At 71.6% G+C, this 57,671-nt stretch carries 43 protein-coding genes, 2 tRNA genes and 2 pseudogenes (1 of these 47 only partly in view); 36 read left to right on the top strand and 11 right to left on the bottom strand.

All coding sequences use genetic code 11. The features are described 5' to 3' along the window. Positions 1-978: the start of an aminopeptidase N gene (gene pepN / locus ACZ4VF_RS12555; protein ID WP_467925433.1), read on the bottom strand. The gene continues 1,605 nt to the left of window position 1, outside the view; the window shows 978 of its 2,583 coding nt (coding positions 1-978); its start codon is at positions 976-978; the stop codon falls past the left edge of the window. Between the two features lie 136 nt (positions 979-1,114). Between pepN and ACZ4VF_RS12550 the strand changes: the two genes are divergently transcribed. Then, complete coding sequence (locus ACZ4VF_RS12550) at positions 1,115-1,753, top strand: mycothiol-dependent nitroreductase Rv2466c family protein (RefSeq protein WP_467925431.1); 639 nt, start codon at positions 1,115-1,117, stop codon at positions 1,751-1,753. On the opposite strand, the pseudogene ACZ4VF_RS12545 reads toward ACZ4VF_RS12550, so the two are convergent. From ACZ4VF_RS12545 to ACZ4VF_RS12535, 3 genes and pseudogenes are all read right to left on the bottom strand, one after another. Beyond that, positions 1,702-2,319 (bottom strand): annotated as a pseudogene (locus ACZ4VF_RS12545) (FGGY-family carbohydrate kinase); the annotation flags it as partial. The gene ACZ4VF_RS12550 and the pseudogene ACZ4VF_RS12545 overlap by 52 nt on opposite strands. Before the next feature lie 9 nt (positions 2,320-2,328). Continuing rightward, positions 2,329-2,925, bottom strand: coding sequence for a hypothetical protein (locus ACZ4VF_RS12540; protein WP_467925429.1), 597 nt, complete (start codon positions 2,923-2,925; stop codon positions 2,329-2,331). Between the two features lie 500 nt (positions 2,926-3,425). Further along, positions 3,426-4,811 carry an amino acid permease gene (locus ACZ4VF_RS12535; RefSeq protein ID WP_467925427.1) on the bottom strand — a complete coding sequence of 462 codons (1,386 nt, stop codon included), beginning with the start codon at positions 4,809-4,811 and terminating at the stop codon, positions 3,426-3,428. A 364-nt stretch (positions 4,812-5,175) separates the two neighbouring features. On the opposite strand from ACZ4VF_RS12535, the gene ACZ4VF_RS12530 reads away from it, so the two are divergent. Then, entirely contained in the window at positions 5,176-5,757 is a 582-nt protein-coding gene (locus ACZ4VF_RS12530; protein WP_467925425.1) for a biotin transporter BioY, read from the top strand. Between the two features lie 283 nt (positions 5,758-6,040). Here ACZ4VF_RS12530 and ACZ4VF_RS12525 read toward each other — a convergent pair whose 3' ends face one another. Beyond that, positions 6,041-7,459 carry an amino acid permease gene (locus ACZ4VF_RS12525; protein ID WP_467925423.1) on the bottom strand — a complete coding sequence of 473 codons (1,419 nt, stop codon included), beginning with the start codon at positions 7,457-7,459 and terminating at the stop codon, positions 6,041-6,043. Between the two features lie 217 nt (positions 7,460-7,676). Between ACZ4VF_RS12525 and ACZ4VF_RS12520 the strand changes: the two genes are divergently transcribed. Together ACZ4VF_RS12520 and ACZ4VF_RS12515 are read left to right on the top strand one after the other, a co-directional pair. Beyond that, the gene (locus tag ACZ4VF_RS12520) at positions 7,677-8,162 is read left to right on the top strand and encodes a ribose-5-phosphate isomerase (RefSeq protein ID WP_467925421.1); all 486 of its coding nucleotides are present in this window, start codon (positions 7,677-7,679) and stop codon (positions 8,160-8,162) included. A gap of 125 nt (positions 8,163-8,287) precedes the next feature. Next, entirely contained in the window at positions 8,288-9,097 is an 810-nt protein-coding gene (locus tag ACZ4VF_RS12515; protein ID WP_467925419.1) for an Fpg/Nei family DNA glycosylase, read from the top strand. A gap of 111 nt (positions 9,098-9,208) precedes the next feature. Here the strand turns inward: ACZ4VF_RS12515 and ACZ4VF_RS12510 are convergent, their stop codons facing one another. Next, the gene (locus tag ACZ4VF_RS12510; protein ID WP_467925416.1) at positions 9,209-10,450 is read right to left on the bottom strand and encodes a GNAT family N-acetyltransferase; all 1,242 of its coding nucleotides are present in this window, start codon (positions 10,448-10,450) and stop codon (positions 9,209-9,211) included. A 249-nt stretch (positions 10,451-10,699) separates the two neighbouring features. Here ACZ4VF_RS12510 and ACZ4VF_RS12505 point away from each other — a divergent pair, with 249 nt between their 5' ends. Both ACZ4VF_RS12505 and ACZ4VF_RS12500 read left to right on the top strand, forming a co-directional pair. Next, positions 10,700-11,872, top strand: coding sequence for a SpoIIE family protein phosphatase (locus ACZ4VF_RS12505; protein ID WP_467925414.1), 1,173 nt, complete (start codon positions 10,700-10,702; stop codon positions 11,870-11,872). 73 nt (positions 11,873-11,945) lie between these two features. Next, positions 11,946-12,392 (top strand): HD domain-containing protein, encoded by a 447-nt coding sequence (locus tag ACZ4VF_RS12500; RefSeq protein ID WP_467925412.1) that lies wholly within the window; start codon positions 11,946-11,948, stop codon positions 12,390-12,392. A 13-nt stretch (positions 12,393-12,405) separates the two neighbouring features. Here the strand turns inward: ACZ4VF_RS12500 and ACZ4VF_RS12495 are convergent, their stop codons facing one another. Beyond that, positions 12,406-13,518 carry an acyltransferase family protein gene (locus ACZ4VF_RS12495; protein ID WP_467925410.1) on the bottom strand — a complete coding sequence of 371 codons (1,113 nt, stop codon included), beginning with the start codon at positions 13,516-13,518 and terminating at the stop codon, positions 12,406-12,408. A 533-nt stretch (positions 13,519-14,051) separates the two neighbouring features. Between ACZ4VF_RS12495 and ACZ4VF_RS12490 the strand changes: the two genes are divergently transcribed. Both ACZ4VF_RS12490 and ACZ4VF_RS12485 read left to right on the top strand, forming a co-directional pair. Continuing rightward, positions 14,052-14,246 carry a hypothetical protein gene (locus ACZ4VF_RS12490; protein ID WP_030345093.1) on the top strand — a complete coding sequence of 65 codons (195 nt, stop codon included), beginning with the start codon at positions 14,052-14,054 and terminating at the stop codon, positions 14,244-14,246. 65 nt (positions 14,247-14,311) lie between these two features. After that, a complete protein-coding gene (locus ACZ4VF_RS12485; protein WP_467925408.1) occupies positions 14,312-16,450 on the top strand; it encodes a protein kinase domain-containing protein in 2,139 nt (712 codons plus the stop codon). 81 nt (positions 16,451-16,531) lie between these two features. Here ACZ4VF_RS12485 and ACZ4VF_RS12480 read toward each other — a convergent pair. Next, positions 16,532-16,602: transfer RNA gene (locus ACZ4VF_RS12480), tRNA-Gly, on the bottom strand. Positions 16,603-16,764: 162 nt separating this feature from the next. Between ACZ4VF_RS12480 and ACZ4VF_RS12475 the strand changes: the two genes are divergently transcribed. From ACZ4VF_RS12475 to ACZ4VF_RS12450, 6 genes are all read left to right on the top strand, one after another. Beyond that, positions 16,765-16,841, top strand: a tRNA-Pro gene (locus tag ACZ4VF_RS12475). 193 nt (positions 16,842-17,034) lie between these two features. After that, complete coding sequence (tig, locus tag ACZ4VF_RS12470) at positions 17,035-18,414, top strand: trigger factor (RefSeq protein WP_467925406.1); 1,380 nt, start codon at positions 17,035-17,037, stop codon at positions 18,412-18,414. 356 nt (positions 18,415-18,770) lie between these two features. Beyond that, a complete protein-coding gene (locus ACZ4VF_RS12465) occupies positions 18,771-19,376 on the top strand; it encodes an ATP-dependent Clp protease proteolytic subunit (RefSeq protein WP_030648616.1) in 606 nt (201 codons plus the stop codon). 67 nt (positions 19,377-19,443) lie between these two features. Further along, positions 19,444-20,109 carry an ATP-dependent Clp protease proteolytic subunit gene (locus ACZ4VF_RS12460; protein ID WP_059249543.1) on the top strand — a complete coding sequence of 222 codons (666 nt, stop codon included), beginning with the start codon at positions 19,444-19,446 and terminating at the stop codon, positions 20,107-20,109. A gap of 170 nt (positions 20,110-20,279) precedes the next feature. Continuing rightward, on the top strand, positions 20,280-21,566 hold the full coding sequence (clpX, locus tag ACZ4VF_RS12455; RefSeq protein WP_467925403.1) for an ATP-dependent Clp protease ATP-binding subunit ClpX: 1,287 nt from the start codon (positions 20,280-20,282) through the stop codon (positions 21,564-21,566). 189 nt (positions 21,567-21,755) lie between these two features. Beyond that, complete coding sequence (locus ACZ4VF_RS12450) at positions 21,756-22,040, top strand: hypothetical protein (protein WP_467925401.1); 285 nt, start codon at positions 21,756-21,758, stop codon at positions 22,038-22,040. A gap of 90 nt (positions 22,041-22,130) precedes the next feature. On the opposite strand, the gene ACZ4VF_RS12445 is transcribed toward ACZ4VF_RS12450, so the two are convergent. Beyond that, positions 22,131-23,105: a hypothetical protein gene (locus ACZ4VF_RS12445; RefSeq protein WP_467925399.1), complete on the bottom strand. Its 975-nt coding sequence runs from the start codon at positions 23,103-23,105 to the stop codon at positions 22,131-22,133. Between the two features lie 772 nt (positions 23,106-23,877). Between ACZ4VF_RS12445 and ACZ4VF_RS12440 the strand changes: the two genes are divergently transcribed. The 11 genes from ACZ4VF_RS12440 to ACZ4VF_RS12390 all read left to right on the top strand — a co-directional run bounded on the left by ACZ4VF_RS12440 (position 23,878) and on the right by ACZ4VF_RS12390 (position 39,501). Then, entirely contained in the window at positions 23,878-26,502 is a 2,625-nt protein-coding gene (locus ACZ4VF_RS12440) for a valine--tRNA ligase (protein ID WP_467925397.1), read from the top strand. Between the two features lie 194 nt (positions 26,503-26,696). Beyond that, positions 26,697-28,211: a bifunctional tetrahydrofolate synthase/dihydrofolate synthase gene (folC, locus tag ACZ4VF_RS12435; protein WP_467925395.1), complete on the top strand. Its 1,515-nt coding sequence runs from the start codon at positions 26,697-26,699 to the stop codon at positions 28,209-28,211. Between the two features lie 16 nt (positions 28,212-28,227). Beyond that, on the top strand, positions 28,228-28,590 hold the full coding sequence (locus tag ACZ4VF_RS12430) for a DUF4233 domain-containing protein (protein ID WP_356153908.1): 363 nt from the start codon (positions 28,228-28,230) through the stop codon (positions 28,588-28,590). A gap of 67 nt (positions 28,591-28,657) precedes the next feature. Further along, on the top strand, positions 28,658-29,071 hold the full coding sequence (ndk, locus tag ACZ4VF_RS12425) for a nucleoside-diphosphate kinase (protein ID WP_467925392.1): 414 nt from the start codon (positions 28,658-28,660) through the stop codon (positions 29,069-29,071). A gap of 261 nt (positions 29,072-29,332) precedes the next feature. Then, complete coding sequence (locus ACZ4VF_RS12420; protein WP_014672705.1) at positions 29,333-30,352, top strand: rod shape-determining protein; 1,020 nt, start codon at positions 29,333-29,335, stop codon at positions 30,350-30,352. Positions 30,353-30,515: 163 nt separating this feature from the next. Beyond that, entirely contained in the window at positions 30,516-31,454 is a 939-nt protein-coding gene (mreC, locus tag ACZ4VF_RS12415; RefSeq protein WP_467925390.1) for a rod shape-determining protein MreC, read from the top strand. 13 nt (positions 31,455-31,467) lie between these two features. Next, positions 31,468-32,145, top strand: a complete 678-nt coding sequence (gene mreD, locus ACZ4VF_RS12410; protein ID WP_467925388.1) for a rod shape-determining protein MreD — start codon at positions 31,468-31,470, stop codon at positions 32,143-32,145. A gap of 160 nt (positions 32,146-32,305) precedes the next feature. Then, a complete protein-coding gene (gene mrdA / locus ACZ4VF_RS12405; protein WP_467925386.1) occupies positions 32,306-34,555 on the top strand; it encodes a penicillin-binding protein 2 in 2,250 nt (749 codons plus the stop codon). Further along, on the top strand, positions 34,552-35,748 hold the full coding sequence (rodA, locus tag ACZ4VF_RS12400; protein ID WP_467925384.1) for a rod shape-determining protein RodA: 1,197 nt from the start codon (positions 34,552-34,554) through the stop codon (positions 35,746-35,748). The genes mrdA and rodA overlap by 4 nt, the downstream gene beginning before the upstream one ends. Positions 35,749-35,929: 181 nt before the next feature. Beyond that, a complete protein-coding gene (locus ACZ4VF_RS12395) occupies positions 35,930-37,441 on the top strand; it encodes a CYTH and CHAD domain-containing protein (protein ID WP_467925382.1) in 1,512 nt (503 codons plus the stop codon). Between the two features lie 98 nt (positions 37,442-37,539). Continuing rightward, positions 37,540-39,501, top strand: a complete 1,962-nt coding sequence (locus tag ACZ4VF_RS12390; RefSeq protein WP_467925380.1) for a TIGR03960 family B12-binding radical SAM protein — start codon at positions 37,540-37,542, stop codon at positions 39,499-39,501. 214 nt (positions 39,502-39,715) lie between these two features. Here the strand turns inward: ACZ4VF_RS12390 and ACZ4VF_RS12385 are convergent, their stop codons facing one another. Continuing rightward, entirely contained in the window at positions 39,716-40,000 is a 285-nt protein-coding gene (locus ACZ4VF_RS12385; protein WP_467925378.1) for a hypothetical protein, read from the bottom strand. A 171-nt stretch (positions 40,001-40,171) separates the two neighbouring features. Between ACZ4VF_RS12385 and ACZ4VF_RS12380 the strand changes: the two genes are divergently transcribed. The 6 genes and pseudogenes from ACZ4VF_RS12380 to ACZ4VF_RS12355 all read left to right on the top strand — a co-directional run bounded on the left by ACZ4VF_RS12380 (position 40,172) and on the right by ACZ4VF_RS12355 (position 47,074). After that, on the top strand, positions 40,172-40,660 hold the full coding sequence (locus tag ACZ4VF_RS12380) for a hypothetical protein (RefSeq protein WP_467925376.1): 489 nt from the start codon (positions 40,172-40,174) through the stop codon (positions 40,658-40,660). A 355-nt stretch (positions 40,661-41,015) separates the two neighbouring features. After that, a complete protein-coding gene (locus ACZ4VF_RS12375; protein ID WP_467925374.1) occupies positions 41,016-41,549 on the top strand; it encodes a hypothetical protein in 534 nt (177 codons plus the stop codon). 11 nt (positions 41,550-41,560) lie between these two features. Continuing rightward, a complete protein-coding gene (locus tag ACZ4VF_RS12370) occupies positions 41,561-42,574 on the top strand; it encodes a hypothetical protein (protein ID WP_467925372.1) in 1,014 nt (337 codons plus the stop codon). Positions 42,575-42,600: 26 nt separating this feature from the next. Continuing rightward, a complete protein-coding gene (locus tag ACZ4VF_RS12365; protein ID WP_467925649.1) occupies positions 42,601-43,929 on the top strand; it encodes a Dyp-type peroxidase in 1,329 nt (442 codons plus the stop codon). A gap of 54 nt (positions 43,930-43,983) precedes the next feature. Then, positions 43,984-44,895: pseudogene (locus tag ACZ4VF_RS12360) on the top strand (bile acid:sodium symporter family protein); the annotation flags it as partial. A gap of 490 nt (positions 44,896-45,385) precedes the next feature. Beyond that, positions 45,386-47,074: a PP2C family protein-serine/threonine phosphatase gene (locus ACZ4VF_RS12355; protein ID WP_467925370.1), complete on the top strand. Its 1,689-nt coding sequence runs from the start codon at positions 45,386-45,388 to the stop codon at positions 47,072-47,074. A 122-nt stretch (positions 47,075-47,196) separates the two neighbouring features. Here ACZ4VF_RS12355 and ACZ4VF_RS12350 read toward each other — a convergent pair whose 3' ends face one another. Continuing rightward, positions 47,197-47,370 carry a hypothetical protein gene (locus ACZ4VF_RS12350; protein ID WP_467925368.1) on the bottom strand — a complete coding sequence of 58 codons (174 nt, stop codon included), beginning with the start codon at positions 47,368-47,370 and terminating at the stop codon, positions 47,197-47,199. A 128-nt stretch (positions 47,371-47,498) separates the two neighbouring features. Between ACZ4VF_RS12350 and ACZ4VF_RS12345 the strand changes: the two genes are divergently transcribed. From ACZ4VF_RS12345 to ACZ4VF_RS12325, 5 genes are all read left to right on the top strand, one after another. Next, positions 47,499-50,123, top strand: coding sequence for a SpoIIE family protein phosphatase (locus ACZ4VF_RS12345; protein WP_467925366.1), 2,625 nt, complete (start codon positions 47,499-47,501; stop codon positions 50,121-50,123). Between the two features lie 64 nt (positions 50,124-50,187). Continuing rightward, the gene (locus ACZ4VF_RS12340; protein ID WP_467925364.1) at positions 50,188-50,787 is read left to right on the top strand and encodes a DUF3159 domain-containing protein; all 600 of its coding nucleotides are present in this window, start codon (positions 50,188-50,190) and stop codon (positions 50,785-50,787) included. A gap of 37 nt (positions 50,788-50,824) precedes the next feature. Continuing rightward, positions 50,825-51,904 (top strand): hypothetical protein, encoded by a 1,080-nt coding sequence (locus ACZ4VF_RS12335; protein WP_467925362.1) that lies wholly within the window; start codon positions 50,825-50,827, stop codon positions 51,902-51,904. Positions 51,905-51,952: 48 nt separating this feature from the next. Then, positions 51,953-52,738, top strand: a complete 786-nt coding sequence (locus tag ACZ4VF_RS12330; protein WP_467925360.1) for a TIGR03936 family radical SAM-associated protein — start codon at positions 51,953-51,955, stop codon at positions 52,736-52,738. A 262-nt stretch (positions 52,739-53,000) separates the two neighbouring features. After that, entirely contained in the window at positions 53,001-57,557 is a 4,557-nt protein-coding gene (locus ACZ4VF_RS12325) for an Rne/Rng family ribonuclease (RefSeq protein WP_467925358.1), read from the top strand. The last annotated feature ends 114 nt before the right edge of the window (positions 57,558-57,671 follow it).

Raw genomic sequence — 57,671 nt, 5'->3', positions numbered from 1 at the left:
CCACAGGTCGTCCCACCACTCCATGGTGACCAGGTCGCCGAACCACATGTGCGCCATCTCGTGCAGGATGACGTTGGCCCGGCCCTCGTACGAGGCCTGCGTGACCTTCCCGCGGAAGATGTACTCCTCGCGGAAGGTCACCAGACCCGGGTTCTCCATCGCGCCCAGGTTGTACTCCGGGACGAACGCCTGGTCGTACTTCCCGAACGGGTACGGGTAGTCGAAGTGGTCGTGGAAGAAGTCCAGGCCCTGCTTGGTCACCAGGAACACGTCGTCCGCGTCGAAGTGCGGGGCGAGACCCCTGCGGCACATCGCGCCGAGCGGGATCTCCAGCTTGGTCCCGTCCTCGAGGATCCGCTCGTAGGAGTCCGTCACGTAGTGGTACGGCCCCGCCACCACACACGTGATGTACGTCGAGATCGGCTTCGTCTCCGCGAACCGCCAGACCCCGTCGGTCTGTTCACCGGCGCCGTTGCTCCACACCGTCCAGCCCTCGGGCGCCCGCACCTCGAAGCGGTACGGCGCCTTCAGGTCCGGCTGCTCGAAGTTCGCGAACACCCGGCGGGCGTCGGCCGGCTCGTACTGCGTGTACAGGTAGACCTCGCCGTCCTCCGGGTCGACGAAGCGGTGCATGCCCTCACCCGTGCGCGAGTAGGCGCACTGGGCGTCCACCACCAGCTCGTTCTCCGCGGCCAGGTCCTCCAGCGCGATCCGGGAGCCGTCGAAGACCTCGCCCGGGTCCAGGTCCCGGCCGTTCAGCGACACGGAGGTCACGCGCGGCGCGACCAGGTCGGCGAAGCTGGAGGCGCCCGGCTCGCTGCAGCGGAACCGGATGGTGGTCACCGAGCGGAAGGTGCGGGGCTCGCCGCCCCCGTCGCCGACGGCGGACCTCAGGTCCAGGGACACGTCGTAACCGTCGACGGACAGCAGGGCGGCCCGCTCCCGGGCCTCGTCGCGGGACAGATTCTCACCGGGCACGGACGGCACTCCCTCGTGATCGCGTGAATGGCGGCTGAACAGGACCGATCCTGCCATGAGCTCCTGACACGGGGATCGGGGAATGGCACAGTGAGCAGCGGTGTTTTCCCGGGAAACGGTCCTCACGAGGAGAGACATGTCGGACAAGACCCCCGTCGACTTCTGGTTCGACCCGCTGTGCCCCTGGGCCTGGATGACCTCCCGCTGGGTGCGGGAGGTGGAGAAGGTCCGCGACATCGAGGTCCGCTGGCATGTGATGAGCCTCGCCGTGCTCAACGAGGACAAGCTGGACGAGCTGCCCGAGGGCTACCGCGAGATGCTGGAGACCAAGGCGTGGGGTCCGGTCCGCGTCGTCATCGCCGCCCGGCAGGAGCACGGCGAGGCGGTGCTCGGCGACCTCTACACCGCGCTCGGCACCCGTATCCACAACCAGGGCGAGGGCCCGGAGAAGCCGGCCGTGGCCGCCGCGCTGCGGGACGTCGGCCTGCCCGAGTCCCTGATGGACCACTGGGACTCCACCCCGTACGAGGCGGAGCTGCGCGCCTCCCACAAGGAGGGCATCGAGAAGGTCGGCCAGGACGTCGGCACCCCCGTCATCGCGGTGCCGGGCCCCGACGGCGAGCAGATCGCCTTCTTCGGTCCCGTCGTCACCCCGGCCCCGAAGGGCGAGGAGGCCGCCCGCCTCTGGGACGGCACCCTCGCCGTGGCCTCGGTACCGGGCTTCTACGAGATCAAGCGCAGCCGCACCCAGGGCCCGGACTTCAGCAACCTGTGACCGCTCACCGCCGGGGCGCGTTCCCGCGCCCGGGCCAGCAGTTCCAGGTGTTCCCCGTAGCCCTTCGCGTAGTACGCCGCCCGGTCCGGGTCCGGCTCGACCAGCCGGGCCGGCTCGGTCCAGGCGGCGGTGTCCAGCGGGACGCCGTACCGTTCGGCGGCCGCGAGCACCGCGCCGCGCGCCCCCACCTCGCCCGCCGCCACCCTCAGCGGCCGGCCCAGCACATCGGCCAGCAGGCCCGCCCAGGCCGGGCTGCGGGTGCCGCCGCCGCACACCGCCGGCGAGCCGGTCAGGCCCGCCGCCTCCAGGCAGTGCCGGGCCGCGTAGCCGATGCCCTCGCAGGTGGCGCGGACCAGATGGGCGGGCGTCGACTCCAGGCAGACGCCGAGGAGTTCGGCCCGCAGCCCCGGCTCCACGAAGGGCGCCCGCTCGCCGGACGGCGCGAAGTACGGCAGTACCCGCACCCCGTGCGCGCCGGGCGGGGCGGCGGCCAGCAGGGCGTCCAGGTCCTCGTGCCGGGCGCCCGTGGTGCGCAGCACCCAGTCCAGCGCCGCCGTGCCGACCATGCCGGCTCCTCAGGTCAGACAGCGCGCGGGCGGTTCCCCGCGCACCCGGCGGCCACCTCGGCGCGGCGACCCGCGCGGCCCTTCCCGCCACCGCACGTCCCGCCCCGCCCGGGCGCGGGCTGAGCACCACCCGGGCGGCCGGGGGCGCGGCCGGCACTCGGGCGGGAGCGGGACGAAGCCGAGGCCGATGACGTCGTCCAGCAGCCCGTCACCGTCGGGCCCGGCCACGCGCGCCTGCGGGAACAGGGTGCCGGCGGGCAGCAGCGGGGTGCCGTCGTCGGCGCGGTGGAGGAGTCCTTCGGTCAGGGGATCGCCGAGCGGTTCGCGGGCCGCGTCGACGACGGCCGAGCGGCGCAGCGGTACGTCCGTGGGGCCGGCGGGACGCGGTGCGGGGCGGCGAGCAGCAGGCCGAGGGTGAACCCGGCGTGGCGGCGCCGCGGCGGCCGGGGCGAAGGGCGCCCGTGCCCCGTGCCGTTCCGCCGCCTCCGGGCCGGCGTCGGCCGGTCCGTCCCGGCGGACGACGACGGGCCGCGGCCCGGGGCAGGCGGCCACCGCACGCGCGGCGCCGGAGGCCGTCCGGGGGACCCGTCCCGGCGTCGAGGACACGGGGGGCCCGGCCGTCACCCGGACCCGCTCGTCGTGCGCGGCCGAACGGCCGCCCCGGTCGACGCGAGGAGGCGTCGGCGGTCGTGCACGTGCCTGTCCATCCGGGACCTCCGTCGGCGGGGCGGTGGGGTCGGGCGGGTCAACGGCGCGGGTCGACTCGACAACCGAGCGTGTTATGGCGGGCGAAGGGCCGTCAATCCCCCGCGCACGGGGGAAATCACGCGGACGTCCCGGACGGACGCGGGACGTTCCCGGGCGCGCTGTCAGGCGGCCGCACGGCACCGGCCGCGGGGAGCGGGAGGCCCGGGCGGGGCGCGCGGGGCGTGCTGTTCCCCCTCGACACGCCCCGCTCTTATTGATCAGAGGCTGTAATTGCAATAGAGTCGCAATAAGGCTGCCTCGCCTCGTGATCGTCTTCTCACCCGACACGGTGGCGGGGAGCCGGAGCAACCGAAAGGCCCCCGCGTGTCGCACGCGGGGGCCTTTCCGGGACGCGGGGGTCAGCGCCGGGCGCGCACCCGCTGCCAGGCGTATCCGACGGCGGCCAGGGCCAGCGTCATCACGCCCGTCGAGTACAGCTGCACCCGGGTGTCGGGCTCACGGGCCATCAGGACGAAGATCCCGACCATGCCGGCCAGCGCGACCCAGGTCAGCCACGGGAACGCCCACATGCGCACGACCAGCTTCTCGGGGGCCTCGCGCTCGATGCGCCGGCGCAGCATCAGCTGGGAGACCGCGATGAAGATCCAGACGACCAGGATGACCGCGCCGATCATGTTCAGCAGCCACTTGAAGGCGCCGTTCGGGCTCCAGTAGCTGAGCAGGACGCAGACGAACCCGAGGACGCAGGAGACGAGGACGGCGATCCGCGGCACCCCGCCGGACAGCTTCGCCAGCACCTTCGGGCCCTGGCCGCGCTCGACCAGCGAGTAGGCGATCCGCGAGGAGCCGTAGATGTTGGCGTTCATCGCCGAGAGCAGGGCGACCAGGACGACGACGTTCATCAGCTGGCCGGCGCCGGGGATGCCGAGGTGATCGAGGGTGGCGACGTAGGGGCCCTTCTCGACGACCTCCTTGGCGTCCCACGGGATCAGGGTGACGACGACCGCCATGGAGCCGATGTAGAACAGGGCGATGCGCCACATCGCGGTACGGACGGCGGAGGCCACGCCCCGGACCGGGTTCTCCGACTCGGCCGCGGCGATGGTGACCGTCTCCATGCCGCCGTAGGAGAAGACGGACGCGAGCAGGCCGATGATCAGACCGTCGCTGCCGTGCGGGAAGAAGTGGGCGAGGTGCGAGGTGCCGGGGGAGTCCGTGCCGGGCAGCACACCCGCGATGGCCAGGGCGCCCAGGATCAGGAACAGGCTGATCGCGCCGACCTTCAGCGCGGCGAACCAGAACTCGAACTCGCCGAAGTTCTTCACGGCGGCCAGGTTCGTGCCGCAGAAGACGACCATGAACAGCGCCACCCACATCCACTCGGGCGTGCCGGGCAGCCAGCCGGTGACGATGTGCGCCGCGCCGATGCCCTCCAGGCCGACCGCCGTGCACAGCAGCACCCAGAACGACCAGCCCGCGGCGAAGCCCGCCCAGGGGCCGATGGCCCGCTCGGCGTGCGCGGAGAAGGAACCGGAGGAGGGGTAGGCGGCCGACATCTCGCCGAGCATCCGCATCACCAGCATCACCAGGAGGCCGGAGACGGTGTAGGCGATCACGATGGACGGACCGGCGGCGGCGATGCCCGCCCCGGAACCGACGAACAGGCCTGCGCCGATCACACCGCCGAGGGCGATCATCGACAGGTGGCGCTGCTTCAGGCCATGGGAGAGGGAGCCGTCCGCGCGCTGCTGCGGCGGCGTCTCCCGGGTCGTGCTGCTGGGCATGGGCGCGGCTCTCCCAGTGCGAGGGGGCGGGAAAAAACCCCGCCAGTCTGGGCAGACCGTCCGCTCACGCGGAGAGGTTGCCCACTATCCGGACGCCAGCCGCACGCAAGGTGAGGGGCCAGCTACCGACTGGCGGTGCGTGCTTTGGTGGGACCCTACAGTTTGTGATCCACACGCGGAAGTGAGCGGAACGTCTCTGCCTCCGTGACTGGTATCACGCCCGACCATGTGTAAGCGGCCCCGTTTGTGTGAAGCACACCAAGCCGCCGTCGCCCCCTTTGTCGACCACTGACGGTGATCGCGCGAGCGCGCCGGTATAGCGTCACGGTGTCCCGACGTGTCCACACCATCCCGCGGAGTCCCCATGAGCACCGCCACCGCCACCACCCGCCCCGGCGCAGTCCTCGCCGACCTGCTCCCCGCGTCCCGCGTGCGCGACGTCGCCCTCGTCGTCGGCGGCGCCGTGCTCACCGGCCTCGCGGCCCAGCTGTCGGTGCCCGTGCCCGGCTCCCCGGTGCCGGTGACCGGCCAGACCTTCGCCGCGCTGCTCGTCGGCACCTCCCTCGGCGCCCGCCGCGGCTTCCTCTCCCTCGCCCTGTACGCCGTCGCGGGTCTCGCGGGCGTGCCGTGGTTCGCCCAGGGTGCCTCCGGAACGGGTCTGGTCTCCTTCGGCTACGTCCTCGGCATGATGCTGGCCTCCGCCCTCGTCGGCGCCCTGGCCCGCCGGGGCGCCGACCGCTCCCCGCTGCGCATGGCCGGCACGATGATCCTCGGCGAGGCCGTCATCTACGCGGTCGGCGTGCCCTACCTGGCGCTGGCCGCCCACCTCTCCGCCTCCCAGGCCGTCGCGGCCGGCCTCACCCCCTTCCTCCTCGGCGACGCCCTCAAGGCCGCCCTGGCGATGGGCGCCCTGCCGGCGGCCTGGAAGCTGGCCGGCAAGCGCTGACGCGGCGGTTCCCGCGGAACGCCGTTCTCACGCGAGAGGCCCGGGGGGGGGGGGGGGGGGGGGGGGGGGGGGGAGGGGGGGGGGTGGGGGGGGGGGGGGGGGGAGGGGGGGGGGGGGGGGGGGGGGGGGGGGGGGGCACGCCCCCACCCCCCCCCCCCCCACCCCCCCCCCCCCCCCCCCCCCCCCCCCCCCCCCCCTCCCCACCCCCCTCCCCCCCCCCACCCCCCCCCCCCCCCCCCCCCCCCCCCCCCCCCCCGGGCCTCTCGCGTGTGTCCGGGCGGAATCAGCCGACGGGGAGCTTGTCGGCAGGGGCCTCGGCCGCCGGGGCCGTGCGGTTCGCCGCGACCCGCTCCTTGACCACGGCGATCACCAGCACGATCGCCGCGACCAGCAGCGACAGCAGCACGGTCTCCCGGCCGTCGTGCTTGGTGTCGGTCAGCATGTAGCCGAGGACGAACACGATGAGCGCGGCCGTCGCCCAGGTCAGGTACGGGTACAGCCACATCTTCACGACGAGCTTCTCCGGCGCCTCCTGCTGCAGGATCTTCCGCATCCGCAGCTGCGAGAAGCAGATGACCAGCCACACGAACAGGGCCACCGCGCCGGAGGAGTTGACGAGGAAGAGGAAGATCGTGTCCGGGGACAGGTAGTTGAAGAAGACGGCGACGAAGCCGAACACCACCGACGCGAGGATCGCCGCCATCGGCACACCCCGGCTGTTGACCCGCGCGAACGCCTTCGGCGCGTCACCCCGCTCGCCGAGCGAGAAGGCCATGCGGGAGGCCGTGTACAGGCCCGAGTTCAGACAGGACAGCACCGAGGTCAGCACGATGAAGTTCATGATCTGGCCGGCGTGCGCGATGCCCAGCGAGTTCAGCGCGGCGACGTAGGAGCCGTCCTTCGCGATGGCCGGGGAGTCCCACGGCAGCAGCGAGACCACGACCAGGATCGAGCCCAGGTAGAAGACGCCGATCCGCCAGATGATGCTGTTGGTCGACTTGGTGACCGCCTGCTGCGGGTTCTCCGACTCACCGGCCGCCAGGGTGGCGATCTCGCTGCCCATGAAGGAGAAGACGACCAGCAGCACACCGGTGAGGATCGAGCCGGGGCCGTGCGGCAGGAATCCGCCGTGCGAGGTCAGGTTGCCGAAGCTCGCCTGGTCGGCGTGGACGCCCGGCAGGACACCGAAGATGGCCAGCAGGCCGACGACGATGAACGCGCTGATCGCCACGACCTTGATCCCGGCGAACCAGAACTCGAACTCGCCGTAGGAGCCGACGGAGACCAGGTTGGTCGCGGTGAGCACGCTCATCACGATGAGCGCCCAGACCCACTGCGAGATGCCCGGCATCCAGTCGTGGAGGATTCCGGCGCCGGCGGTCGCCTCGACGGCGAGCACGACGACCCAGAAGAACCAGTAGAGCCAGCCGATGGAGAAACCGGCCCAGCGGCCCAGCGCTCGGTCGGCGTGCGCGGAGAACGAGCCGGAGGTCGGGTTGGCCGCGGACATCTCGCCGAGCATCCGCATCACGAGGACGACCAGCGTGCCGACGAGAGCGTAGGAGAGGAGGATGCCGGGTCCCGCGGTGGCGATACCCGACTTGGAACCGACGAAGAGGCCGGCTCCGATGACACCACCGATCGCGATCATCGACAGGTGACGGTTCTTGAGTCCTGCTTGGAGGCCCGAACCAGGGGTCATGGTGGGGTTTCCTTTGCGCCAGGTGTGGGGCTACCCGTACGAGCGGTGTACGAGTCGGTCCAGTGAATCCGAGGCGAACGGATTCGGGAACCTCTGAATCCGTATCGTTACTTGAGGTTCCCTTGAGGTTCTATGGCCTTGCTCACACTTTTCGGGCGTATTCGCCCCCCTCCACCCTGAGGCTGCCGCCCCCGAACGGCCGTGTCACACTCGTGGCATGCGCGTGTATCTCGGCTCCGACCATGCGGGCTACGAACTCAAGAACCACCTCGTCGAGTGGCTGAAGGCCGCCGGCCACGAGCCCGTCGACTGCGGGCCGCACATCTACGACGCCCAGGACGACTACCCGCCCTTCTGCCTCCGCGCCGCGGAGAGGACGGCCGCGGACGCGGACGCCCTCGGCATCGTGATCGGCGGGTCCGGCAACGGTGAGCAGATCGCCGCGAACAAGGTGAAGGGCGTGCGCGCGGCGCTGGCCTGGAGCGAGGAGACGGCGGCGCTCGGACGCCAGCACAACGACGCCAACGTGGTCGCCGTGGGTGCGCGGATGCACAGCACCGAGGAGGCGACCAAGTTCGTCGAGATCTTCCTCGGCACGCCGTTCTCGGGCGACGAGCGGCACATCCGCCGCATCGACATGCTGTCGGCCTACGAGACGACCGGCGACCTCCCCCCGATTCCGGCCCACCACCCCCAGCAGTAGCCCTTCGGCCCGCCCGTCCCTCCGGCCGCCCGGCCGGAGGGGATCCGGGCGGGGCGGCGCCAGGCCGGCCCGCCCGCCGGCCGCGTGGACGCCGGAGTGACCGGAGTGAAAGGACACCCCCCTCCGTGCCAGAAGGGCACACCATTCACCGCCTGGCCCAGGACTACGCCGACCGCTTCCTGGGGAGGCCCGCCCGCGTCACCAGCCCCCAGGGCAAGTTCTCCGACGCCGCCGCCCTCCTGGACCGCACCGAGCTGACGGCCACGGAAGCCCACGGCAAGCACCTCTTCCTGCGGTTCCGGCACGCCGACTGGGTCCACATCCACCTCGGCCTCTTCGGCAAGGTCGGCTTCGGCGAGGCCCCGCCGCCCCCGCCGACGGACACCGTCCGGCTCCGCCTCGCGAACGACACCTCGTACGTCGACCTCCGCGGCCCCACCACCTGCGCCCTGATCACGGACCCCGAGAAGCGGGCGGTCCACGACCGCCTGGGTCCCGACCCGCTCCGCGCGGACGCCGACCCGGACGCGGCGTACCGGAGGATCTCCCGCAGCCGCACCACGATCGCCGCGCTCCTCATGGACCAGAAGACCGTCGCCGGCGTCGGCAACGTCTACCGCGCCGAGGTCCTCTTCCGGCACGGCATCGACCCCTACCGCGCGGGACGGGACATCACCCCGGCCGAGTGGGAGGCGCTCTGGACCGACCTGGTCGAGCTGATGCGGGAGGGCGTACGGAACAACCGGATCGACACCGTCCGCCCGGAGCACACCCCGGAGGCGATGGGCCGCCCGCCCCGCGTGGACGACCACGGCGGCGAGGTCTACGTCTACCGCCGCGCCGCCCTGCCCTGCCACGTCTGCGACGGGGAGATCCGCACCGCCGGCCTGGCCGCCCGCAACCTCTTCTGGTGCCCCACCTGCCAGCAGCGGTGACCCGGAACCGGTGACCCGGGAGGCGGTGGGCTAGGGCCTCTCTTTCGGATCAGGCCGGCTCCGGGCGACGGTGCCTGTCGCGCGACCCCGGCAAGATCCGGAAGAGAGGCCCTAGAAGCCGTGCGGCAGCCACGGGGCCACCGGGGACCCGAAGCCCACCGACGCCTCCGCCAGCGCCCCCGGCCGCAGCTCCCGCACCCGCCCGGCCGCCGCCAGCGACAGCAGGCTCACCCCGCCCAGATAGGCCGCGCCCAACTCCCGCACGGACAGGACCAGATCGGCCCCGTCGGCCGTACGCTCGCAGGACGCGCCCTTCGGGTCGCCGCTGAGCCGCCAACGCCCCGCGTTCCACGGACAGAAGGTGTCCTCGACCTCGAAGACCACGTCGACGGGCGTCAGATACGTACGCGCCGACAGGGCCGCTCCCACGTCCACGAGCCGGACGTATCCCGCGTCCCGCCGCTGCGGCAGACAGCGACGCAGGTCGGAGACCAGATGCTGCCAGGCGTCGTCGACCGGCCGCCCCCGCAGCCGCAGCGTCGTCATCAGGTCGACGCCGAACAGGAAACGCCACAGCGCGCCCTCGCTCGCCGGATCGAGCGCGCCCAGGTCCTCCAGGGTCACCGTGCCGTCGTGGCCGCTCGGCCCCCAGCCCATCTTGGTCCGGAAGCGGGCGTACCCGGTCACCTCGCCGTCCCGTTCGGCGACCACGCACTGCAGGGCCGACGCCCCCTCCCGCTCGCTCTCCGGGTCGAGCAGCCCGGCCCGCTCCCAGCCGGGCCGGCGCGCCAGCATGCCGGGGCGCCGGGGCACCAGCGCCGCGTACACCGCCTCGCACTCCTCCAGGACGTCCGCGGGGGCCGCGTACCGCACGCGCACCTCGTCGGTGCCCGGGGGCAGGGCCGGCGTCACCCGGCCGGTGTCGATCTCGGCGCCCAGCTGGAAGGTCGCCATGCCGTACCCGAAGCGGCCGTAGATCGCGGGCTCGGAGGCGAACAGCGCGGCCAGCGGCTCGCCCTTGGCGCGCGCGTCGTCCAGCAGCCGCCGCATCATCGACGTCATCACCCCGCGCCGCCGGTGCGTCGCGGCCACGCTGACCATCGTCACGCCGGCAGTGGGCACCACGGCCCCGCCCGGCACGGTCATCCGGAAGCTGAACGCCCCGGACGTGCCGACGAGTGTGTCACCGTCCCAGACGGCCAGCGAGCGGTCGAACTCGGTCAGCGACTTGTCCAGTTCACGCTCTTCGGCGGAGGCCGGTCCGCCGCCGAAGGCGCGGACCACGTGCTCCCACCACCGGTCGAAATCCTCCGGGCGCAACGTCTTCGGCTCGATCCCCTGATCAGTCCCCATGAGCCATGCCTATCAGGGCGAAGCGGGACGAGCCAGCGATTTTCGCACCGGCGCAGTCCAGCCGGATACCGACCGGATACCGGCCGGAAGCGGGCCGGGAACGCCGGGCGAATCCGGGGCCTTTCCGGGGGATCCCAGGGCGATTCCGGGGCGATTCCGGTGGGCGGACGGCGAAGTGGAATCTCGCAGGGGGGACAAGTGGGACCTCCCGTGCCAAGCAGCCGGTCCGCTGGATAGGGTCGCGAACTGATGGCAGCAGGACGACAGCGGCGCTCGAAGGCCGAGACGCTCACGGCCCGGTGGAAGAAGCAGTGGCACCGGGTCCGCGTCGGCCTGCGCAGAAGCGCCGTGGACTACTTCCGCGGGGACGGCTCCGACTGGGTCGCCTTCGCCGGACTGCTGCTGACCGTCCCCGTGCTCGCCGCCATGACCCTGTTCGACTCGGTGTGGTGCTCCCCGGCCACCCTGGTGCTGCCCATCGTCGCCGGCGGACTGCTGCTGCGCCCGGCGAGCCTGCTCGGGCTGTACGCGGCGGCGGCCACCGCGCTGATCGTGGAGTCGGTGCGCCTCGGCCCGTACACCGAGGGCCCCTCGCGGGTCACCCCGGGCATCGTCCTGGTGGTCGCCGCGTGCGGCTTCTTCGGACTGCTGACCGCGCAGTTCCGCAGCCGGGTCGGCGTGCCCTGGAGACGCGGCGGCACCATGCTGTTCGACCTGCGCGAGCGGATCCGGGTGCAGAGCAAGCTGCCGAAGCTGCCGCAGGGCTGGCACCACGAGATGGCGCTGCGTCCGGCGGGCGGCCAGTCGTTCTCCGGTGACTTCGTCGTCGCGGCCCGCACCAACGGCGGCCGCACGCTGGAGGTCGTACTGACGGACGTGTCCGGCAAGGGCATGGACGCCGGTTCGCGCGCGCTGCTGCTGTCCGGCGCCTTCGGTGGCCTCCTCGGCTCGCTGCCCCCACACGCCTTCCTCCCGGCCGCCAACGGCTACCTGCTCCGCCAGGACTGGGACGAGGGCTTCGCCACCTCCATCCACCTCGTCCTGGACCTCGACTCCGGGGACTACGAGCTGTACACCGCGGGCCATCCGCCGGGGCTCCAGCTCAGCGCGGGCAGCGGGCGCTGGGAGCAGAAGGCCGCCGAGGGACCGCTGCTCGGCGTGTACGACGGCGCCCAGTTCGACCCCGTGAAGGGCTCGCTGCGGCCCGGGGACGTGCTGATGCTGTTCACGGACGGACTGGTGGAGACCTCCGACCGGGACATCGTGGAGGGCATCGACCGGCTCACCGGCGAGGCCGACCGCTATGTCGCCGGCGGCTTCCACGGCGCCGCCTGGCACCTCATCGAGGCGGTGGCGAAGGACGTCAACGACGACCGGGCCCTGCTGCTGATCTGCCGCGAGGCGACGCCGAACGGCCGCTGAACACCCCGGCCGGCGACCCGCCCCGTGGGCGGTCCGGCCCCGTGAACGGCTCGGGCCGGGAGACACTGGCCCCATGAACCACCTCACGCTCGCCGAGGTCGAGGCCGTCGCGCGCGCGGCCCACGAGGGGCGGACCGACAAGGCGGGACGACCGTACGCCGAGCACCTCGCGGCCGTCGCCGAGGGCGTGCGCGCCCGCGGCGGGGACCCGGAGCAGATCGCGGCGGCCTGGCTGCACGACGCCGTCGAGGACGACGCGCTCACCCGGCAGTGGCTGGCCGCCGCCGCCCTGGCCCCGCGCACCAAGGCCATCGTGGACGCCCTCACCAGACGGCCCGGCGAGGAACCGGAGGCGTACGCGCGGCGGATCCTCGACACCCCGGGCGCGCGACTGGTGAAGGAGGCCGACCTGGCGCACAACGCCGACCCGCGGCGGCTCGCGGTCCTCGACGAGCCGACCCGGACCCGACTGGCCGGGAAGTACGCCCGGATGCGCGCCCTCCTCGGCGTCGAACCCTGAGCCGGGGGCCCGGCTAGACGCCGGCCTTCTCCGGCTGCCGGTGCCGCTCGCGGGCGAGTTCGGCCGCGTCCTGCCGGAACGCCCACTCCATCCGCGGCTCCATCGCGAACCGGAAGACGCGCTGCACCGGCCGGGTGCACAGCGCCGTGACGGCCGCCGCGGCCAGCACGGTCACCAGGATCTCGCCGAGCGGGCGGTGCAGCCAGGGGTGCTCGAACCAGCCGCGGTAGTCGCCGAACTTCACCAGGAAGCCGTGCAGCAGATAGCCGTACAGGGTGCCCGCGCCGAGCGAGGTGAACCACATCCGCCGGCGCGGCACCCAGGCGAAGAAACAGGCCGTCAGCAGCAGCGAGCAGCCCATCATGGCGAGCGTCATCACCGGGCCGCACCACCAGGGGGCGCCCAGTTCCTGGGCGGAGTCCCGGTGGTAGAACCACGCGGTGTTCATGCGGGGCACCGCCCACCAGCCGACCGCCAGCGCCGCCGCGAACACCGGCACCGAGGCGATCCGCACCGAACGCCGGCGCACCAGGTGGAAGTGCTCCGGCTTCATGCACAGGCCGAGCACGAAGTACGGCAGGAACTGCAGGACCCGCTGCAGATCGAGGTCGTCACCGATGGTCGGGCTGACGGTCGCCAGCATGGCGATGCCGAGGGCCAGCGGCAGCGGCCAGCGCACCAGCTTCCAGACGGGCGTGGTCAGCCGCCAGACGAACAGGGCGACCAGGAACCAGGTCAGGTACCAGGGGTCGAGGAGGCTGATCTCCTCGCGCGAGCCGGTGACCGCGTTCTTGAAGAGCGGATAGGCCGTCTCGAACAGGACGTACGGCACGGCGACGCCGGTGATGAGCCGCTTCAGCCGGTCCGGGCGCATGTCGAAGCTGCGTGAGAAGAAGCCGGAGATGATGATGAACGCCGGCATGTGGAAGGAGTACACGACGGTGTACGCGCCCTCCAGGATGCGGCTGTCGCCCTTCAGGGGCTCCCAGGCGTGCCCCATCGCCACGAGCACGATGGCCAGGTACTTGGCGTTGTCGAAGAACGCGTCGCGCTGCCGCCCGGACCCGGCTCCCGGCGCCGCCTGCCGCGGCCCGCGCCGCTGCCCGGGCCGGGTCTGCGCGCCCATCGGGGTACGCGGAGCGGGCACTCCGTCCGCCGGCGGCTGTGCCGGGGGGAGTGGGCTGCGGTTCTGGCCGGGGGACGAGGCGGCGTCAAACATCTCAGGCACCCTAGCGTCGTCTGCGGGATTTCGTAAAACTCCCGCAGTCATTCCTGGTTATCGGGTCCGAGTACCCGCTCATTTACCGAACTTGCCTTCCTCGTCCACGTGATGGTGAGCACACTCGGGTCGCCAGTTCACCCGTGATGTCCCGATTCATCCTGACTAATTGGGTCATACGTCGTCTCTGTGTCATCAATTCCAATTACCTGCGCATGTGATGTGTGGACACGGAAACGAAGTCACGGAATTCCTGCGGGAGTCGGGCATCGCAAGCCCCTCGAATTACTGTGCGGAAGATCGCCCGGACCGGCACCGCCGCCGACGTTGTGTCATGCGCCGCATGAGGGGGGCGGGTTGGTGGCACGATGGTTCTGGCGGGGGTGCGCGGGCCGTACCTCCGGGCCGGGAGAGCGGACCGACCGAGGGTGTGATCAGTTGTGGCCATTTCACTGTCTGTGGTGCTGCTGTTGGCGATCATCCTGGTGGTGCTGATCCGAGGAGGGAACATCAAGGCCGGCCCCGCCATCGTCGCCATCCTCTTCGGTTTCTTCCTCGCCTCCACCGGCATGGCACCATCGATCGACCGCTTCCTGAACTCGATAGCGGAGTCCATCAACTCGATCAGGTTCTGACCCGGCGGGGGAGCCGGCGGGCCTGAGCGGGCCGCACAGCTGGAACAACGGGGGGACGTACGGGAATGGCGCTGCGCGACTCGGACCCGGCGGAGATCGGCGGCTACCTCATCGAGGACCGTCTCGGCAGCGGCGGCATGGGCGTGGTCTACCTGGCCCGCTCCGCCTCCGGCCGCCGGCTCGCCGTCAAGGTCGTCCACGGCCAGTACGCCGACGACGACGAGTTCCGTACCCGGTTCCGCCGCGAGGTGGCCGCCGCCCGCCAGGTCAGCGGCGCCTTCACGGCACCCGTGGTGGACGCGGACGCCGACGCCCCCCGCCCCTGGATGGCCACTCTCTACATCCCCGGCGAGGACCTCGGCACCCACGTCCGCCGGCACGGCCCGCTCCCGCCGGCCCGGCTGCGCGAACTCGCCGCCGGTCTCGCCGAGGCCCTGCGCGACATCCACCGCGCCGGAGTCGTCCACCGGGACCTGAAACCGGCCAACGTGATGCTCGCCGACGACGGCCCCCGCGTCATCGACTTCGGCATCTCCCGCGCCGCCGAGGCCGCCGGCATGGACGCCCTCACCCAGACCGGCCGGGTGATGGGCACCCCGCCCTTCATGTCCCCCGAGCAGTTCGCCTCCCCGCACGAGGTCGGCCCGGCCACCGACATCTTCTCCCTCGGCGCCGTCCTCGTGTACGCCGCCACCCGGCGCGGCCCCTTCGACAGCCCGAGCCCCTGGGAGACCGCCACCCGTGTCGTCGAGGGCACCCCGGAACTGACCGGCGTCCCCGACGAGCTGCTCCCCTTCGTCCGCCTCTGCCTGGAGAAGCACTCCAAGTCCCGGCCCGGCCCCGACGAGCTGCTCCACCTGCTCCGCGAGGGCCGGCTGCCCGACCCCCGCCCCGAGCCCGAGGCGCCGGATCCCGAGCCCGTACGCCCGCGCGGGCGCCGTCGGTGGCCGGCCGCCGTCGCCGCCGCCGTCGTACTGGCCGCCGTGGCCGCCACCACCGTCCTCGCCCGCGCCGGCGGCGAGGCCCCGCACGACCTGCCGGCCGGCTGGCACGCCTGGCACCGGCAGGCCTCGGACCCCCTGGCCGGCAACCCGCAGGCCATGAGCCCGAGCGAACCGTTCAGCCGCTGCGCCATCGCCGACAAGGCGCTGCTGTGCGCCGGCGACGGGATCATGGCGGCCCGCTTCACCCTCGCCGAGGGCCGCAACACCTGGTCCCGGCCCATGGACCCCACCCCCGCCGAGACCTCGGCCAGCGGCGGCGGCACGCTCATCGGTGCCCGCCCCGGCGTCGTCTACGCCTTCGGCGCCGACAGCACCGACATCAAGAAGGGCGAGGAGCCGCAGAGCCGCACCCGGTACACCGTGCAGGCCCTGAACCCGGACACCGGCAAGCCGGTCTGGAGCACCGTCGTCGCCGACAACGTCGACGGCCCCGGACCGGAGTACGCCGGCGCCGTCGCCACCCCGGCCGGCGTCATCTCCACGTACGGAGCCGCCTCCGACTCCTACGCCCTGCTCGACGCCGCGCACGGCACGGTCCGCTGGCGGCACAGACTGCCCCAGGGCGCCGACAGCGAATGCGTACTGGCCGCCGCGGGCGGCCGGCCGTACCTGATCTGCAGCACCTCCGACGACAACGGCGACCACCCGCGCACCACCGTCGCCCGGCTCGACCCCGCCACCGGCAGGACCACCTGGAAGATCACCGCCAAGGGCGCGCTGTCCCTGCTGGGGCAGACCCGGGGCCACCTCGTGTTCGGCGCCGACCCGCTCCTGGACAAGCTGACCGGCCTGACGCTGATCGACACCTCCTCGCACGTCCTGACGACCGTACGGCTGGCCGCCCCGCGCCCCGCCTCCGGCGCCTACGTCGTCCGCGACACCCTGTACCTCACCCTCACCAGCGGCAGCGTCCGCGCGATCGACCCGCTCACCGGGCGCGAGCGGTGGCAGAGCAACTCCACCGTCGAGCAGCCCGGCCCGCCCACCGCCTCCGCCACCCGCCTCTTCCTGGCCTCGCCCACCGGCCGGCTCGCCGCCCTCGACCTGCGCACCGGCAGGGTCACCGGCACCCTCCCCGGCCGCGACGACGGCGACAGCAGCGCCGGCACCACCCCGGCGGCCCCCGTCCTGTACGGCGACGCCCTCTACGTCCCCTACGGCATGCGCGCGGTCTACAGCGTGGACGTCAGCGACCTGTGACACCCGCGGGGCGCCCCCGCCCCGGACAAACGCCAGGGGCCCGGCACCGCCGAAGCGGAGACCGGGCCCCTGGACCGAGAGAGCGGGCGACGGGAATCGAACCCGCGTAGCTAGTTTGGAAGACTAGGGCTCTACCATTGAGCTACGCCCGCAGCGCTGCGCCGCAGGTCGGGTGACCGCGGCACTGAAGGCATCGTAGCGGGTCGCCCGCCGCCGAGGCCAACGAGTCGGAACACAGCGGCACCACGCGTCCCGCCGCGGAGAATGCCGCCGACGGAACGGGCCCGGGCATGTACCCTACGTGTCGCACCAGACGGGGTGTGGCGCAGCTTGGTAGCGCGTCCGCTTTGGGAGCGGAAGGCCGTGGGTTCAAATCCCGCCACCCCGACCACCGGCTCACGACGTCCGGCTCACGACGTCGTGATGATCGCCTTTTGGGGCGCTGACCGGCTGCGGTTACTATGCAAGCTGCGCGCCCGTGTGTCCTGGCCCTCACGGCCTACGAACTCCTCCGGGCGGCTAAATCCGCCGGGCCCGTCAGGCTCCGGCAGAACCCGAGAAGTCAGCCACAAGGAGACCGAACCGTGAAGAGCGCCGTGGAGACCCTGAACCCGACCCGGGTTCGGCTCACTGTCGAGGTGCCCTTCGAGGAGCTCAAGGACAGCCTCGACGCGGCGTACAAGAAGATCAACCAGCAGGTCACGGTGAAGGGCTTCCGCAAGGGCAAGATCCCCGCCCGCGTGATCGACCAGCGGTTCGGCCGCGGCGCGGTGCTGGAGGAGGCCGTCAACGACGCGCTGCCGAAGTTCTACACCGAGGCGGTCAACGAGGCCGAGCTGAGCCCGCTGGGCCAGCCCGACGTCGACATCACCGAGCTGAAGGACGGCGAGACGCTGAACTTCACCGCCGAGGTGGACGTCCGCCCGGCCGTCGAGATCCCGGACTACTCCGGCATCGAGGTCGAGGTCGACGCCGTCGAGGTCACCGACGAGGACGTCGAGAAGTCCGTGGAGCAGCTCCGTGAGCGCTTCGCGTCGACCTCTCCCGTCGAGCGTGCCGCCGAGGACGGCGACGTCGTCACCATCGACCTGGAGGCCAAGGTCGACGGCGAGGTCCTGGAGGACGGCATCGCCAACGGTGTCTCGTACACCATCGGCTCCGGTGAGCTGCTGGACGGGATCGACGACGCCGTGAAGGGCCTGTCCGCCGGTGAGGAGGCCACCTTCACCTCCGAGCTGAAGGGCGGCTCCGCCGCGGGCAAGGAGGCCGAGGTCACCGTCAAGGTCACCCAGGTCGCCGCCCGCGAACTGCCCGAGCTGGACGACGAGTTCGCGCAGCTCGCCTCGGAGTTCGACACCCTGGAGGAGCTGAAGGCCGACAGCCGCAAGCGCCTCGCGAACATGAAGCAGTTCGACCAGGCCACGCAGGCCCAGGAGCGCGTCCTGGAGAAGCTGCTGGAGCTGGTGGAGGTCCCCGTCCCCGAGAAGCTCCTCGAGGACGAGATCAACACCCGCAAGCACAACCTGGAGCACCACCAGCTCGGCCAGATGGGCCTCACCCTCGACAAGTACCTGGAGATCCAGGGCAAGACCGCCGAGGAGTTCGAGACCGAGACCCGCGAGGCCGCGGTCAAGGGCATCAAGACCCAGTTCGTCCTCGACGAGCTGGTCAAGAAGGAGCAGCTCAACGTCAACCAGGAGGAGCTCACCGAGCACCTCATGCGGCGTGCGGCCTCCTCCGGCATGTCCCCCGACCAGTTCGCCCAGGCCGTCGTCGAGGGCGGCCAGGTGCCGCTCCTGGTCGGCGAGGTCGCCCGCGGCAAGGCCCTGGCCGTCGTGGTCGAGGCCGCCACGGTGAAGGACACCAACGGCGAGATCGTCAACCTGGACGACGAGGAGGAGGAGACCGGGGCCGCCGAGGCGTCGGAGACCTCCGAGACCTCCGAGGAGAACGCCGAGGGCTGAGCGGTCCTACGGCGCCTGTGAGGCACGTACAGCGGGCCCTGGGGACTGTCCCCGGGGCCCGTTCGTCGTATGCGGGGGCGGCGGCCGGCCTCAGGGGCGCGGGGCCGTACCGGTGTGCGGCTCCGCCGCGGGGGCGCGAACGGCCCCCACGCGCCCCCGGCCCGGCGGACACGGCCACCACCCCCCGCGGACCGCGCCCGGCGGCCCCCGCGGAGCGCTACGCCCCCGGCGAACACCCGCATTCCCGGGATTCCCCGAAGGGACCCTCGCGTTAGGGTCCATGAAAGGCAGAACAAGCAGAACTGAGACGGCCCGGCGCCGTCGTAAGACGAGCAGGTGGATACGTGACGAATCTGATGCCCTCCGCCGCCGGCGAGCCTTCCATCGGTGGTGGCCTCGGCGACCAGGTCTACAACCGGCTGCTCAACGAGCGGATCATCTTCCTCGGCCAGCAGGTTGACGACGACATCGCCAACAAGATCACCGCACAGCTGCTGCTCCTTGCCGCTGATCCGGACAAGGACATCTACCTCTACATCAACAGCCCGGGTGGCTCGGTGACGGCCGGCATGGCGATCTACGACACCATGCAGTACATCCCGAACGACGTGGTCACGATCGCCATGGGCATGGCGGCCTCGATGGGCCAGTTCCTGCTCACCGGCGGTGCCGCCGGCAAGCGCTTCGCCCTGCCGCACGCGGACATCATGATGCACCAGGGCTCCGCCGGCCTCGGCGGTACGGTCTCGGACATCAAGATCCAGGCCGAGTACCTGATGCGCACCAAGAAGCGCATGTCGGAGCTGACCGCGCAGCACTCCGGCCAGACGGTCGAGACGATCATCCGCGACGGCGACCGCGACCGCTGGTTCACCCCGGAGGAGGCCAAGGAGTACGGTCTCATTGACGAGATCATCACGCACGCCTCGGGTGTTCCGGGAGGCGGCGGCACCGGTGCCTGACCGGCCCGGCCACGCCACGCACCGCAGAGACCGAAGCCCCCAGAACGCCACCAGGACGGTGAACCCCATGAGCAACTTCCCCGGCGCCGCCAGCGGCATGTACGAAGGGCCCCGGCCCGACAGCCGTTACGTCATCCCGCGCTTCGTCGAGCGCACCTCCCAGGGCATCCGCGAGTACGACCCGTACGCGAAGCTCTTCGAGGAGCGCGTGATCTTCCTGGGCGTCCAGATCGACGACGCCTCCGCCAACGACGTCATGGCGCAGCTGCTGTGCCTGGAGTCGATGGACCCGGACCGGGACATCTCGATCTACATCAACAGCCCCGGCGGCGACATGACCGCCCTCACGGCGATCTACGACACGATGCAGTTCGTGAAGCCCGACATCCAGACGGTCTGCATGGGCCAGGCGGCCTCCGCCGCGGCCATCCTGCTCGCCGCCGGCACCCCCGGCAAGCGCATGGCGCTGCCGAACTCCCGGGTGCTGATCCACCAGCCGGCCGGCTCCACCGGCCGCGGCCAGCTCTCCGACCTGGAGATCATCGCCAACGAGTTCACCCGGATGCGTGAGCAGCTGGAGAACATGCTGGCCAAGCACTCGAACCGGCCGATCGAGCAGGTCCGCGAGGACATCGAGCGCGACAAGATCCTCACGGCCGAGGAGGCGCTGGAGTACGGCCTCGTCGACCAGATCATCTCCACCCGCAAGCTGAACAACGCAGCGGTCCGCTGACGCGGAACGCGGCACTCTGAGCCCCTCTCGGCACGGTTCACGGCAAAGTGAACCCTGCCAAGAGGGGCCCGAACACCGGGCCCGGCAAGGTACCGTCGGACATAAGGCAGCACCAGGAGCCGCTGGACTCGTAACGTCCAGGCGTCTCCCAGGCGAAGGGGAAGCACACCGTGGCACGCATCGGTGACGGCGGCGATCTGCTCAAGTGCTCGTTCTGCGGCAAGAGCCAGAAGCAGGTCAAGAAGCTCATCGCAGGGCCCGGTGTGTACATCTGCGACGAGTGCATCGATCTCTGCAACGAGATCATCGAGGAGGAGCTGGCCGAGACCAGCGAGGTGCGCTGGGAGGAACTGCCCAAGCCCCGCGAGATCTACGAGTTCCTCGAGGGCTACGTGGTCGGCCAGGAGGCCGCCAAGAAGGCGCTCTCCGTCGCGGTGTACAACCACTACAAGCGGGTCCAGGCAGGCGAGAACGGCGGCGCGAACGGCCGCGACGACGCCATCGAGCTGGCGAAGTCCAACATCCTGCTGCTCGGCCCCACGGGCTCCGGCAAGACCCTCCTCGCGCAGACCCTGGCGCGCATGCTGAACGTGCCGTTCGCGATCGCCGACGCCACGGCGCTGACCGAGGCGGGATACGTCGGCGAGGACGTCGAGAACATCCTCCTGAAGCTCATCCAGGCGGCCGACTACGACGTCAAGAAGGCCGAGACGGGCATCATCTACATCGACGAGATCGACAAGGTCGCCCGCAAGAGCGAGAACCCGTCGATCACCCGTGACGTGTCGGGCGAAGGCGTCCAGCAGGCCCTGCTGAAGATCCTCGAAGGCACCACGGCCTCGGTCCCGCCGCAGGGCGGCCGCAAGCACCCGCACCAGGAGTTCATCCAGATCGACACGACGAACGTCCTGTTCATCGTGGGCGGTGCCTTCGCCGGCCTGGAGAAGATCATCGAGGCGCGTGCCGGGGCCAAGGGCATCGGCTTCGGCGCCACGATCCTCTCCAAGCGCGAGCTGGAGTCCAAGGACGTCTTCGAGGACGTCATGCCGGAGGACCTGGTCAAGTTCGGCATGATCCCGGAGTTCATCGGTCGTCTCCCGGTGATCACCTCGGTCCACAACCTGGACCGCGAGGCCTTGCTGAAGATCCTGGTCGAACCCCGCAACGCGCTCGTCAAGCAGTACCAGCGCCTCTTCGAACTCGACGGCGTGGAGCTGGACTTCGAACGCGAGGCCCTGGAGGCCATCGCCGACCAGGCCATCCTCCGCCAGACCGGCGCCCGCGGCCTGCGCGCCATCATGGAGGAGGTCCTCCAGGGCGTGATGTACGAGGTCCCGTCCCGCAAGGACGTCGCCCGCGTCGTCATCACCGCCGACGTCGTCCTCTCCAACGTCAACCCGACGCTGATCCCGCGGGACGCGCGGGGGCGGGGGTCGGGGGAGCAGAAGACGGCCTGAGTTCTCTTGGCTTCGACGGGCGGGCACCCAGACCGGGCGCCCGCCCGTCGGCGTGTCGGACCAGGGGCAGCGAGATCGGGTCATAGTCCCGGTGACCACTGGGACCCGCCGTGTCGTCATGATCGAATCGGTCCGACCGAGTCGGGCGTATGTTCGAACGCCTGGCTGTGTAAAACGGGAGGACTCCGCATGACTTTCCAGAGGGCGAAGCGCCTGGTGGCCGCAGCCGGTGTGGTGGTGGCGGCAGGCGCCCTGCCGATCCTCGTGGCATCACCGGCGAGTGCCACGCAGAGCGCCTGCGCCAACTACGTGGCCAGCCATGGATACTTCGCCGGTCCGAAGGTGAAGGAGGCCTGTAGCCACGGGGCGATCAAGACGCCCTTCGGTAACTGGCCCAACGCTGCTTGCACGCTGGGTCTGGCGAAACTCGACATCAAGAGCGCAGTTTCAGATCCTGCCTGTAGCCGTGCCTGACGGCCACAGCTGATATGCAAGAGGGTGCCCGCCATGCGCCTGACGGGCACCCCCCCCCGCAGGGAATGCGAAGGAGACCTCGTCAGCCGACTAGATCTTCTCTCGTACCTCATTGCGCAGTTTGGCCGCGGTCTCTGCGGCATCGCCCACCGAGCCGCCTTCGCCTGAGGCGATCGAGGCGACGCTGTACGAAGAGACGATGGCGACGGTGCTGTGATCGCCCCAGATGCAGATCGGCAACTTCAGGGTCTTCGGCACGCCTGCCTCCGCGGACGCCGAGGCGCTGCTGTCGATCTGAGCCACCTGACACTTCATGATCCCGTTGAAGTTCGCAGGGTGGACGGTCTCGGGGCTGCCGACCAGCTTGCCCTTGGTGTCGGAATCACCCTGGTTCTTCTCGGACTCCGTCTTGGCCTTGGCGAACATGGAGTCGACAACCGCCTCAGGATCGTCGATCGTCCCGTACACGCCACTGAAGCCGAGGCCCTTCATGGTGAGGCCCTTGCCGCTCTCGTACTTGGCGCCAACCTCGGTGGGGTTCTTCACCCCCCACTTCTCGAAATCCGAGCGGTCGGAGTCGCTGATGTCGTCCGAGGAACCCGAGTCGCTGGACTTCTTGTACTCCGTGAGCACCGTCTCCGGAGTCGTCAGCTTGTGCGGCCCGTCGTCCGCCACACCGCCGCTGCCGCCGCTGCCGCCGAGCACGAAGTACAGGCCCACGCCCACGACGGCCACCACGGCCACCGCGCCGATGATCAGGCCGGTCTTCTTCTTCCCGCCGCCCGGCTGGGGCGCCTGCGGCGTGCCGTAGGGCTGCTGGCCGTAGGGGTTCGGCTGCTGCTGGCCGTAGGGGCCGGGCTGCTGCGGCACGCCCTGCTGCGGGTAGCCGTACCCCGGCTGCGCCGCCGGAGGGGCCTGCTGGGGGTAGCCGTAGCCGGGCTGCGGAGCCTGCGGCTGCTGGCCGTAGGGGCCCGGCTGGCCGTACGGACCCGGCTGCCCCGGCTGGCCGTAAGGACCCGGCTGCTGGGGCTGCTGGCCGTACGGGCCCGGCTGGTTGTGACTCATAAGATCTTCGGTCCCCTCCGTCGCGTATGCGTCCCGCTCATCTTTGTGCATCATGTGTCAGTACAGGGCGGGCGGGGAGCACGCCGTTACCAACCCTCGCGATTTCGGTGCGCACCTGTTACGCAGCGACGGAGGCCTCTTCTTGCTGCGGCTACCAGTACCCGTTTGTCACTCGGCTCGTGAAGCAGGTCGACAGCAGCGTGTTTCCGTCGAACTCGCCCACTTGGTGCTGAGCGGTGCGAATACCTTCTGGGTCGCTCGCTGAGGTGGGAAACGTTTGGTGTGTGCCTTCACCTGCGTAGAGGTGATGCCAGCTCCACACGTGATCGGTGCCGTCAGATCGTCGAGTGACAAGTCTCACCGCTACGTGGTGGCCATCGGCTCTGGTGTCTTCCAAGTACATGTAGACGCTACTGATCGTGTTACGACCCGAAAACGTCTCGTACCCACCGCCAGTGGCGACGACGCGGGGCGCCGCGTGCTGCACGTCTATCACGTTGCACGTTCTGTAGTTGTCGGTTTCCGCCTGAGCCGGTGTGGCGATGGCCGTAAGACCCACGACCGCCATAACTCCGGCCGTTGCAACATGGTGCCGCCGCATGTGCCTGCCTCCCCTTCGAATGTCAGTGCCATGACAGGCGGCCGAGCGTAACGTAAACGCTTGTCCGGTGCATGTCGCTTAACTCTGATGCCGTCAGGGGCTGCCGAGGGGTGACGGTGACGTACTGATTAGCGTTGGGGCCACGCCTGCGCCCCCTCTAAACTGACCCCCGTGACCGAGAACGCTCAGCAGCAGCCACCCGCGCCCGACACCGAACTGCCGACCCAGTACGCGCCGGCCGATGTAGAGGGGCCGCTGTACGAGCGCTGGGTGGAGCGGGGCTACTTCGAGGCGGACGCGAAGAGCGACAAGCTGCCGTACACCGTCGTCATCCCCCCGCCGAACGTCACCGGCAGCCTGCACCTCGGGCACGCCTTCGAGCACACCCTCATCGACGCCCTGACCCGGCGCAAGCGCATGCAGGGCCACGAGACGCTGTGGCAGCCGGGCATGGACCACGCCGGTATCGCCACGCAGAACGTGGTCGAGAGGGAGCTGGGCAAGGAAGGCAAGTCCCGGCACGACCTGGGCCGCGAGGCCTTCGTCGAGCGCGTCTGGCAGTGGAAGGCCGAGTCCGGCGGGCAGATCTCCGGGCAGATGCGGCGCCTCGGTGACGGCGTCGCCTGGTCCCGTGAGCGCTTCACCATGGACGAGGGCCTCTCCCAGGCCGTCCAGACCATCTTCAAGAAGCTCTACGACGACGAGCTGATCTACCGCGCCGAGCGCATCATCAACTGGTGCCCCCGCTGTCTGACGGCGATCTCGGACATCGAGGTCGAGTACCAGGACGACGACGGCGAGCTGGTCTCCATGACGTACGGCGAGGGGGACGACACGATCGTCGTCGCCACCACCCGTGCCGAGACGATGCTCGGTGACACGGCCGTCGCCGTCCACCCCGACGACGAGCGGTACCAGCACCTCGTCGGCAAGCTCATCCGCCTGCCGCTGACCGACCGCTCCATCCCGGTCGTCGCGGACACGCACGTCGACCCCGAGTTCGGCACCGGCGCCGTCAAGGTCACCCCGGCCCACGACCCGAACGACTTCGAGATCGGCCAGCGTCACGACCTGCCGTCCATCACCGTGATGGACGAGCACGCCGTCATCACCGTCCACGGCCCCTTCCAGGGCATGGACCGCCTGGAGGCCCGCTCCGCGATCGTCGCCGCGCTGCGCGCCGAGGGCCGGATCGTCGCCGAGAAGCGGCCCTACGTCCACTCCGTCGGCCACTGCTCGCGCTGCAAGACCACCATCGAGCCGCGCCTGTCCATGCAGTGGTGGGTCAAGGTCGGCCCGCTGGCCAAGGCCGCCGGCGACGCCGTCCGCGACGGCAAGGTCAAGATCCACCCGCAGGAGATGGAGAAGCGGTACTTCGACTGGGTGGACAACCTCCACGACTGGTGCATCTCGCGCCAGCTGTGGTGGGGCCACCGCATCCCCGTCTGGTACGGCCCGAACGGCGAGGTCGTCTGCGTCGGCCCCGACGAGGAGCCGCCCACCGGCGAGGGCTGGCACCAGGACACCGACGTCCTCGACACCTGGTTCTCCTCCGGCCTGTGGCCGTTCTCCACCCTCGGCTGGCCCGAGCGGACCGAGTCGCTCGCGAAGTTCTACCCGAACTCCGTCCTGGTCACCGGCTACGACATCCTCTTCTTCTGGGTCGCCCGGATGATGATGTTCGGCCTGTACGCGATGGACGGCACCCCGCCGTTCCACACCATCGCCCTGCACGGCATGGTCCGCGACCAGTTCGGCAAGAAGATGTCGAAGTCCTTCGGCAACGCGGTCAACCCGCTGGACTGGATGGACAAGTACGGCTCCGACGCCCTGCGCTTCACCCTGGCCCGTGGCGCCAACCCGGGCGTCGACGTGCCGATCGGCGAGGACTGGGTCCAGGGTTCGCGGAACTTCGCCAACAAGATCTGGAACGCGACCCGCTTCGCGCTGATGAACGGCGCGACGGTGGAGGGCCCGCTGCCGGACCCGTCGAAGATGTCGGCGACCGACCGCTGGATCCTCTCCCGCCTGAACTCGGTGGTCGCCGAGGTCGACGCGTACTACGAGGACTTCCAGTTCGCCAAGCTCTCCGACGCCCTCTTCCACTTCGCGTGGGACGAGGTCTTCGACTGGTACGTCGAGCTGTCCAAGACCGTCTTCCAGGCGGGCGGCGAGCCGGCCGAGGTCTCCCAGCGCGTCCTCGGCGAGGTCCTCGACGTCACCCTGAAGCTGCTCCACCCGGTCGTCCCGTTCGTCACGGAGACCCTGTGGACCACGCTGACCGGCGGCGAGTCGATCGTCATCGCCGACTGGCCGGCCGACAGCGGCTTCCGTGACCAGGCGGCCGAGCAGGAGATCTCCACCCTCCAGTCGGTCATCACCGAGGTCCGCCGTTTCCGCGCCGACCAGGGCCTCCAGCCGGGTCAGCGGGTCCCGGCCCGCCTGACGCTGGACGGTACGGCCCTCGCCCCGCACGAGGCGGCCATCCGCCAGCTGCTCCGGCTCCAGCCCGAGGGCGACTCCTTCACCGCCACGGCCACCCTGCCGGTGGCGGGCGCCGAGGTGGCCCTCGACCTGTCCGGCACGATCGACGTCGCCGCGGAGCGCAAGCGCCTCGCGAAGGACCTCGCGGCGGCCGAGAAGGAGAAGGCCCAGGCCACGGCCAAGCTGGGCAACGAGGCGTTCCTGGCGAAGGCCCCGGAGAACGTGGTGGACAAGATCCGCACCCGCCTGGCCAAGGCGGAGGAGGACATCGCCCGCATCACCGCCCAGCTGGAGAAGCTGCCGCAGGCGTAGGCGTCCGTACGCGGTGAAGGCCCCCGGTGCGTGTCCGCGCCGGGGGCCTTCGCCGACCCGGGGGCGCGGGGCCGTGTCGGCATGCGGCTCCCCGCGCGGGCGCGACGAGCCACGACGCGCCGAAGCCGGCCGACGAGACAAGCCGTCCCATACCGGCGCCGCACCGCGGGCAGCCGCTCCGTAGACTGGGCCTCGTGAGCGAAGCGCCTGGCACCAGCGACACCCCCGACCCCCTCGACAGCTTCGAGGAGATCATCGAAGCCGAGACCACCCGTGACCCCGACCTCGCGGTGATCGAGGCCGGCAGCCGCACTCTGCGCACCCAGGGCGGCCCGCCGCAGGCCGACGTACCCGGACGCCCGGAGGACCCGGAGGTCGACCAGGCGCTGCGCGAGGTCGAGGCGGAGCTGGCCACCCGCTGGGGCGAGACCAAGCTGGAGCCCTCGGTCGGCAGGATCTCCGCGCTGATGGACGTCCTCGGCGAGCCCCAGCGCTCGTACCCCTCGATCCACATCACGGGCACGAACGGCAAGACCTCCACCGCCCGCATGATCGAGGCCCTGCTCGGCGCCTTCGAGCTGCGCACCGGCCGCTACACCAGCCCGCACGTGCAGTCGGTCACCGAGCGGATCAGCCTGGACGGCGCTCCGATCTCCGCCGAGCGGTTCGTCGAGACCTACCAGGACATCAAGCCGTACGTCGAGATGGTCGACGGACAGCAGGAGTACCGGCTGTCCTTCTTCGAGGTGCTCACCGGCATGGCGTACGCCGCCTTCGCGGACGCCCCCGTGGACGTCGCCGTCGTGGAGGTCGGCATGGGCGGCTCCTGGGACGCCACCAACGTGATCGACGGCGACGTCGCCGTGGTCACCCCGATCGACCTCGACCACACCGACCGGCTCGGCGGGACGACCGCGGAGATCGCCGGCGAGAAGAGCGGCATCATCAAGCAGGACGCGACCGTCATCCTGGCCCAGCAGCCGGTGGACGCCGCGCAGGTGCTGCTGAAGAAGGCCGTCGAGGTGGACGCCACGGTCGCCCGTGAGGGCCTGGAGTTCGGTGTCGTCGCCCGGCAGGTCGCCGTCGGCGGGCAGCTGCTCACGCTGCGCGGCCTCGGCGGCGAGTACCCGGAGCTGTACCTCCCGCTGCACGGCGCCCACCAGGCGCACAACGCGGCCGTCGCGCTCGCCGCCGTCGAGGCGTTCTTCGGCGTCGGCGCGCAGCGCGCGGAGCCGCTGGACATCGACACCGTGCGCAAGGCCTTCGCGGCCGTGTCGTCCCCGGGACGGCTGGAGGTCGTACGGCGCTCTCCCACCGTCGTGCTGGACGCCGCGCACAACCCGGCGGGCGCGCAGGCCACCGCCGAGGCCGTGCGGGAGGCGTTCGACTTCACCCGGCTGATCGGGGTCGTCGGCGCGAGCGGCGACAAGAACGTGCGGGGCGTGCTGGAGGCCTTCGAGCCGATCTTCGCCGAGGTCGTCGTCACGCAGAACTCCAGCCACCGCGCCATGGACGCCGACGAGCTGGCCGCGATCGCCGTCGAGGTGTTCGGCGACGAGCGGGTGCAGGTCGAGCCGCGGCTGCCGGACGCCCTGGAGGCCGCGATCACGCTGGCCGAGGAGGACGGCGAGTTCGCGGGCGGTGGTGTGCTGGTGACCGGTTCCGTCATCACGGTCGGCGAGGCCCGGCTGCTGCTGGGCAAGGGCTGAGAGGCGAAGAGAAGAGATGCGTACGCTCTGTTCCTCGACCCTGATCGGCGAGTTCTTCGTCATCGGCTTCGCCGGGCTCGTCGCCATGAAGGACCCGGACCTGTCCACCTCCACGGTGTGGCTGGTCAGCGGTGTCGCCATGCTGCTGTGCGTGCTGCTGTGCGGCATGGTGACCCGGCCCGGCGGGGTGGCCCTCGGCTGGGCCCTGCAGATCGCCCTGATCGCCTCCGGTGTGTTCGTCCCGACCATGTACTTCATGGGCGCGGTGTTCGCCGCGCTGTGGTGGGCATCGGTGCACTTCGGGAGAAAGGTGGACGAGGCGAAGGCGAGATTCGCCGCCCAGGCTGACTCCGGCTCCTCCACGGCTGACGCTGCGTAACAACGGCAGGCCACGCTCTTGTAACCTCGTCCCACCGCACACCCGTAAGCCGTGTTAGGAGCCCCTCGTGAGCCAGCGCACCCTCGTCCTGCTCAAGCCCGACGCCGTCCGTCGAGGCCTGACCGGCGAGATCATCAGCCGTATCGAGCGCAAGGCCGGCTGGCAGATCACCGCGCTGGAGCTGCGCCACCTGGACCAGGACACGCTGGAGCAGCACTACGGCGAGCACAAGGGCAAGCCGTTCTACGAGCCGCTGGTCGAGTTCATGTCCTCGGGACCGGTCGTCGCGATGATCGTGGAGGGCGAGCGGGTGATCGAGGGGCTGCGCCGGCTGGCCGGCCCGACCGACCCGATCGCCGCCGCGCCCGGTTCGATCCGCGGTGACTACGGTGTGATCGTCCGCGAGAACCTGATCCACGCCTCCGACTCCGAGGAGTCCGCCGAGCGTGAGGTGAAGATCTTCTTCCCGGGACGTGCGTGACGCCTGCGGCTGCCGTGGAGAGGTCCGGGCCGGTCCCGGACCTTTCCGGCATAGTCCGGGCATTTGAGGGAACGAGCGCCCCCGAACGCCCGTCTCCACAAGCGAGGCGGCACGCCATCTGGTGACAATGGCGGAGACCCTCGCGCAGTGTTCGTGCAGGCGCGTTTACGATGGAAGCCTTCACGTCACAGCACCCGCCTCGCCGCCCTGACATGCCCTCAAAAGCGCAGGGAGGCCAGATGAATCCGGATGGGGAACTCAATGTCGTTCATCGGCCGTGACATGGCTGTCGACCTCGGGACCGCCAACACGCTGGTGTACGTCAGGGGTCGCGGAATCGTACTGAACGAACCGTCCGTCGTGGCGATCAACACCAACACGGGTGGGATCCTCGCGGTCGGTGCCGAAGCGAAGAAGATGATCGGCCGGACGCCGGGCAACATCGTGGCCGTCCGTCCGCTGAAGGACGGCGTCATCGCCGACTTCGAGATCACCGAGCGGATGCTCCGCTATTTCATCCTGAAGATCCACAAGCGGCGGTATCTGGCCCGGCCGCGGGTCGTCGTCTGCGTGCCCTCCGGCATCACGGGCGTCGAGCGCCGCGCGGTCATCGAGGCGTCCTCCCAGGCCGGCGCCCGCCAGGTGCACATCATCGAGGAGCCCATGGCGGCCGCCATCGGTTCCGGTCTGCCGGTCCACGAGGCGACGGGCAACATGGTGGTGGACATCGGCGGCGGCACCACGGAGGTCGCGGTCATCTCGCTCGGCGGCATCGTCACCGCCCAGTCCATCCGCGTCGCCGGCGACGAACTGGACAACGCCATCATCCAGTACATCAAGAAGGAGTACAGCCTCCTGCTGGGTGAGCGGACGGCGGAACAGATCAAGATCACGATCGGTTCGGCGTACGACCTCGACACGGACGAGCACACCGAAGTCCGCGGCCGGGACCTGGTGTCCGGGCTGCCGAAGACCGTCGTCATCTCCGCGGCCGAGGTCCGCAAGGCCATCGAGGAGCCGGTCAACGCGATCGTGGACGCGGTGAAGACCACCCTCGACAAGTGCCCGCCGGAGCTGTCCGGCGACATCATGGACCGAGGAATCGTTCTGACCGGCGGCGGAGCCCTGCTGCGCGGGCTCGACGAGCGACTGCGGCGCGAGACCGGCATGCCGATCCACATCGCCGAGGACCCGCTGGACAGCGTCGCGCTCGGTTCCGGGAAGTGCGTCGAGGAGTTCGAGGCGCTGCAGCAGGTTCTGGACGCCCAGCCGCGCAGATGACGCGACTCAGCGATTCCGCCGTACGAGACGTTCTCCTCTCGTGCGGCGGATCGTTGATATAGAGGCATAAGCTCCCCCAACGGGCCACTTGGTTCCACGCCGCAGCATTCGCGTTGTCCAGGGCCCCCGAATTCCTACTTGAGGAAGGGCACGGCCGCCGCACGTGAGGGACACGAAAGAGAGCCGGCTGCTCCTGGTCCTGCTGGTCGCCATTGCGTTCGCGCTGATCACGGTGGACATCCGGGGAGGCCGGAACTCCCCGGTCGACGGTGCCCGGCACGCCGCCGCGACGGCGTTCGGCCCGGTCGAGGACGGGCTGTCCTCCGCGGTCGACCCGGTCGCGGACGCCGTCTCCGCGATCCGTGACTCCGGCAGCCGGCACGACCGGCTCGCCGTGCTGGAGAAGGAGAACGCGGCCCTCAAGGCCAAGCTCGGCAGCGACGACCGCAACCGCAGCCGCCTGGCGCAGCTCGACAAGGTGATGAGGATCGCCGGCGAGGGGCAGTACGGCATCAAGGGCGCCCAGGTCATCGCCATCGGCTCGGCCCAGGGCTTCTCCTGGACCATCACCATCGACGCCGGCGCCGACGACGGCATCAAGCGGGACATGACCGTGCTGAACGGGGACGGCCTGGTCGGCCGCGTCACCACCGTCGGCCCCAGCACCTCCACCGTGCTGCTCGCCAACGACCCGGACTTCACCGTCGGCACCCGCATGGAAGGCGACGACGAACTCGGCTTCGCCTCCGGGCAGGGCGACCGCCCGCTGCGCGTGGAACTGCTCAACGGCAAGGCGGAGGTGAAGAAGGGCGACCGGCTCGTCACGTTCGGCTCGCAGGCCGACAAGCCGTTCGTGCCCGGCGTCCCGGTCGGTGTCGTCTCCCGGGTCGACCCCTCCGGCGGCGGCCTGACCCGCACCCTCTACGTCACCCCGTACGTCAGCTTCACCAAGCTCGACATCGTCGGCGTGGTCGTCCAGGCGCCCAAGAAGGACCCGCGGGACACCGTGCTCCCGGCCAAGCCGAAGCCGGTCCCGACGCCGACGGTGACCGTGACGGTCAACCCGTCGGCCGACGCCCCCGCCACCGAAGAGCAGCAGTAGGAGCTGAATCCCCATGCGTGTCAACCGGATCCTGCTCTCCACCGCGCTGGTCGTCGTGGCCCTGGTCATCCAGGTGAGCGTCCTCGCCCGGCTGCACCTGCCGGGCGCCGTCCCCGACCTGCTGCTGCTCACCGTCCTCGGCCTGGCCATGGTGTACGGCCACGTGGGCGGCTCCCTGGTCGGTTTCGGCGCCGGTCTGCTCGCCGACCTGGCCCCGCCCGCCGACCACGCCGCCGGCCGGTACGCGCTCGTGCTGTGCGTCATCGGCTACCTCGCCGGACTCGTCAGACCGGAGAACGGCCGGCTGAAGTCGGCGACCGGCCCCATGGCCGCCGTGGTCGCCGCCGCCCTCGGCTCCACCCTGCTCTACGCGGGGGTCGGCGCGCTCGTCGGCGACACCGCAGCCCGCCATGTGGGCCTGCCCGGGCTGTTGTTCTCGGCCGCCCTGTACGACCTGCTGCTCGCCCCGTTCGTGGTGCCCGGCGTCATGTGGCTGGCCCGCCGCGCGGACAACGACCCGCTCACCGAGTCCGGGCCCGCCGCCAAGGCCGGTGACATCTCCTCCGGCTGGCTCTCCTCCGGCACCGGCCTGCGCATCGGAAGCCAGCGCGGCGGCCTCGGGGCGCTGAAGGCCAAGGCCCGCACGCGCTCCGCCCGGGTGAGCCGCATCAAGGGGGTCAAGCGGCTGTGATCGGCGGTCACTTCGGCACCGGCGCGTCCGCATCGGACGAGTCCACTCCGGGGAGTTCACCCGAACGGGTCGGCGTTCCCGGAACGCGGGTTCACAGGCCGGTCGTTCATCATTCGCACACGTCCTCGCACACGCGCACCGAGAGGGGGAGGCGGCCGCAGTGACCAACATTCCCGAGACCGGTCGGACCCCACGCGTCCAGACCCGGCTCGTCGTGATCCAGATCCTGGTCCTCTCCCTCCTCGGCACGCTCGGCGGCCGGTTGTGGTACCTGCAGATCCGCGAGGGCGCCGCGTACCAGAAGGAGGCCTCCGGCAACCACGTCCAGCAGGTCGTCGACCCCGCCGTGCGCGGCGACATCCTGGACGCCCGCGGTGTCGCCCTCGCGGACAACGAGACCCGCCTGGTGGTCTCCGCCTCCCGCACCGACCTGCTGAAGCAGAAGGACGACGGCGAGGCCGTCCTCACCAAGCTGGCCGGCGTCCTCGGCATGAGCCCCCAGGAGGTCATGCAGAAGGTCCGGCTGTGCGACGCCAAGACCCCCCAGCCCTGCTGGAACGGCTCGCCCTACCAGCCGATCCCCATCACCGACGAGGCCACCCCCAAGCAGGCCCTGCAGATCCGCGAGCGCTCCGAGGACTTCCCCGGCATCACCGCCGAGCCCGAGGCCGTCCGCCGCTACCCGGGCCCCGGCAAGTCCAACACCGCGCAGGTGCTCGGCTACCTCTCGCCCGTCACCGACGCCGAGATCCAGAAGGCCAAGGACACCGACTCGCCCTACCTGCGCTCCGACATGGTCGGCCGCTCCGGCCTGGAGCGGACCTACGACAAGGTGCTGCGCGGCAAGGCCGGAGTCACCCGCTACGAGGTCGACAACCTCGGCCGGGTCATCGGCAAGGCCGAGTCGGACGCGGCCGAGCCCGGCTCGAACCTGGTCACCAGCATCGACTCCCGCGTCCAGCGCGTCGCCGAGTACGAACTCGACAAGGCGATGAAGGCCGCCCGCCGGCAGTTCGACAAGATCACCGGCACCAACTACAAGGCGGACTCCGGCGCCGTCGTCGTGATGGAGGCCAAGACCGGCCGGATCGTCGCCATGGCCTCCGCGCCGACGTACGACCCGAACGTCTGGGTCGGCGGCATCTCCGCCAAGGACTACAAGGCCCTCACCGGCAAGGGCTCCGACTACCCCCTGCTCAACCGGGCCATACAGGGCCAGGCCGCACCCGGCTCGACCTTCAAGGTGGTCTCCACGGCCGCCGCGGTCGAGGCCGGCTACGACTTCAACGGCGGCTACCCCTGCACCAGCTCCTACTCGGTGGGCGGCCAGGTCTTCAAGAACTTCGAGGGCGAGAGCTTCGGCGCGATCCCGCTGGGCCGCGCCCTGGAGGTCTCCTGCGACACCGTCTTCTACTACCTGGCCGACAAGGAGTGGAAGAAGGACGGCGGCATCAACCCCAAGAAGGGCCAGCCGAAGGACTACTTCTACAAGGCCGCCCACCAGTTCGGCCTCGGCAGCGAAACCGGCATCGACCTGCCCAACGAGGTCACCGGCCGCGTCCCCGACCGCCAGTGGAAGCTGAACTACTGGAAGGCCAACAAGGACGCCTGGTGCAAGACCGGCAAGAAGGACGGCTCCTACGTCGAGAAGATCGCCTACGAGAACTGCCTCGAAGGCAACAAGATGCGCGAGGGTGACTCGATCAACTACTCCATCGGCCAGGGCGACACCCTCGTCACGCCGATCCAGGAGGCCGTGATCTACGGCGCCGTCGCCAACGGCGGCACCATGTACCAGCCGACCATCGGCAAGGCGATCGTCAGCGCCGACGGCAAGACCGTGCGGGAGATCAAGCCGAAGAAGAAGGGCAGGCTGCCGGTCAGCCAGGCCACCCTCAAGGGCATGAACGACGCCTTCGCGGGCGTCATCACCCGCGGTACGGCGGCCTGGAAGTTCGGCGGCTGGCCCCAGGACCGGATCCCGCTGCACGCCAAGACCGGTACGGCGGAGGTCTACGGCAAGCAGACCACGTCCTGGCTGGCCACCTACTCCAAGGACTACACGGTGATCATGACGATCGCCCAGGCCGGTACGGGTTCCGGCGCCTCCGGTGAGGCCGTGCGCAACATCTACAGCGCGCTCTACGGCGTCCAGGGCGACGGCTCCGTCGACCGCAAGAAGGCGCTGCTGCCCGAGCCGCAGACGGGCCTGCCCAAGGTCCGCACGGACGGCACCATCGCCGCCCCCAAGGTCACCGGCGACCCGGCCAAGGACGCCGAGGCCGCCCAGAAGAGCAACCCCACCAACGGCGACGACCAGCAGCCCGCGGGCACCACGCCCTCACCCGGCACGGGCAACCGCGACACCCGCCGCCGGTCCCGCAGGGGAAGCCGGAGGAGGCCCTCATGACCGGCGCGAACAGCTTCTCCGTCTCCGGGTACGGACCCGAGCGGGCCGGCTGGACCAGGATCTTCGCCCGCGACTCGCTCACCCGCCGGCTGGACTGGCCGATCCTGTTCGCGGCCACCGGCCTGTCCCTGCTGGGCTCCCTGCTGGTGTACTCGGCGACCCGCAACCGCACCGAGCTGAACCAGGGCGACCCGTACTTCTTCCTGATCCGGCACCTGATGAACCTCGGCATCGGGATCGCCCTGATGATCGCCACGCTCTGGCTGGGCCACCGCGCCCTGCGCAACGCCGTGCCGATCCTCTACGGCCTGTCGGTGCTCCTCGCCCTGGTCGTCCTCACCCCGCTCGGCGCGACCATCAACGGCCAGCGCAACTGGCTGGTCATCGGCGGCTTCTCGCTCCAGCCCGCCGAGTTCCTCAAGATCTCGATCATCCTGGGCATGGCCATGCTGCTGGCCGCCCGGGTGGACGCGGGCGACAAGCCGTACCCCGACCACCGGACCGTGTTCCAGGCCCTGTGCCTCGCCGCCGTACCGATCCTGATCCTGCTGCTCATGCCCGACCTCGGCTCGGTCCTGGCCATGGTCGCGATCATCCTGGGCGTGCTGCTCGCCTCCGGCGCCTCCAACCGCTGGGTCTTCGGCCTCCTCACCGCCGGCGTCATCGGCTGCGTCGCGATCTGGCAACTGCACATCCTGGACGAGTACCAGATCAACCGCTTCGCGGCCTTCGCCAACCCGGACCTGGACCCGGCCGGCGTCGGCTACAACACCAACCAGGCCCGCATCGCCATCGGCTCCGGCGGACTGACCGGGGCCGGGCTCTTCCACGGCTCGCAGACCACCGGCCAGTTCGTGCCCGAGCAGCAGACCGACTTCGTGTTCACGGTCGCGGGGGAGGAGCTGGGCTTCGTCGGCGCGGGCTTCATCATCTTCCTGCTCGGTGTCGTCCTGTGGCGGGCCTGCCGGATAGCGCGTGACTCGACCGAGCTGTACGGGACGACGGTCGCCGCCGGCATCGTCGCCTGGTTCGCCTTCCAGGCCTTCGAGAACATCGGCATGACCCTCGGCATCATGCCGGTCACGGGCCTGCCCCTGCCGTTCGTGTCGTACGGCGGCTCCTCGATGTTCGCGGTGTGGGTGGCGATCGGACTACTGCAGTCGATCAAGGTGCAGCGCCCCATGTCGGCGTAGCCCACCGACGGCCCGGCGCGGGACCCCACCCCGCCGGGCTGCCGGGCTCCGGACCTGCGGCGCTCCGGACCCGCCGGTCCGCCGGTCCGCCGCCCAGCCGGCCACCGCACCGACGGCACCCGCTGCCGCACCGATCCGGGGCGCTCTGCCCCACCGGCCACCGGAGCACTAGATTCGGTGCATGGCGGATACGAAACGCGAGATCGAGCGCAAGTACGAATCCGATGGCGGCGGGCTGCCCGACCTGACCGGCGTCGGCGGGGTGGCGGCCGTCGTCGACATGGGCCTGGCCGACCTGGACGCCACCTACTACGACACCGCCGACGAACGTCTGGCCGCGGACTCCCTCACCCTGCGCCGCCGCACCGGCGGCTCGGACGCCGGCTGGCACCTGAAGTTCCCGGTCGCCCCCGGAGTCCGCGACGAGATCCGGGCCCCGCTCTCCGACACCGTCCCCGAGGAGATCGCCGCCCTCGTCCGCTCCCGCGTCCGGGACGCCGAGCTGATCCCGCTGGTCCGGCTGCGCTCCGCCCGCGATGTACGGCACCTGACCGACGCCGACGGCAGACTGCTGGCCGAAGCGAGCCTCGACACCGTGACCGCCGAGCGGCTCACCGGCAGACACCGAACCGCCCAGTGGACCGAGATCGAGGTGGAACTGGCCGACGGCGGCGACCCGGCCCTCCTCGACCGGCTGGAGAAACGGCTGCGCAAGTCCGGCGTACGCCCCGCCGCCGCGCCGTCGAAACTGGCCCGCGCCCTGGAGCTGACCGGCGGCAGCCGACGCGGCCACCGGCGCCGCACGGCAGACCCCCGGCCACCGGTGACCGCCGGCGACCACGTCCTCGCCTACCTCCGCGCCCAGCGCGACACCCTCGTGGAACTCGACCCCGCCGTCCGCCGCGGCCTGCCCGACTCCGTGCACCGCATGCGGGTCGCCACCCGCCGCGCCCGCAGCACCCTGCGCACCTTCGGCAGCCTCCTCGACCGCACCGTCACCGACCCCGTCGGCGCCGAACTGAAATGGCTCGCCGGCGAGCTGGGCGTCGACCGCGACCGGGAGGTGCTGGCCGACCGCCTGACCAACGCCCTCGAAGCGCTCCCGCCCGCCCTGGTCACCGGCCCCGTCCCCGAACGGCTCACCGCCTGGGCCGCGGCCCGGCACAGGGGCGCCCACGCCCACCTGACCGGCGTCCTGGACTCCCGCCGCTATCTGGCCCTGCTCGACACCCTGGACGCCCTGCTCACGGACCCGCCCCTGCGCAAGGCGGCCGGCAGGAAACCGCGGAAGGCGCTCACCAAGGCCGTACGCAAGGACGAGAGGAAACTCACGGCCGTCATGGAGCACGCGCTGGAGCTGCCGCCGGGCGAGGACCGCGACCTCGCCCTGCACGAGGCCCGCAAGAAGGCCAAGCGCACCCGCTACGCCGCCGAGGCAGCCACCGAGGCCCTGGGCACCCCCGCCCGCTCCCTCACCCGGTCCATGAAGTCCCTGACCACCCTCCTCGGCGACCACCAGGACGGCGTCATGGCACGCCGGGCCCTGCGCGAGCTGGCCGCGGTGGCCGACGCGGCCGGTGAGAGCACCTTCACACACGGCCTGCTGTACGGCAGGGAGGAGGCCCGCGCCGCCGCTACGGAGGCGGAGCTGGCCCGGCGCTGGAAGGAGATCGGGCCCGGGGTGAGCGGCTGAGCGTTCGGGGGAGCCCGCCGGTCGGGTTACGCTAGATGGTCACCCGCCCCCAGCCTCCGGCCGGGGGATCCCCCAGTCAGCTCATGAAGGTTCGCGAGATGCCTGTCGAGTCGGTTTTCCCGCAGCTCGAAGCTCTGCTCCCGCACGTGCAGAAGCCGATCCAGTACGTCGGTGGGGAGCTCAACTCCACGGTCAAGCCGTGGGACGAGTGCGACGTCCGCTGGGCGCTCATGTACCCGGACGCGTACGAGGTCGGTCTGCCCAACCAGGGCGTCATGATCCTCTACGAGGTCCTCAACGAGCAGCAGGGCGTCCTTGCCGAGCGCACCTACAGCGTGTGGCCGGACCTGGAGGCGCTGATGCGGGAGCACGGCGTCCCCCAGTTCACGGTCGACAGCCACCGCCCGGTCAAGGCCTTCGACGTGTTCGGCCTCAGCTTCTCCACGGAGCTGGGCTACACGAACATGCTCACCGCCCTCGACCTGGCCGGCATCCCGCTGGAGTCCAAGGACCGCACGATCGACGACCCGATCGTCCTGGCCGGCGGCCACGCGGCCTTCAACCCGGAGCCGATCGCCGACTTCATCGACGCGGCCGTGATCGGCGACGGCGAGCAGGCCGTCCTGGACATGACCCGGATCATCCGCGAGTGGAAGGCCGAGGGCCGCCCCGGCGGCCGCGAGGAGGTCCTCCTCCGCCTCGCGAAGACCGGCGGCGTCTACATCCCGGCGTTCTACGACGTCGAGTACCTCCCCGACGGCCGTATCGCCCGCGTCGTACCCAACAGGTCGGGCGTCCCGTGGCGCGTGTCCAAGCACACGGTCATGGACCTGGACGAGTGGCCCTACCCCAAGCAGCCCCTCGTCCCCCTGGCCGAGACGGTCCACGAGCGCATGTCGGTGGAGATCTTCCGCGGCTGCACCCGCGGCTGCCGCTTCTGCCAGGCCGGCATGATCACCCGCCCGGTCCGTGAGCGCTCCATCACCGGCATCGGCGACATGGTGGAGAAGGGCCTGAAGGCGACGGGCTTCGAGGAGGTGGGCCTCCTCTCCCTGTCCTCGGCGGACCACTCGGAGATCGGCGACATCGCCAAGGGCCTGGCGGACCGCTACGAGGACGACAAGGTCGGCCTCTCCCTGCCCTCCACCCGCGTCGACGCCTTCAACATCGACCTGGCGAACGAACTGACGCGCAACGGCCGCCGCTCCGGCCTCACCTTCGCCCCCGAGGGCGGCTCGGAGCGCATCCGCAAGGTCATCAACAAGATGGTCTCGGAGGAGGACCTGATCCGCACGGTCTCCACGGCCTACGGCAACGGCTGGCGCCAGGTGAAGCTGTACTTCATGTGCGGCCTGCCCACGGAGACCGACGACGACGTCCTCCAGATCGCCGACATGGCGACCAAGGTCATCGCCAAGGGACGCGAGGTCTCCCGCTCGAACGACATCCGCTGCACGGTCTCGATCGGCGGCTTCGTCCCCAAGCCCCACACCCCCTTCCAGTGGGCCCCGCAGCTCTCGGCGGAGGAGACGGACGCCCGCCTGGAGAAGCTCCGCGACAAGATCCGCGGCGACAAGAAGTACGGCCGCTCCATCGGCTTCCGCTACCACGACGGCAAGCCCGGCATCGTCGAGGGCCTCCTGTCCCGCGGCGACCGCCGCATCGGCGCCGTCATCCGTGCGGTCTACGACGACGGCGGCCGCTTCGACGGCTGGCGCGAGCACTTCTCCTACGACCGCTGGATGGCCTGCGCGGACAAGGCGCTGGCCCCCTTCGGCGTGGACGTCGACTGGTACACCACCCGCGAGCGCACCTACGAGGAGGTCCTCCCCTGGGACCACCTCGACTCCGGCCTTGACAAGGACTGGCTCTGGGAGGACTGGCAGGACGCCCTCGACGAGACAGAGGTCGAGGACTGCCGCTGGACCCCGTGCTTCGACTGCGGCGTGTGCCCGCAGATGGACACCCACATCCAGATCGGCCCGACCGGGAAGAAGCTGCTGCCCCTGACGGTCAAGAACGCCGGCCCGGCGCCGGCCGCGAGCGGTCACGCGCACTGACGGGAGTGCGGCACGCGATCGGGTGATGAGGCGCCGGCGGGATCGAGCGAGGGAGAGGCGGCGGCTGCGCGCTTCGGCTCCTCGCCCGTCGGTGCCGTCCCGGACGCCCTTGCGGGGCCTCGGTTGCTGCTGCACTGCAGGCTCTGCCGGACGGCGCGGCACCGCGTCCGGCTCGATGCGGCCGGGGGTCGCACGCTTACCCGGGGTGCATCGCCTAGGTGTTTCCCCGACCCCGCGGAATCACCTGGATCTCCACACCACCCCAGGCCAGCGACCACGGCTCGTCCCGTTGCAGGGCGTCGCACCCCTCGTCGAGCAGCCGAGCCCGCACGAGGGCGGCCGAGCGGTTCAGCCGCTCCCATGCCGGGGTATCGGACGCGAAGACACGTCGTGACCGCTCCAGGGAGTCGTCGAAGGCCTTGAGGACCGCCTCGACGTCGTCGACCGTCTGACCGGCGCTTCCCACACCGTCCAGGGTCCACGACATCCACAGGGCCATGTACCCAACGGTGGCACCGCCGCCTGCCCGCTGCCAGCAGGCAGAGGTAGGCCGCTGTCCGGCATCCGGCACGGGGCGGTGCCGGACGCCGTGAGCCTCCGACCGTGCGGCACGCCGGGGACGTCCTCACACTGGACTCGTGAAGTTCTGCCTCCCCCGCCGCGGCCGGTCATGACGCAGGCGGACGCTCCGGAACGCCGTGATTACGCGGGCGCCACGTACGGCTCGCTGCTGGCTGCCTCCGTGGTGGTCGGGGCGGGATCGCTCGGCGAGTTCCCCCGACTGGAACTGGTCCTCCTGCTCCTGTGCACCGGGGTGGTGTTCTGGGCCGCGCACGTGCTCACCCGGTTGTTCGGGGAGCGGATCATGTACGTGCCTCTGGACGGACGGGAGATCCGGCGGGTGTGCGCGGCCGAGTGGCCCATCGTCAAGGCGGCCGTCCCACCGGCCGTGGCGGTCGCCGTCACTCCGCTGCTGGGCCTGGGTCCGGAAGCGGCGGTGTGGCTGAGCCTGGGCGTCGCGCTGGCGGGGCAGGTGGGCTGGGCTTCGGTCGCTGCCCTGCGTGCGGGGGCCGCGACCCGTGTGGTGGTGATCGCCGGAGCGGTGAACCTGGTGCTCGGCCTGGTCATCGTGCTCTTCAAGGTCGCCCTGACTCACTGACGTCGTCCGTCCGTCAGCTACGAAGTCGAGCGCGTGCTCACCGAGACGTCGACCTGCGGGACATGCGGGTCACCCGAACCGGCTCGGTGTTCGCGGTGGCGCTTGCCGGTGCGGTACGGCAGCAGCCGCAGCGCGGCCGGGCGCACCGGTCGGCCGCCGGTCAGGGCGTGCCCCGGGAGTCTCGTCGTCGCGTGCCGAGACGCTGATCGCCGTCTCCGCCGGTCGTCCGTACCGCGCGGGTCGCCCGGCCTCGGTGGACGGCGGCGGACCCGTCGGTCCCCCTCCGGCTCAGCGGGCGCGTCCGGCCGCCCGGTGCCACGCTGGAGGCGGGTTCCGTGGAGCCGGAGGAGCGGACATGGAGATCAAGCCGCAGGCGGTTGTCATCCCGAAGGACACCGACCATCTGGAACAGGGGAAGTACGGCCCGGTCTTCCCGAGAACTCCGGCGTGCTACGGGTTCACGATCATCGCCGACGTCAAACCGGGCAGGGCCGAGGCGATACGGGAGCACGGCCACACCCTGGCCAAGGCGCTGGAGGAGGACCCGTACCTGCTCGCACCGTTGAAGCTGCACTACCTGCGCTGGGTCCTCTTCGACGGCGACACGCGGTTCATGTACCAGGGGATTTTCGACACCGACTTCGACAAGTACACCGAGGACGCCGTCGCGCTGTTCAGCAAGGCGGGCGTGAGCACCACCTTCGAGAACCTCGAGGGGTTCCCGGAGGACTGGCGGACGAACCCGGAGGCGTTCGTGCGCTTCGTGCGGGAACACCACTGTCCGAGCTTCATCGAGTACGGGGAGTACCCGTACGTGACGGCGGACGAGATCAAGAAGGCGCTGCGGATCAAGAGCGCCCTGTCGGAGATGCTCGATCAGATGCAGTGAGGCTGAGCGCAATGGGTGAGGTCAGGACCGCGCGCACCTACAACCAGCGGCACATACCGCGGAAGTACACCCCCGGCGGGCGGCGCGTGAGCATCTACGTCTCGTGGAGCTATCCGGCCGAGGCCGGTCGCGACGCGGCCGAGCTGGACAACCGCTTCTCCACGATGACAGAGGTCAGGCGGGTGGCGTGGCCGGCGTACGAGGACCCGAAGTGGTCGGACCCGTACCGGTTCCAGCAGGGCATCGCCGGGTCGCTGGAGCTGTTCTTCTGGGCCTGGGTGCCCTTCCAGGACTACGTCGAGGAGGTCACGGGGCACCCCGTACCCGTGTACCAGCGCATCGACCAGGCGGGCTTCTTCACCCCGCTCGACGAGCGGGTGCTCGGCGACACGGATGTGCTGTTCGTGTTCGGGCTGGACCACGCGGTCACCGAGCAGGAGGCCCAGCCGGGTGAGATCGAGGCGCTGCGGGCGTTCCTCGCCCGGGAGGACGCGTGCCTCGTGCTGGGCCCGCACCACGATGTCGGCTCGTCGGACGACCTGAAGGTCCGCGAGATGGAATACCGTCATCACGGTGATCCACTGGTGCCCCGGCAGCAGCGCTTCGCCACCTACGTCAGGGACCTGATGAAAGGTCTCGACGTGCCGGTCGTGAACCGGTACGGACTGCGTCCCGCGACGCGTGAGAACAACCAGATCGCGCCGCTGTCCACGGTCCGGGACCTGGATCCGAAGGGCTGGCTCGACGGGGTGACGAACTTCAACTTCCACATGCACCTGCCGCACTACGACGTGACGACCGACGATCCGGACGCCGTCCGTGTGCTGGCCAGGCAGCCGATCGACACGTCCCGGCCGCATCCGTTCACCGAGGCCGGCAACGCCGAGTTCTCCATGTTCCTGTGGATGCCGCCCCGCGGTGGGCGCGCGGCCGACCTGCTGCTGGCGGACTCGACGATCTTCAGTTCCCTGTTCGGTGGTGACGACAGCCTGCGGAACTTCTGGCGGAACGTCGTCTCCAAGTAGGGCCGGCACGGAGGTCGACCGTGAGCATGCACCACGACATCGCGTTGCGACTCGACGACATCCAGCGCGGGGTTCTCGGCGCCCGGCCGACACCGTACGCGGCGACCTACCTCGCCTTCCGCATCGACGACCCGCCGCAGGGGCGGGAGTTGATGCGCCGCGCGAGCACGGCGGTGACCTCCGCGGCGGACTCGGTCAGCCCTCTGGGGGAGACCTGGGTGAGTGTGGCCGTCACCTGTCGCGGCCTGGAGGTGCTGGGGGTGCCGCGGGCCTCGCTGGAGACGTTCGCCTGGGAGTTCCGGCAGGGCATGGCGGCGCGTGCCAGGGCGCTGGGCGATGTGGGCGAGAGCGGCCCGGAGCACTGGGAAGCGCCGCTGGGCGGTCCCGATGTGCATGTGGTGATGACAGCGGTCGCGCCCGACCCCGCCCGGCTGGAGGCGGCCGTCGACCGGGCCCGGCCGGCGTACGACCGGCTTTCCGGGGTGACGGCGGTATGGCGGCAGGACTGCTACGCGCTGCCCACCGAGACCGAGCACTTCGGCTATCGCGACGGGGTCAGCCATCCGGCCGTCGAAGGCAGCGGCATACCGGGATCCAACCAGCTGGAAGTGCCGCTGAAGGCCGGTGAGTTCGTCCTCGGCTACCCGGACGAGCTCGGTGGTGTCCAGGCCCCGCAGCCGACCGTGCTGGGGCGTAACGGCAGTTACGCCGTCTTCCGCAAGCTCCATCAGAGGGTCGGTGAGTTCCGCCGCTGTCTGAGGGAGAACTCCCGGGGGCCTGAGGACGAGGAGCTGATCGCCGCGAAGATCATGGGACGCTGGCGCAGCGGAGCCCCCCTGGCGCTGGCGCCGCGGCAGGACGATCCGGCCCTCGGCGCGGACCCGTACCGCCGTAACACGTTCCTGTACGAGAGCGACGACCCGCTGGGGTTCACAACTCCCGGCGGCTGCCACATCCGGCGGGCCAACCCCCGTGACGCCGCGGTCGCGGGAGAGGTGCGCCTGCACCGCATGATCCGCCGCGGCGCCGTCTACGGCCCGCCGCTGCCGGAGGGGGTGCTGGAGGACGACGGAGTCGACCGCGGGCTGATGTTCGCGTTCATCGGCGCGCACCTGGGGCGGCAGTTCGAGTTCGTCCAGTCCCAGTGGATGCACGACGGTGTCTTCTTCGGCGCGGGCAACGCCCAGGACCCCGTGACCGGATCCCGCGACGGCTCCGCCGACTTCACCATTCCCCAGCGGCCGCTGCGCCGGCGCCTCACCGCACTGCCGCGGTTCGTCGTCACCCGGGGAGGCGAGTACTGCTTCCTGCCGAGCCTGACCGCCCTGCGCTGGCTCGGCGGTCTGCACGACTGACAGCGTGGCGACGGACGCCCCGGCGGCGCCGTCCCCACCGCGACGCCGCCCGAGGGGAAGCCGATGGAGACCCTGCACCTGGTGCTCAACGCCGTCACCGTCGTCTTCATCGCGGCCACCATGTTCGCAGCCGGTCTGGGCGCCACGGTCTCGGCACTGCGCGGCATCTTCACCGACGTCCCGCTCCTGCTGCTCGCACTGCTCACCAATCTGGTGGTGGTCCCGCTGCTCGGCTGGGGCATCGGTGCCCTGTTCGGCCTGTCCTCCGCCGCCTTCATCGCGCTGGTGCTGGTCGCCGCCTCCCCGGGTGGTCCCTTCGGGGCGAAACTCGCCATGGTGCAGAGCGGTGACGTCGTCGGCGGCGCGGCGATGCAGGTGCTGCTCGCCTCCGTCGGCAGCATCACGTTCGCCCCCACCGTCAACGGCCTCCTGACCGCGGCCGACGTCGGCACCGACGTCTCCCTCGACGTGGGAGCACTGGTGCGGACGGTGGCCCTGCTGCAACTCGTGCCGTTCGCGATCGGTCTGCTGGTACGCCGATACGCCGAGCCCACCGCGCGGTCGTGGCACCCTCCGGCAGCGACCGTCTCCAACGTCACCTTCCTGATCGTGCTGGCGGGCATGCTGCTCGGCAACTGGCAAGGCGTCGTCGCGCTCCTCGGCTCGCTCGCCCTCCTCGCCGGGTTTCTGCTCTCGGCCGTCGCTTTCGCCGCGGGAGCGCTGTTGTCCACGGGCCCGCCGGTGCGGCGCACCACCATGGGCGGCGTCGCCTCGGTACGCAACGCCGGCCCCGCACTGGCCGCGATCGGCATCGCCTTCGACGACCAGCCCGCCATCCTCGGCGCACTCGCCGCCGTCCTGCTCAGCGGCCTGGCCGCGGCCCTGCCGATCGCCACGTTCCTGAGCAGCAGGCGAAAGGCCCCCACGGCGGCGGAGGCGGAGGCGCGGACGCATGACCGGCGATGACGCGGCAGCGCCCGTCGAGGGCCACGGGACGGATCACCGGCGTCGTGGCCTCGCGCCGAGGAGCTGTGCCGACGAAACGCCGGCTCCTGGGGACGCCGCCGCGATCTCGGGGACCGGCCGCGGACGGGCACCCGCGTCCAGTACGGGTCCGGCCGGCGGGACGTCGCTCCGGTCGACGGTCGAGAACGGTGGTCCGACGCCGGCCGCGCGTGGTCACGCGCACGGACGTGAGCGGGGCGCTCGACCGGGTGCGGTCGGGTGAGGGAGGCGTCGGCGGGGGCGAGGGGGGACGAGGTGACGGCCGGCTTCGGCCGCGGCAGTCGTTCCGCCCTCTCGCCCGTCGAGGCCGGCAGTGCCCCGGGGGACGGCGCCGCTCCGGCCGGGCTTCGCTCCGTCGGGCCGACGGGACCGCCGCTTCGGGGGTCATCCGTGTGCGCGGGGGTACCCGGATCCATCGATGTCCGTGATGTCCCCGTGTGGGAGGTCAGCGATGAGGGGCCCCGACGGCCCGCAGCAAGCCGTGGTCAGGACGCTTGACACCCTGGGGACGGGTGCCTGCCTGGCGGACGAGCAGGGTGTGATCGTCGCCGTCAACACGTGCGCCGAGCGACTCCTGGCCCGTCCCGCCGCCGACCTGGTCGGCCGGGACGCTCACGAGCTGCTGCACCGCACCAGCTGTGGGGAACCGATGCCGAGGTCTCGGTGCCGCATACGGGACAGTCTCCTCGGCGGGGTCACGCAGCAGGGGGAGGACGAGTGGCTTGAGCGCGGCGACGGCACGCTGGTGCGGGTGGGATGGCTCGCCACTGCCTGTGACATCGGGGTCCGCTCGTCGGCCACACTCGTCCTCTTCCACCCCGTCGGGAGCACGGAACGGCCCGTTCGGCAGTCACCGGCCGGCGGACGGCTCTCCGAACTGGAACGGCTTGCCCTGCTCGCCGACACGACGACCCTGCTCACGTCGACCCTGGACATCCACGAGGGGCTACGGCACCTGATCAGTCTCGTGGTGCCCCGCATCGCCGACTGGGCGGTCATCGACCTGATCGGTGAGCGGGACGAAGTACGGCGCTTCGCGGTCGCCCAGGCCGAGGGCGGCACCGTGGTGTTCCGGGAGGACCTCCAGGGGCCCATGCCGCTGGTGCTGCAGGAGTCCCAGATGCCGCTGTCCCGCGCCCTGCGCGGCGTCGCGTCCTCTTTCGCCGGCCCCGAGACCTATCAGGGCCCGCCCGACTCCGGGATCGCCGTGGAGCAGCGGCGCCTGTTCGAGGCGACCGGCATGCACTCGGCCATCGTGGTGCCGTTGCGGAGCCTGCACGACGTGATGGGTGCCCTCACCCTGGGCCGTTCCGACCAGCCGGAACGGTTCACCGCGATGGACATCGCCCTGCTGGAGGACATCGCCCGGCGTGCCGGCCTGGCCCTGGAGAACGCCCGCCTCTACCAGCGTCAGCGCATGGTCGCCGAGACCATGCAGCGCCATCTCCTGCCGAAGCTGCCGCGCTCACCCGGCCGCAGCATGAGCGTCCGTTACCTGCCCGCGCCGGACGCCTCGCACGTAGGGGGCGACTGGTACGACGCGTTCACCCTGACGGACGGCGCCACGGCCCTCGTCGTGGGGGACGTCGTCGGGCACGACCTGGAGGCCGCGGCCGGCATGGCACAGCTGCGGAACATGCTCAGGGCGTACGCCGTGTCCCAGGAGAAGCCGCCGAGCAAGATCGTGGAGTGGCTCGACCAGGCGACGCTGGGCATCGCCGAGGTCTCCATGGCCACGCTGGTCTTCGCCCGCATGACGGAGGACGCCGGCCGGTGCGAGTTGTCCTGGACGAATGCCGGTCATCCTCCTCCCCTGCTGGTCACCCGCGAGGGTGTGACCCGCTATCTGACCGACGGTCAGGGAATCCTCCTGGGCGTCGCGCCCGAGCGGGTCCGCCCCGACGGGACGGCGGAGCTGCCGCCCGGGTCCACCCTCGTCCTCTACACCGACGGCCTGATCGAGTCCCGGTCCCGCACCCTGGACGAGGGCATGGACCGGCTGAGCCGGCACGCGGCGGTCCTGGCCCACCACCCCTTGGAGACCTTCACCGACGAGTTGCTGAGCCGTGCGCGCCCGTCGGACAACGACGACGACGTGGCCCTGCTGGCGGTGCGGTACGTACCAGGCTGGTCGGGCTGACGCAGCCGCTCCCGCAGGAGGGGGGAAGCGGTGGCCGCCGCGTCTCTCACGCAAGCCGACCGGCTGACGCGTCGAGCCCCCTTCCCGCGGGGAAGGGGGCTCGTGGGGCCCGTGCGCGTGCGTCAGGGCTTGAAGACGTCCTTGCCCTGTTCCTTCGCGCCGCGTGCCCTGCCGCGTGCTTCGAGCGCGGCACCCTTCGCCGCGAGGGTTTCCTTGTGTACCGCGTGGGCCGCTTTCCGCACGGTCTTCCCGAGTACCTGTTCGGCCTTCGCCTTGGCCCGTTCTCCGGTGCTCATGTCCGTACCTCCGCTGTGTCACCCTGCGTGTGCCCGTGCGGCGGGCCGGGAAACCACGCTGCGCGGTCCCCGGGTCCGCGCAGGGTCACCGCCCTTTTCAGGCGGGGGTTTGTGGGCACCCAGGCGGTATGGGCACCCCCGCTCCGATCGGGGCGCCGACGCTGTGGCTGGCGGCGGCGCCCGAGAGCGTGCCGGAGGCTCGGCGGTTCGTGCGGTCGGTGGCGGAAGGGGCCGGGCCGGACGTGGCGGACACCGCCGAGCTGCTGGCCGGCGAGCTGGTGACCAACGCGGTGCTCCACGCCCGTACGGAGGTGGAGGTACGGGCCTGGTGCGCCGGGGGCCGCGTGTACGTGCGGGTCGGTGACCAGCGGCCGGACAAGGGGGTGGTGCCGCACGACCGGCATCCGTACGCCGGCACCGGCAGAGGGCTGATCCTGGTGGAGGAGCTGGCCGCCGGCCACGGCGTGCAGAGGCGCGAGGACGGCAAGACGGTCTGGTTCGAGCTGTGGCCCGAGGCTCCGGCGCCGCCCGCGTCCGCGTGGGAGACCGTGGCGCCGTCCGGCCGTACGGTGACGGTGACGCTGAGGGACATGCCGTACGCCCTGTACTGGGCCGCGCAACAGCACTGGGAAGGGGTGCTGCGCGAGCTGTGCCTCACCGCGCCCGGCGAAGCGCCGCGGGACCTCGTCGTCGCCCAGGACGCCGGTCACATCGTCTCCGCCTGCATGACGACCGCGGTGGAGCAGGAGACCCCCGACAGCTCGACGCTCTCCTTGCGCGTGGCGTTCCCGGAGGACGCCGCCGCGGCCGTGACGACCCTGCGTCGCGTACTCGACGAGGCGGAGGCCGCGGCGCAGCAGGAGAGCCTGCTCGCGCTCCCGGCGCTGCCGCAGATCCGGGCCTTCCGGGACTGGCTGCTCGACCAGATCGTCGGCCAGCTGTCCGGGAGGGCGGCGACACCGTGGACCCGGCTGCCCGGCACGCCGGGCGCCACCCCGGTCGAGCTGGCGCCCTGGGACGTCGGCGAGGTGGAGGCCAGCAGTGTGCCGACCATCGCGGCCGACGACGGCAACCGGATCATCGCGGTGAACGGCTCCGCCGCGAGCCTGCTGGGCTGGCACCCCCAGGAACTCGTGGGGCAGCGGCTGACCGTCCTCATGCCCGAGCACCTGCGCGACCGGCACGCGGCGGCCTTCACCTCGCTGCTGCTCACCGGCCAGGCCCGCATCCTGGGGCGGTCGATACCGGTGCCCGCGCTCCACCGGGACGGGCGGGTGGTCCCCGTCCGCCTGTACGTCCAGACACAGGAGGCGGTCGACGGGCGCACCGTGTTCGTCGCCCAGCTCACCACGAGGAGCGCCGTCCCCGCGGCGCCGCACGCTCCCCGGGAGGGCGCTCACACGACCCGGCCCGTGCCGGGGCCGGTCCATCTGCCGGCCATGACGAGGAAGGCCGGGACGGTGGGCGCCGACGCCGCCGGGGCGGAGTGGCTGTCCCTGTTCGCCGACACCTCCAGGGCCCTGACCAGCACCCTCGACGTGGATGACCGGATGCGGCGGGTGTGTCACGCGCTGACCCGGCGGCTGGCCGACTGGTGCGCGGGCGATCTCCTGGACGAGCACGGGCGGGTGGAGCGGGTCTGCGTCGTGCACCGCGATCCCCAGGTGCTGGTCGGCGAGGAGCACCTGGGCACACTGCCCCCGGTGTCCGAGACCACGTACGGCGCCCTGCCGCGGGTGCTGCGCGGGGCGGGTCCGCTGCTGATCTCGGACATGTCCCGGTTCGACCGGCCGCTGAGCTCCCTGGACGCCCGGCAGGTCGCACTGGTGCGGCAGCTGGGGGGAGGCAGCGCCGTCGTCGCTCCGCTCAGGGCCCACCGCGGGGTCTTCGGCGCCCTGACGCTGGTCCGCGCCCGCGAGGAGCCCCCGTTCACCAAGGAGGACGTCCTGCGGATCGCGGAACTCGTCCGCGGGGTCGCGCTCGGGCTGGACAACGCCCGTCTGCACCGGTACGTCCAGCACACCGCCGTACACCTCCAGCGGGCCCTGCTGCCGGAGCTGCCGGAGGTCTCCCACCTGGAGCTGGTCGCCCGCTACGTCCCCTCCAGCACCACCGCCGAGGTCGGCGGGGACTGGTACGACGCCTTCGCGCTGCCCGGCGGCCGGACGGCGCTGGTCATCGGCGACGTGTCCGGGCACGACCTGCAGGCCGCGGTCTCCATGAGCACCCTGCGCAACACGCTGCGCGGTATCGCCGTCGACCGTCCCGAGCCGCCCGGCGACGTCCTGCGCCGCCTGGACCTCGCGAGCCGCATCCTGTATCCGCAGTCCACCGCCACCTGCGTCTACGCCCTGATCAAGGACGGTGACGCCGGACCGCGCGAACTGCACCACGCCTCCGCCGGACACCTGCCGCCCCTGCTGACCACCCGTGAGGGTGACACCCGCTACCTGAACACCGGCCGGGGCCTGCTGATCGGCATGGACCCCGACTTCCCCCGGCCCTCCGCCCGCGACCGGCTGCCGCCCCACTCCACGCTGCTGCTCTACACCGACGGCCTCATCGAACGCCGCGGGGAGTCCCTCGACGACGCGATGGCGCGGCTCCGCCGGTACACGGCCGCGCACGCACACGCCCCCCTCGACGTCTTCTGCGACGACCTGATCATCACCTTCGGTGCCGACGCGGCCGACGACATCGCCCTGCTCGCACTGCGTCCCACCCCCCCGGCCGCGCCGCCGGCCGCCGCCTGAGGGGGCGCTTCCCACCCCTACCCGTTCGCACCCGCGTTTCCCGCACCTGACGGGAGGAAACCCGATGGCTCAGCAGACGGCGACGAAGGACTCCGCGAAGAGGCCCGTCAGCACCGGCGGTGTCTTCCTGTCGTTCGCGCCCTGGATCATCTTCGGAGTGGTCGCGAGCCCCAGCACCTGGGAGTACGCGGCCCTCGCGGCCCTCGTCGCCTCGATCGTGCTGTCGGGACAGGACATGCTGCACGGCAGGCTCCGCGTCCTCGACGTCACCGGCATCGTGTTCTTCGCCGTGCTCTCCGTCCTCGCGCTGGCCCTGGACCGCGGGGAGCTGGCCTGGCTGGAGACGTACGCGCAGGTCATCTCCAACGGGCTGGTGGCCGCCGTGGCGCTCGGTTCGCTGCTCGTCGACCCGTTCACCGCGCAGTACGCCCGCGAGCAGGCTCCCCGCGAGGTGTGGGACTCGCCCGTCTTCCGGCACGTCAACCGGGTGCTGACGGCCCTGTGGGGCGTCGCCTTCACGCTGATGACGGTCTCGACCTGGCTGGCCGTCCGCTACCCCGCCCAGGACGACTGGTTCGACTGGGTCGTGCCCATCGCCCTGCTGGTCGCGGCCGTGAAGTTCACCGAGCGGTACCCGGAGGCGTACAAAGCGCGTGCCGCCTGACGGGATCCGAACGGCCGTCCCCGGCGTCTGTCCCTGTATGGACCTGCAGAAACCGCCGTCTGAGCCGCAACAGCCCGAAGGGTGCCTCGTCGTCGCCGTCCGCCTCCCGGTGCGGATCGTCGTCCTCGTGCTCGTGGTGCCGGTGCGGATGGTGTGGGACGCGCTCGTCGTCACCGGGCGCCTGCTGCGGAACGCCGTCCTGCGGCCCCTCGGGCGGGGGCTGCTCTGGCTCGGCAGGGCCGTGTTCGTGTGGCCGTTCGTAGGCCTGTGGCGGTACGTCCTGGTCCCCGCCGGCGTGGCGCTCGCCTGGCTCGGCAGGGTCCTCGTCGTCGTACCGGCCGTCCGGTTCCACCGGTACGTCCTCACGCCCGTCGGGCACGGCCTCGCGTGGGTGTACGCGCGCGTGCTCACCCCGGCCGGTCACGCGCTGACCTGGCTGCTGAAGGGCGTCGGCCTGGTACTGGCCGCGGTCGGGACCGGGGTGTACACGGCCGTCGCCTGGCTGGCGCGGTACCTCCTCGTCGTGCCCGCGCGGTGGCTGTACACCTGGGTCCTCGCGCCCGTCGGCCGGGCCGTCGCCTGGTGCGCACGGGGAGTGGGGTGGCTGCTCGGGATCCTCGTCACCGGTGCCGGACTGGCCCTGTACCGGACCGCCCGCGTCCTGCTCGTGCTGCCCGCGCTGGCGCTGTGGCGCTGGGTCCTCGCGCCCGTCGGACGGTTCCTCGCGGTCCTCGCGCGGGAGGCGGGGGAGGCCCTCGGGCACGCCTGGAGGATCGCCGGACGGATCTCCCGGGCCGTGGGACGGGCTCTGGGGACCCTCTTCCGGTGGATCTTCGTGGAGCCCGTGCGCTGGGTGTACCGGACCGTCCTCACCCCGGTCGGACACGTCGTACGGGACGCCGTCCTGCGGCCCGTCGCCGCGGGCGCACGCGCGGTGGGCCGGGTCGCGCGCGAGGCGCTGACAGCGGCCCGGGACACCGTGCGGCAGGCCCGCGCGGACGTCCGCCGCGTGCTCTTCGGCGAGCCCCGGCAGCCGGCCGTGGCGGACCGGCGGGAACTCCCGGGCCGCGACACACGTACTCTTGGTAGAAGTACGACCGCTCTCACGAAGGACTGAACGACACTGGGCAAGCGACAGCCCGAGGGCCCGCCGCCCGCACCCGCGGTGCAGCGCATCCGACTGCGTTACACCAAGCGCGGCCGCCTGAGGTTCACCAGCCACCGAGACTTCCAGCGCGCCTTCGAGCGGGCGCTGCGCCGCGCCGAGGTGCCCATGGCGTACTCGGCGGGGTTCACGCCGCACCCGAAGGTGTCGTATGCCAATGCCGCACCCACCGGCACGGGCAGTGAGGCGGAGTACCTGGAGATCGCGCTCACCGAAGCGCGCGACCCCGAGACCCTGCGCGTCCTCCTCGACGAGTCGCTGCCCGCCGGGCTCGACGTCACCGAGGCGGTCGAGGCGCGGACCTCGGGTCTCGCCGACCGGCTGACGGCCTCCGTCTGGGAGCTGCGGCTGGACGGCGTCGACCCGGCCGACGCCGAGCGCGCGGTCGAGGCCTTCACCAAGGCCGACACCGTCGAGGTGCAGCGGATGACCAAGAACGGTGTCCGCACCTTCGACGCCCGTCCGGCCGTGGTGAGCCTGGAGACCACGGAGACACACAGTTCGCAGGCTGATAGGCCGAGCGACCAGCCCTGTGCGATACTGCGGCTGGTTGTTCGGCACGTGACGCCTGCCGTACGACCCGACGACGTCCTGTCCGGTCTCCGCGCCGTGGCCGACCTGGCGCCGCCGGTCCCCGCAGCGGTGACCAGGCTGGCGCAGGGGCTGTTCGATGAAGAGACCGGCACGGTGACCGACCCGCTCGCGCCCGACCGCGAGGCTGCCGGGGCCCTCACGGCCCAGTCGGCCGCCGCCGCGACGGCGGCGACGCCGGAAGGTCCCGCGTAGGGACGGACGTCGTAAGCGCCGCCCTCGTACTCGGGAGCCACCTGGGTCGGGCAGCGCACCGACCAGAAGACTTTCGCCAGGCCGTACCGACAAGGCGTACGGAACCGGCGAGACAGGACACAGAGTGCTCCCGTGCGGCGCCCGCGCCCCGGACGGCGGCCATCGCGCATCGCGCGGGCCGCGGACGTCAACGGCGGACGGTCCCTGAGACCGCCGCCGGACCAGGCGCGGCGCCCGGGAGCCTGACGGGAGAAACGCCCGCATGCTCGAACCGACCGAACCCACCCAGGGTTCCGAACCGAACACCCCGAGCGACACCCTGCCGCCGCGCAGGCGTCGCCGTGCCGCTTCCCGCCCGGCGGGCCCGCCCTCCGCGGCCGCGGAGGCGCCCGCGGAGGTCACCGTGCCGGCCATACCGGCCGCGGAGGCCGACGAGGTCACCGAGGTGACCGAGGACGCCGAGACCCAGGGCACCGAAGAGGTCGCCGCCGCCGAGGCGCCCGCGGCCGAGGAGTCCGCTCCCGCGGCGCGTCCGCGTCGCCGTGCGGCCCGCCGTGCGTCGGCGCCCGCCGGTTCTCCGACGTCCGCCGAGGCCGCCGAGACGGTCGTACCAGCCGCCGAGAACGCCGAACCGGAGAAGGCCGCGGTTCCCGAGGCCGGCGAGGTCGTCGTCGGTGAGGAGGCGGCACCGCGCCGCACCCGCCGCCGGGCCACGCGCAGTGTCTCCGCGCCGACCGCCGCCGCTGCCGAGACCGCTGCCGCAGCCGAGACGCCCGCGACGGAAGCGCCCGCCGCCCAGGCTCCCGCCGCCGAGGCACCCGCGGCCGAGGAGGCCGCTCCCGCGGCGCGTCCGCGTCGCCGTGCGGCCCGCCGTGCGTCGGCGCCCGCCGGTTCTCCGACGTCCGCCGAGGCCGCCGAGACGGTCGTACCGGCCGCCGCGCCCGCCGGGACCGCTGCCGCCGAAGCGCCCGCCGCCGAGGCGCCCGCCGTCGAGGAGGCCGCTCCCGCCGAGCGTCCCCGCCGTCGCGCCACGCGCCGGGCGTCTGCGCCCGCCGGTGCGCCGAAGGGTGCCGAGGAGGCTCCGCCCGCCGCTCGGACCGCCCCCGCCGCCGACGCCGCCGAGCCCGAGGCCGCCACGGAGGCCGAGGAGGCCGCGGAGGCTCCCGTCGAGGAGGCCGCTCCCCGCCGTACGCGCCGCCGCGCCACCCGCCGGACCGCCGCGCCCGCGAGCGAGGAAGCCGCCGAGACGAAGGCCGAGGAGGCTCCGGCCCAGGCCGCCGCCGAGCCCGAGACCGCTCCGGCCGCCACGGAGGCCAAGGAGGCCGCGGAGGCTCCCGTCGAGGAGGCCGCTCCCCGCCGTACGCGCCGCCGGGCCACCGCGCCCGCCACCACCCCCGCCGCCGAGGAAGCCGCAGCCGACGAGGTCGGCCGGACCGGCGATACCGAGGAGGCCGCGGTGACCACCCACACCCCGGAGGTCCCCGCGACCACGCACACCACCGAGCCCGCCACCGCCGCGCAGGCCGCCGAGCAGGCTCCGGCCGCCGAGGCCGGCGCGCCGCGTCGGGCCCGGCGCCGGGTCGTCCGGGCCGCGTCCGGGTTCGCCGCGCCGCAGACCGCCGAGTCCGCCGAGGGCGAGACCCCGCGCCGGCCCGCCCGTCCCGCCGTGGCCGTCTTCCAGCCGCCGGTCTTCGCCGAGCCCAAGTTCCAGACCCCGGAGCGCGCCGCCGCCGAGGCGGCCGCCGAGGTGGCCGCCGAGGTGGAGGAGCCGGAGGAGTACGCCGAGGAGCGTGCCGAGACCGGTGGCCGCCGTCGCCGTCGCCGCCGTGGCGGACCCGCGGAGGAGACCCGGCCGGCCGAGGCCGCCGCCGAGGACGAGACCGAGGAGGAGACCGAGGAGGCCCCCGAGTCCGCCGAGGACCTCGCCGACGGCGAGGAGGGCGACGAGGCCGAGGGCGCCGAGGGTTACGAGGAGTCCGGCTCGCGCCGCCGTCGCCGCCGTGGCGGACGCCGTCGCCGTCGCGGTGACGCGGCCGAGGGCGAGTCCGGCGACGCGGACGCCGACGCCGAGGAACTGGCCGCCGAGCAGGCCGCGCAGGACGCCGAGGACACCGCCGAGCAGGAGGAAGAGGACGCCGAGGACGCCCGGGGCGAGGAGGGCGGCGCCTCCACCGCCGGCAGCCGCCGCCGTCGTCGCCGCCGTCGCCGGGCCGGTGACAGCGCCACCGACGCCGAGCCGTCCGCCGACGACCCGGAGCGCACGGTCGTCAAGGTCCGCGAGCCCCGCAAGGCCAGCGAGCCGTCCGACGAGGTGCAGTCCATCAAGGGCTCGACCCGTCTGGAGGCCAAGAAGCAGCGCCGCCGGGAAGGCCGTGAGCAGGGCCGCCGACGCGTCCCGATCATCACCGAGGCCGAGTTCCTGGCCCGCCGCGAGGCCGTCGAGCGCGTGATGGTGGTCCGTCAGCACGGCGACCGTACGCAGATCGGCGTCCTGGAGGACGGCGTGCTCGTCGAGCACTACGTCAACAAGGAGCAGTCCACCTCGTACGTCGGCAACGTCTACCTGGGCAAGGTCCAGAACGTGCTGCCCTCGATGGAGGCCGCCTTCATCGACATCGGCAAGGGCCGCAACGCGGTGCTGTACGCCGGTGAAGTGAACTTCGAGGCGCTCGGCATGGCCAACGGGCCGCGCCGCATCGAGTCCGCCCTGAAGTCCGGCCAGTCCGTCCTCGTGCAGGTCACCAAGGACCCGATCGGTCACAAGGGCGCGCGACTGACCAGCCAGGTCTCCCTGCCCGGCCGCTACCTCGTGTACGTACCCGAGGGCTCGATGACCGGCATCAGCCGCAAGCTGCCCGACACCGAGCGGGCCCGGCTGAAGACCATCCTCAAGAAGATCGTCCCCGAGGACGCGGGCGTGATCGTGCGCACCGCCGCCGAGGGCGCGAGCGAGGACGAGCTGCGCCGGGACGTCGAGCGGCTGCAGGCGCAGTGGGAGGAGATCCAGAAGAAGGCCAAGAACGGCGGCAACGCCCCGACGCTGCTGTACGGCGAGCCGGACATGACCGTCCGGGTCGTCCGGGACATCTTCAACGAGGACTTCTCCAAGGTCATCGTCAGCGGTGACGAGGCCTGGCAGACGATCCACGGGTACGTCTCGCACGTCGCCCCCGACCTGGCCGGCCGGCTGTCGAGGTGGACCAGCGAGGTCGACGTCTTCGCCACCTACCGGATCGACGAGCAGCTCGCCAAGGCGCTGGACCGCAAGGTCTGGCTGCCCAGCGGCGGTTCGCTGGTGATCGACCGGACCGAGGCGATGGTCGTCATCGACGTCAACACCGGCAAGTTCACCGGCCAGGGCGGCAACCTGGAGGAGACGGTCACCAGGAACAACCTGGAGGCGGCCGAGGAGATCGTGCGCCAGCTGCGGCTGCGCGACCTCGGCGGCATCATCGTGATCGACTTCATCGACATGGTCCTGGAGTCCAACCGGGACCTGGTGCTGCGCCGCCTGCTGGAGTGCCTGGGCCGTGACCGTACGAAGCACCAGGTGGCCGAGGTGACCTCGCTGGGCCTGGTGCAGATGACCCGCAAGCGGGTCGGCCAGGGCCTGCTGGAGTCCTTCTCCGAGACCTGCGTCCACTGCAACGGCCGCGGTGTCATCGTCCACATCGACCAGGCCACCGCCAACGGGGGCGGCGGCAAGCGCAAGAAGCGCGGCCGGGGTGCCGAGGCGCCGGAGCCCGTGCACGAGCACGTGCACGAGACCGCCGCCGTGGCCGTGGAGACCGGTGAGGCCGTCGAGCCCGAGGCGGAGACCGCCGCGGAGGTGGCCGCCGAGGCCGCCACTCCGGTGGCCCTGCCCGCGCCGGAGTTCGCCCCGGACGAGGAGCTGTACAGCAGCGTCGCCGAGGCGGAGGCGGCGGCCACCCGTGGCCGTACGCGGCGCCGGGCGAGCCGCCGGGCGTCCGCTCCGGCGGGTGCGCCGAAGGCGGAGAAGGCCGAGCGGGCTTCCCGGGCCGAGCGGGCTTCCAGGGCCGCCGAGGCCGAGCAGGCCGCCGAGGCCGAGGTCCCGACCGCCCAGGACGTCACGGCCGAGGAGGCCGCCGCGCGTCCGGTGCAGCCGGAGCCGGCCGCCGAGGCGCTGGCCGAGCCCGTCGCCGCCGAGGACCAGGTGGTCCCGGCGCCGCAGGCCGAGGCTCCCGCCGCCGAGGAGGCCGCGCCCAAGGGCCGTACGCGCCGTCGGGCGACCCGGAAGGCGTCGGCCCCGGCCGGTGCTCCCGCGGGTGCCGAGGCGGCCGTGGTGACGGTGCCGGAGACGGCTCCGGCCGCCGAGGCCCCCGCGGCCGAGGCGCCGGCGGAGCAGGCCGCGCCGGTGGCCGAGGCCCCGGCCGGGAAGCCGGCGGAGGCCGAGGCCGCCGCCGCTCCGGCCCGCCCGCGCCGCCGTGCGGTGCGCAAGGCCACCGCGCCGACCGCGTCCGAGGAGGCGGCCGTCGTGGTCGTCCCGTCGGCCCCGGCGACGGAGGAGACGCCCGCCGCCGAGGCTCCCGTGGCGCAGACCCCGGCTGCCGAGGCCCCGGCGGGTGAGGTGACGGCCGAGGAGGTCGCCGAGGCGACGGCTCCCGCGAAGAAGGCGGTCCGCAAGACGGCCGCCAAGAAGACCGCGGCGAAGAAGACGGCCGCCAAGAAGACCGTGGCCAAGAAGACGGCCGCAAAGAAGACGACGGCCAAGAAGGCGGCCAAGACCGCCAAGACGGCCGCCGCGAAGTCGACGGCGAAGAAGACCACCACGGTCTCCACCGCCGGCGACGAGGGCTGACGCCCGAGGTGTGGGGGGGGGGGTAAGGGAGAGGAGGACAGCAGTGGGGGGGGGGAGGGGGGATGGGCAGCCCCTTCTGTGGGGGGGGTTGTTTTGTAGGTAGACCCACACCGG

Source organism: Streptomyces sp. NPDC029151 (genome assembly GCF_055564315.1).
Note: the sequence above shows the minus strand (reverse complement) of the source record. Positions and strands in the feature narration are given on the sequence as shown.

Bases quoted from the DNA above. Each gene is read 5' to 3' on its own strand.
- ACZ4VF_RS12345 (WP_467925366.1), top strand. From the start codon at position 47,499: ATGGGCACCCCCGCTCCGATCGGGGCGCCGACGCTGTGGCTGGCGGCG.
- ACZ4VF_RS12380 (WP_467925376.1), top strand. From the start codon at position 40,172: ATGACGCAGGCGGACGCTCCGGAACGCCGTGATTACGCGGGCGCCACG.
- ACZ4VF_RS12500 (WP_467925412.1), top strand. From the start codon at position 11,946: ATGAACCACCTCACGCTCGCCGAGGTCGAGGCCGTCGCGCGCGCGGCC.
- ACZ4VF_RS12420 (WP_014672705.1), top strand. From the start codon at position 29,333: ATGTCGTTCATCGGCCGTGACATGGCTGTCGACCTCGGGACCGCCAAC.
- ACZ4VF_RS12390 (WP_467925380.1), top strand. From the start codon at position 37,540: ATGCCTGTCGAGTCGGTTTTCCCGCAGCTCGAAGCTCTGCTCCCGCAC.
- ACZ4VF_RS12460 (WP_059249543.1), top strand. From the start codon at position 19,444: ATGAGCAACTTCCCCGGCGCCGCCAGCGGCATGTACGAAGGGCCCCGG.
- ACZ4VF_RS12445 (WP_467925399.1), bottom strand. From the start codon at position 23,105: ATGAGTCACAACCAGCCGGGCCCGTACGGCCAGCAGCCCCAGCAGCCG.
- ACZ4VF_RS12520 (WP_467925421.1), top strand. From the start codon at position 7,677: ATGCGCGTGTATCTCGGCTCCGACCATGCGGGCTACGAACTCAAGAAC.
- ACZ4VF_RS12430 (WP_356153908.1), top strand. From the start codon at position 28,228: ATGCGTACGCTCTGTTCCTCGACCCTGATCGGCGAGTTCTTCGTCATC.
- ACZ4VF_RS12550 (WP_467925431.1), top strand. From the start codon at position 1,115: ATGTCGGACAAGACCCCCGTCGACTTCTGGTTCGACCCGCTGTGCCCC.
- ACZ4VF_RS12325 (WP_467925358.1), top strand. From the start codon at position 53,001: ATGCTCGAACCGACCGAACCCACCCAGGGTTCCGAACCGAACACCCCG.
- ACZ4VF_RS12340 (WP_467925364.1), top strand. From the start codon at position 50,188: ATGGCTCAGCAGACGGCGACGAAGGACTCCGCGAAGAGGCCCGTCAGC.
- mreD (WP_467925388.1), top strand. From the start codon at position 31,468: ATGCGTGTCAACCGGATCCTGCTCTCCACCGCGCTGGTCGTCGTGGCC.
- ACZ4VF_RS12350 (WP_467925368.1), bottom strand. From the start codon at position 47,370: ATGAGCACCGGAGAACGGGCCAAGGCGAAGGCCGAACAGGTACTCGGG.
- ACZ4VF_RS12525 (WP_467925423.1), bottom strand. From the start codon at position 7,459: ATGACCCCTGGTTCGGGCCTCCAAGCAGGACTCAAGAACCGTCACCTG.
- ACZ4VF_RS12505 (WP_467925414.1), top strand. From the start codon at position 10,700: ATGGCAGCAGGACGACAGCGGCGCTCGAAGGCCGAGACGCTCACGGCC.
- ACZ4VF_RS12495 (WP_467925410.1), bottom strand. From the start codon at position 13,518: ATGGGCGCGCAGACCCGGCCCGGGCAGCGGCGCGGGCCGCGGCAGGCG.
- ACZ4VF_RS12355 (WP_467925370.1), top strand. From the start codon at position 45,386: ATGAGGGGCCCCGACGGCCCGCAGCAAGCCGTGGTCAGGACGCTTGAC.
- ACZ4VF_RS12375 (WP_467925374.1), top strand. From the start codon at position 41,016: ATGGAGATCAAGCCGCAGGCGGTTGTCATCCCGAAGGACACCGACCAT.
- ACZ4VF_RS12510 (WP_467925416.1), bottom strand. From the start codon at position 10,450: ATGGGGACTGATCAGGGGATCGAGCCGAAGACGTTGCGCCCGGAGGAT.
- ACZ4VF_RS12365 (WP_467925649.1), top strand. From the start codon at position 42,601: ATGCACCACGACATCGCGTTGCGACTCGACGACATCCAGCGCGGGGTT.
- ACZ4VF_RS12335 (WP_467925362.1), top strand. From the start codon at position 50,825: ATGGACCTGCAGAAACCGCCGTCTGAGCCGCAACAGCCCGAAGGGTGC.
- ACZ4VF_RS12370 (WP_467925372.1), top strand. From the start codon at position 41,561: ATGGGTGAGGTCAGGACCGCGCGCACCTACAACCAGCGGCACATACCG.
- ACZ4VF_RS12465 (WP_030648616.1), top strand. From the start codon at position 18,771: ATGCCCTCCGCCGCCGGCGAGCCTTCCATCGGTGGTGGCCTCGGCGAC.
- rodA (WP_467925384.1), top strand. From the start codon at position 34,552: ATGACCGGCGCGAACAGCTTCTCCGTCTCCGGGTACGGACCCGAGCGG.
- ACZ4VF_RS12530 (WP_467925425.1), top strand. From the start codon at position 5,176: ATGAGCACCGCCACCGCCACCACCCGCCCCGGCGCAGTCCTCGCCGAC.
- ACZ4VF_RS12485 (WP_467925408.1), top strand. From the start codon at position 14,312: ATGGCGCTGCGCGACTCGGACCCGGCGGAGATCGGCGGCTACCTCATC.
- ACZ4VF_RS12395 (WP_467925382.1), top strand. From the start codon at position 35,930: ATGGCGGATACGAAACGCGAGATCGAGCGCAAGTACGAATCCGATGGC.
- ACZ4VF_RS12385 (WP_467925378.1), bottom strand. From the start codon at position 40,000: ATGGCCCTGTGGATGTCGTGGACCCTGGACGGTGTGGGAAGCGCCGGT.
- ACZ4VF_RS12535 (WP_467925427.1), bottom strand. From the start codon at position 4,811: ATGCCCAGCAGCACGACCCGGGAGACGCCGCCGCAGCAGCGCGCGGAC.
- ACZ4VF_RS12450 (WP_467925401.1), top strand. From the start codon at position 21,756: ATGACTTTCCAGAGGGCGAAGCGCCTGGTGGCCGCAGCCGGTGTGGTG.